Raw genomic sequence first — 45,385 nt, 5'->3', positions numbered from 1 at the left:
CTACTTTGAGGGACCAAAGTAGCCAAAGTCCTTCGCTCCGGTTCCGGCCCCGGCTTCGCCGGGGTTCCTTCTTCCTGACACTGATTCGGAGGTCGCTGCAAATGGGCCATCCATGGCCCAGTGCAGCTCAATCGGCATCCATGCCGATTGCCCCCCGAATCAGCGCCAGGACTCAGCCTTCACCCACGTCGCAATCGGCGGTGTCCGCACTATCGCGCAAAAAAAAGCACGGCGGCGCCGCTGTCTCACCGGATAGCCAGATGACTTGTATAACGATGAGAGGGCGACGGTCCGGTCACACGGAGAGGTGCAGCATCCGGTCTCCCTGCAGGGCCTCACCCGGTCGGCGCTTGTTGACGGCCAGTTCGCCGATTCTGATCAACCGGGTGCGTGTGACATTGCGTGTCAGGCCCAGCAGGCTGGCGGTGTGCACCTGATTGTGATGGCAGAATCGATACGCGGCTCTCAGCAGCGCGTCCTCGACTTTTTCATGCAGGGCACCGGCCTGCTCCTCGAACAGTGTCTGGAATGCCCGGTTCAGCAACTGTTCCGGGGTCTCTTCCTGCTGAGTGTATTCATCCTGACGCTCGATACGCAGGTTGGACATGCGCAGGTCGTCGCGCTGAATCACCCCGTCACGGCAGACCAGCAGGGTGTGGTGAATCACGTTTTCCAGCTCGCGGATATTGCCGGGCCAGCTGTAGGTTTTCAGCTTGTGCTCGGCTTCCGGGCTGACCCTGACCGGGCCGTTCCTGAGACGCTGGCTGTAGACCTGAATGAAATGCAGCGCCAGCGGCAGGATGTCGCCCGGCCTGTCCCGCAACGGGCTCAGTTCCAGATTGACCACGTCCAGCCGGTAGTAGAGATCCTCACGGAAGTGCCCGGCGTTGATGGCTTTCTCTAGCTGCACGTTGGTGGCCGCCAGCACCCGTACATCGATCGGAATGCTCTTGCGCGAACCCAGACGCACCACTTCGCGCTCCTGAAGCACGCGCAGCAATTTGACCTGCAGGCTCATGGGCAGGTCGCCGATCTCGTCGAGAAACAGCGTGCCGCCATTGGCCTCTTCGAACCAGCCTGCCTTGGCGCCGATAGCGCCGGTAAAGGCACCTTTCTCGTGACCGAACAGCTCGGCCTCGATCAGGTTTTCGGAAAAGGCTCCGCAGTTGACCGCCACGAACGGCTTGTCGCGGCGGGCGCTGAGTGCATGGACGTGACGGGCCACCAGCTCCTTGCCGGTGCCGGTTTCGCCGATGATCAGCACGCTGGCATCGCTCGGCGCCACCTGTCTGACGTGCTCCAGCAGGGCTCTGGATTTCGGGTCTTCGAACACCTGCGCCGTGGCCCGGATGGAGGTGGCCAGCGCAGGCGAGTGCGGTAGGGTCAGCAGTTGCACTGACATCACTTGGCCTGCGGCGGCAGGTCGTTGGCGATCATCTCGCCGAACGGGCCGGTCAGGTTGGTGATGCCGCGTCCCGCCAGGCTGGCGTACGGCTCCGGCAGCAGCGGGAACACCAGTTCGGCAAAGCGATAGGCTTCTTCCAGGTGCGGGTAGCCGGAAAAGATGAAGCTCTCGATGCCCAGGTCCGCGTATTCCTTGATGCGTGCCGCCACTTCTTCGGGGTTGCCCACCAAAGCGGTACCAGCGCCGCCACGCACCAGACCGACGCCTGCCCACAGGTTCGGGGCGATTTCCAGGTTGTCGCGACGACCGTCGTGCAGGGCAGCCATGCGGCGCTGTCCTTCGGAGTCGAAGCGCGAGAAAGATTTCTGCGCTGCGGCGATGGTGTCGTCACTGATGTGCTCGATCAGCGTGCTCGCCGCTTTCCAGGCTTCTTCGCTGGTCTCGCGGACAATGACGTGCAGACGAATACCGAACTTCACGGTCCGGCCCTTGCGTGCCGCGCGCTCACGCACATCGGCCAGCTTCTGGGCGACGGCGGCTGGAGGCTCGCCCCAGGTCAGGTAAACGTCAACCTGATCGGCAGCCAGATCGTGCGCCGCGTCGGAGGAACCACCGAAATACAACGGCGGATAGGGTTTCTGGATCGGCGGGTAGAGCGCCTTGGCGTTCTGCACGCGCAGGTGCTTGCCTTCGAAGTCCACAGCTTCGCCTTGCAGGACCCGACGCCAGATTTTCAGGAACTCGTCGGTCACTTCGTAGCGTTCACTGTGATCGAGAAAACTGCCATCGCCCCGGTTCTCGTCCGGGTCGCCGCCGGTGACGACGTTGATCAACAAGCGGCCGCCGGACAGTCGATCCAGCGTTGCCGCCATGCGCGCCGACACTGTCGGAGAAATGATGCCCGGACGAATCGCCACCAAGTACTTGAGTTTTTCGGTGAGCGGCACCAGCGCCGAGGCGATCACCCACGAGTCTTCGCATGAACGCCCGGTGGGAATCAGTACGCCGTAGTAACCCAGATCATCAGCCGCCTGCGCCACCTGCTTGAGGTAATTGAGCGTGACCGGGCGCGCGCCCTTGGTCGTGCCCAGATAATGGCCATCGCCGTGAGTCGGAAGAAACCAGAAAACGTTCATGAAAAATCCTTGAGTGGTCGGCCGGGTCAGAGTGGGTGAAGGCAACTGTTGGATCCCGGACAGCAGGTCAGCAGTGCCTCGAAGTGACGCCATTTATAGACACTCAGATTTATTCCGTAAAAGAACGTTAATCCATATTTTTAGACTCTTAGGTTATATAAATAAAAGTCAGACGTTCAGGTGCCTCGCTTACACCGCTCTGGCGCTCGTCTGCCGGCCGAAACTTTGCCCACCCCGGCCTGTCACCTTTTTAAGTTCAGAGGGAGTCAGGCAATGGCAAGGGCAATCTGGAAGGGCGCGATCAGTTTCGGGCTGGTGCATATACCGGTGGCACTGATTTCGGCGACATCATCGAAAGGCGTCGATTTTGACTGGCTCGACAAGCGCAGCATGGACCCGGTGGGCTACAAGCGCATCAACAAGGTCACCGGCAAGGAAGTGTCCAGCGAGAACATCGTCAAGGGCGTTGAATACGAGAAAGACCGTTACGTGGTGCTCAGCGAGCAGGAAATCCGTGCTGCGCATCCCAAGTCCACGCAAACCATCGATATCTTCGGCTTCGTCGACAGCCAGCAGATTCCCTTGCAGAACATCGACACCCCTTACTTTCTGACCCCCGACAAGCGCGGCGAAAAGGTCTACGCCTTGCTGCGCGAGACGTTGCACGATACTAAAAAAGTGGCGCTGGCCAATGTGGTGCTGCACACCAAGGAGCATCTGGCTGCCGTCATGCCGCTGGCTTCAGCGCTGGTCATGGTGATCCTGCGCTGGCCGGCCGATGTGCGTGAGCTCGATGATCTGGACCTGAGCGATGCGGTCACCGACGTGCAGTTGAACAAAAGCGAGCGCGACATGGCCAAGCGTCTGGTCAAGGACATGAGTGCCGACTGGACACCCGAAGACTACCGCGACACCTTCCAGGACAAGATCATGCAATTGGTCGAAACCAAAGCCAAGGAGGGCAAGATCCAGGACCTTGAAACCGATCAGGGCGAGGAAGAGCGCAAGAGCGCCGATGTCATCGACCTGACCGACCTGTTGCGCCGCAGCCTGGCGGGCAAGGGCGGCGCCAGCAAGAGCAAGGCGAGCAAACCTGCGGCCAAGGCCAAGGCGTCCGCTACCAAAGAACCTGCCAAGCGCCGTGCGCCGGCTCGCAAGAAAACCAGCAAGGCCTCCTGAGCCGTACGGGGACATTGACCATGGCCAAGCCTGTCAGCGAATACACGCGCAAACGCAACTTCGACATCACCTCGGAGCCTGCCGAGGCGGGCAGCAAAAAGCGCTCGGCAAAGGCTCATGCGTTGAGCTTCGTCATTCAGAAGCATGACGCGAGCCACCTGCATTACGATTTCCGTCTTGAGCTGGACGGCACGCTCAAAAGCTGGGCAGTGCCCAAGGGGCCGAGCCTTGATCCGACCCAGAAACGCCTGGCGGTGCATGTCGAAGATCACCCGCTGGGCTACGCCAGTTTCGAAGGCAGTATTCCCAAGGGGCAGTACGGCGGTGGCGACGTCATTGTCTGGGACCGTGGCGTCTGGGAGCCCCATGGCGACCCGCGCAAGACCTACGCTGAGGGCAAACTCAAGTTCACGCTGATCGGCGAAAAGCTCACCGGTGACTGGGCACTGGTGCGTACCCGGCTCAAGGGCAGCGGCAGCAAGGAGCAGTGGCTGCTGATCAAGGAAAAGGATTCGGTCGCCCGGCCTGCCGACGAATACGACATCATCGAGCAACAGCCGCAGAGCGTGATCAGCGGTGCGCATGTCGGCGTCGGACGGGTTCCGGCATCGAAGGCCAAACCCCGGTCGACAAAGACCAAAACCGATAGTGCAACGGCCAAACCTTCCCGCACGTCGTCCCGCACAAAGGCGAAGGCCGCGCTTCCCGAATTGCTTACCCCGCAACTCGCTACATTGGTGGACGCGCCGCCTGCGGGTGAGTGGCTGTATGAAATCAAGTTCGACGGCTATCGCATCCTGACGCGTATTCAGGGCGATGAGGTGCGACTGTTCACGCGCAATGGCAACGATTGGACCGAGCGGCTGCCCGAGCTGGCCAAGGCGATCAAGGCGCTGAAACTGCAGGACACCTGGTTCGACGGCGAAGTCGTGGTGCTCAACGACCAAGGGCTGCCGGATTTTCAGGCGTTGCAGAATGCCTTTGAAATCGGTCGCAGCAAGGACATTCTCTACTACCTGTTCGACATGCCGTATCTGACTGGTGAGGACCTGCGTGAGGTGCCCATTGAGCAGCGCCGCGATGCGCTCAAACAGGTGCTCGGTAAACAGCGCAGCCGTCTGCTGCGTTTCTCCGATGCGTTTCGTTCGGGGCACAAGGACATCGTCGAAAGCGCCAGCGCGATGGGGCTGGAGGGCGTGATCGGCAAACGGGCCGGCAGTCCCTACGTCAGCAAACGCAACGCCGACTGGATCAAGCTCAAATGCCGACTGCGCCAGGAGTTCGTGATCGTCGGTTATACCGCGCCGCAGGGCAGTCGCTCGGCGTTCGGTGCCTTGCTGCTGGCGGTCAATGATGACGACGGTCTGGTCTATGCAGGGCGGGTCGGCACCGGTTTCACCAGTCAGACCCTTAAGCAGTTGCACGATCAGTTACAGCCGCTGGAGCGCGACACCTCGCCGCTCGACAAGAAGCTCACCTCGGCACAGGCGCGGGGTGTGCAATGGGTGGAGCCGCAGCTGATCTGCGAGGCCGAATTCGCGGAGTGGACGCGGGAAGGCATTCTGCGTCAGGCCGCTTTCGTAGGATTGCGCAGCGACAAACCCGCCAGTGAGGTGGTGCGTGAGTACCCTCAGCCAGCCGACATTGCCAGCCGCCCCAAAGTTGCGAAGGGCGCTAAAGCGAAGGCTGCGCAGACGCCCGTCGCGCGCAAGACGGCGCGAGGCAAGGTCAATGTTGCGAGTGTCGGCATCAGCCATTCGGACCGGGTGATCGACAGCAAGAGCGGCACGCAGAAGATCGAACTGGCCCAGTTTTATGAATCGATTGCCGACTGGATCCTGCCGTATCTGAACAATCGTCCCGTCGCGCTGCTGCGCTGCCCCGAGGGCATCGACGGCGAGCAGTTTTTTCAGAAACACTCCGAGCGCCTGGCGATTCCCCATATCCGGCAACTGGATCGCAAGCTTGATCCGGGCCATGCCGCGCTGATGGAAATCGACACGGTTCAGGCCCTGGTCGGTGCCGCGCAAATGGGCGCCATCGAGTTTCATACCTGGGGGTCGACCAGTGATCGCATCGAAACGCCTGACCACTTGGTGCTCGACCTTGACCCGGATCCGGCCTTGCCCTGGCGCAGCATGATCGAGGCCACACAAATGGTGTTGGCGGTGCTTGAAGAACTTGGGCTTGAGGCCTTTCTGAAAACCAGCGGCGGCAAAGGCATGCACATTATCGTGCCGCTCGCCCGGCATGCCGACTGGGATACGGTCAAAGGCTTCGCCAAAGCCATCGCCGAGTTCGTGACCCAACAGCTGCCCGAGCGTTTCACCGCCACCATGGGCCCGAAAAACCGCGTCGGCCGCATTTTTGTCGACTACCTGCGCAACAGCCGTGGCGGCAGTACGGTCACCGCCTATTCGGTTCGTGCCCGGCCCGGGCTTCCCGTTTCGGTGCCGATAGCGCTCGATGAACTGGCGGGCCTCACGTCTTCGGCTCAATGGGACGTCACCAATCTGGAGCAACGTCTGCGTGAATTGAAAGGCGATCCGTGGGCGGGTTACCGTAACCGGCAGAAAATCACGCAAAAGATGTGGAAGCAGCTGGGGGCCAAGCGGTCCTGAATACTCAAAATAAAACACGTGCAGGACAGATAAGGAGAACGTCATGACGCCACCCCATCACCTGACCCGCAGAAGACTGCTCACCCTGGCGGCAGGTGTAGGCGCCGCACTGGTGTTCGACACCGCTGCCGGTGACCAGAAACCGCCGACGCTGCCATCGTCGTCCGACCCTTCATCACTTCCCTCAAAACTGACATCCGGAGGCAAGACCATGCTGACCCGAGCGATTCCCTCCAGCAATGAACCGCTGCCTGTCGTTGGCCTTGGCACTTATCGCGGTTTTGATGTGGCCACTTCCAGCCCGGCCTACAAGCAGTTGCGCCCGGTTCTGGACGCACTGTTCGCAGCAGGCGGCAGTGTCGTCGACAGCTCGCCCATGTACGGGCGCGCCGAGCAGACCACCGGGGAATTGCTGTCGATCCACGAGCCGCGATCCCCCGCGTTTCTGGCGACCAAGGTCTGGACGCGGGGACGTAGCGAAGGCATCGCGCAGATGGAGGAGTCGTTCAAGCTGCTGCAGACCGACCGGATCGACCTGATGCAGATTCATAACCTGCTGGACTGGAAGACCCATCTGCCTACATTGCGCGATTGGAAGGAACAGGGTCGCATTCGCTACATTGGCATCAGCCACTACACCTCGAGCGCTTACGCTGACGTGGAAGCGGTGCTCAAGAGCGAGCCGCTGGATTTTCTGCAGATCAATTACGCGCTTGACGACCGTGATGTCGAGAAACGGATCCTGCCGCTGTGCAGGGAACGCGGTGTGGCGGTCATCTGCAATCGGCCGTTTGGTGGCGGCGGACTGTTGTCGCGGCTCAAGGACAAGCCTTTACCGGGCTGGGCTGCGCAGGTCGAAGTGAACAGCTGGCCGCAACTGGCGCTTAAATTTCTGCTGGCCAACCCCGCTGTTACCTGTGTGATTCCGGGCACCGGGAACCCGCGTTACATGGCCGAGAACGTCGGCGCCGGGTTTGGCCCGACCTTGACCGATGCGCAGCGTCAGCAGTTGATTGCCTTGGCGGGTTAATCGCAACGGTGTCCGCGAACAATATCGCGAACACCGTCTTGTGCCGTCAGGGTCTTCTACAGAATCCGGTACAGCAGACGCTCGACCCTGACACGACTCACGCGGCGTAGAAACTTGCGCACGCCCTCAGGGTAGTTCGCCAGCGTATCCAGCTCGTCGTATTGACTGACGCGCTGGGTGTTGCGCATCAAGTGGGCGATTTCTGCTTGTCGCGGCGCAGTCCACTGACCTTGCGGATCATCGATCAGCAGTCCGTTTTCCAGGTCGAGGTTGAACGCGCGCGGGTTCAGATTGTTGCCGGTCAGCAGGGTATAACGCTGATCGACCCAGATGCCCTTGAGGTGAAAGGTGTTGTCGCCATGCTTCCACAGGTGCACGTTCAAACGGTGCTGGGCAATGGCCTTGCGGTGCTTCTGGGTGAAACGTCGCAGGCTGATCTCATACAGATAGGGCAGGGCAGAGATCACCTTGAACGGTTCGTCCGGGTGGATGAAAAAGTCGTTGGCGGTCTTGTCGCCGATGATGATATCGACATTCACGCCGCGCTTGAGCGCCCGGTTGATTTCGCGGGTCACGGCCACTGGCAGATTGAAGTAGGGCGTACAGATCGTCAGCTGGATCTTGCTGGAAGCGATCAGGTCGCAAATGGTGCGGTTCAGACCGTTGCGCGGACCGACGCCCAGCAGCGGCACGACGCGAAACTCACCGTTTTCCTTTTCGCCCGAGGAGGTGTCGTAGGCCGCACGTTTGAGGTTGCTGCGAAACGCACGAATCTCGCCGCGCAGGCTGCGTGAACTGGGCGGAGACTGCAGGTCCAGGCGATGCACGGCCGGAGAAGGCAGTATTTCGCGCTGCACCAGATCCACGAAACTGTCTGCCAGCGGTGCGCTCTCGATCAGGTGATAACGGTCCAGCCGGTACTTGTCGAGCTTGTGCAGGTAGACGTTGTTAATGCTGGCGCCACTGTAGATGACGCAGTCATCGATCACGCTGCCCTTGAGGTGCAACACGCCGAAGAGCTCGCGGGTCTGGACCGGTACGCCGTAGATCGGTACTTCCTGGTCGTACTCCAGATTCTGCGCCTGATACCAGGTCGAATTGCCCGGCTGGCGTCCTGCACCGATCAGCCCGCGCTGCGCCCGAAACCAGTCGACCAGCACCACCACCTCCAGCTCCGGGCGGGCAGTTTTGGCAGCGTAAAGGGCATCGAGGATTTCCTGGCCCGCTTCATCCTGCTGAAGGTACAGCGCGATGATGTAGATGCGGCGGGTCGCCGAAGCGATCCTTTCCAGCAGGCAGCGCCGGTAGTCGGCGGCAGAGGGGACGATGGAGATTGCATCGCCCGGCAGGGCAAAACCGCGGAGCGCCGCCAGGGTCGAGCGTCGGAAGTTGGACTGCATAGGCCTCTCGATGGGATAACCAACAGCGGCTGAGCTTACACCACACAACGCATCAGGTCGCCGCCAGTGTCCTGTTTCATCTTGTGACCATGCGTTTCAAGGCGTTTCCTGGTCTCGTAGGGTTCTCTGAAACGATGGCGCAAATCGAGCGCTCGACGGACTGATCCGCAGTCTGTGCCATTTGTGACGCAGAGCGCTCATCGCTATACACAAGTCTGGAAGACGCGCAAAAGGGAGCCAAAACGTAAGTATCTGACTGAATGCATACCCTGTGGGAGGCGCCACTACGTCTTCGACGGAGCGCTGTCGCGCGGCAAACACCGGACCGTGGGAGGCGGCTTGCCGGCGATGAACGATGACGCGATTTTCCTGACATTCCGCGTCGGCTGCATCGCCGGCAAGCCGCCTCCCACAGTAGTCCGTGGTTGCAAGACTTGGGTGCATGGGGATGATCAGCGTGCTTGAGATCTCTGATCGTTCGCACGCTCCAGCGTGGTAACGCCTCTCAGAACACTCTGCATCCGCCTTTCGTCGTGAAACCCGCTGTGTATCCGCTTGCACACAAATAAACGATAACCGTTCCCAGTCACACCTGATAGCATTTCGCATTAACACAAGAAGGGCGCAGTCACGGAAGGACACTGCCCGGCCCACTTTATCGTTCAGCAGGACATCTCCATGCACACCTCGCCATTTCCTTTGCGCCTGACGCTGATTGCGTTTGGCTGTTCCCTGGGTCTTCCCGTCTGGGCCGCTACCGACACGTCTGCCTCGTCAGGCGGCCCGATGGTGCTGGGCGAAACTGCGATCAGCGCTGACAAGATCGCCCCTCAGGCGTTGCCGCCCGTTTACGCCGGTGGCCAGGTGGCTCGTGGCGGGCAGCTTGGCGTATTGGGCAGTTCGGACATCATGGACGTGCCTTTCAGCATGAACAGCTACACCGAGCAGTTGATCGAGGATCAGCAGGCCGAAGACATCGGCGACGTGCTGCTCAATGACGCCTCGGTTCGCCAGTCATCCGGCTACGCCAACGCCTCGCAGGTGTTTGTGATCCGTGGTTTCGCGCTGAATACCGACGACATTTCCTACAACGGCCTCTATGGCGTGCTGCCTCGTCAGATCATTTCGACCGACGCGCTGGAGCGTGTCGAAGTCTTCAAAGGCCCCAATGCCTTCATCAACGGCGTGACGCCAACCGGTTCCGGCATAGGCGGTGGCGTGAACCTGCAGCCCAAGCGCGCCAGGGACACACCGACACGTCGCTTCACCACGGACATCAGCAGTGACGGGCGGGTTGGCGAGCATCTGGATCTGGGTCAGCGCTTTGGTGAGGACAACCGGTTCGGCGCACGCCTGAACCTGGCCCAGCGCGAAGGTGAAACCGGCGTCGATGACGAAGAACATCGCAGCAAGATGTTCGCGCTGGGCCTTGATTATCGCGGCGATAACTTCCGTATTTCCGGCGACTTCGCTTACCAGAAGCAGCGCATCAACCAGAGCCGCAACACTGTGTTCGTGGGCAGCGGCCTGACCAGCGTGCCTCACGCGCCTGACTCCGATACCAACTACGCCCCCAACTGGACCTGGACTGAAACCGAAGACACCTTCGGCATGAGCCGGGTCGAGTATGACCTCAACGATGACTGGATGCTGTATGCCGCGGCCGGTGCCAAACACACCCGTGAAACCGGTATCTATGGATCCCCGACCATCAACGACGCTGCCGGAAACATCACGGCGACGCCGTCTTTCATTCCTCATGATGAAGACAACAAGACCGCCATGGCAGGCATCAATGGCAACCTGCAGACCGGTCCCGTCAGCCACAAGGTCAACTTCGGTCTGTCAGGGATCTGGACCGAACAGCGCAATGCGTACCTGTTCGGCGGCAGCCGCGCCAGCAGCAACCTTTACGACCCGGTGTCGACTGAGCGTCCTGCGCTGAACGGCATCACCGCTGGCGACCTGAACGACCCCGGCATCACCGGCAAGAGCCGCATGCGCAGCGCAGCGTTCTCCGACACGCTGGGTTTCTTCGACGATCGTCTGTTGGTGACGGCGGGGCTGCGTCGTCAGCAACTGCGCGTTCAGGGCTACGCCTATGGCAGCGGCCCGCGGACTTCGCTGTATGACGAGGCAATTACGACGCCCATCTATGGAGTGGTGTTCAAACCGTGGCGCTACGTGTCGTTCTATGCCAACCGTATCGAGGGCCTGGCCCAAGGGCCGACCGCGCCGGGCAATGTGACGATCAATCCGGGCGAGATCTTTCCGCCTGCGCGTTCCAAGCAGGTCGAGGCCGGTGTGAAGCTGGACATGGGCACCTTCGGCGCGAGCCTGGGTGTGTACCGCATCGAGCAACCGGCCGATGGTTATCAGGTTCAGGAAGGTAGCGGCACCCGGTATGTTCGCGATGGCGAGCAGCGCAACAAGGGCGTGGAAATGAATGTGTTCGGTGAGCCGGTCAGCGGACTGCGCCTGCTGGCGGGTCTGACCCTGATGGACACTGAATTGAGCGGGACTGCGGGCGGCAGCAACGATGGCAACGATGCAGTGGGTGTGCCGACCTTCCAGTTCAACGCCGGAGCAGACTGGGACATTCCGGGCATCGAAGGCGCGGCCCTCAACGCGCGCATGCTGCGCACCGGAGGCCAGTACCTGAACGCGTCGAACACTTTGAGTATTCCGACCTGGAACCGCTTCGACCTGGGCGCACGCTACACCTTCAACGTCGCGCAAAAAGACATCACCCTGCGCGCCAACGTCGAAAACCTGATGAACAAGGATTATTGGGCGTCCACCAACGGCGGCTACCTGACTCAGGGTGAGCCACGCACCTTGAAAGTGTCGGGCACCATCGACTTCTGATCGACAACCGTCTGACCGTGTCCCATGACTCGGTCAGCCGGTCTGTTACCTCATCAGTAGCCGTTGCGCTTGAGGATCGTGTCGATGCTTTCCTTGGCCGGACGGCCATAGAACTTCAACAGCTCGGCGGTGCGATTGGTGAAGAAACCGTCCGCGCCATCCTGGCTGATGCGCTTGAAGTCAGCCGGGTCATCCACGGTATACGGATGGATCACCATGCCTTTTTCGTGGGTCAGGTTGTTCATCCAGGGTTTGACCAGGTCCATGTAGCTCTGGTCGCCACCCTTGGCCAGTTGCGACGACGGGCCGGTGCCGATGGCGCCATGCGCCTTGGCCCAGTTGATCCAGTTCTCGAACTCTTCCGGCGACTTGACCTCCTGGGTCGCGTAATAGCTGGATTTGTCCTTCATGCCTGAATCCTTGAAGGCCACATCGGACTTGGGTTCGATGGAGCCTTTGCCGATCCACAGCAGCATGACTTTCGGCACTTTCGGCATTTCTTTCTGCAGCAGTTCCAGGCTCTGCTTTTCAAAGGTCTGCAACACCACACGGCCCGGCATGTGCGCGACGTTCACATGCCCCGGCTCTGCGGCAGGGCGTTGCGCCAGCCAGCCGCGTTTGGCCAGGACTTTCTTCAGGTCGGCTTCGACGCCGGGAAACTGCGACGGCACCTTGGTTTCAATGTACAGCCCCGGCTTGTTCGCGCCGCCTTCGGCGATGTCGATCACCTCATCCAGCGTCAGAATCTGCAGACCGGCGTAGCTGTCACGGGCGCGGTCCGGGTAGGCCTTGTTGAACCACGAACCGGCATCCAGTTGCTTGAGCTCGGCCAGCGTAAACGTGCTGACCGGGTCCTTGGCACGGCTCGGAAAAACCTCGGCAATGTTGGTGGTACGCTCCAGCACATCGTCATGCAAGGCGATCAGCACGCCGTCTTTGGTGCGCTGGATGTCCATCTCCAGGTAATCCGCACCCAGATCCCGCGCCAAGGTGTAAGCCGGTATGGTTTCTTCCGGCGCATCGAACGAGGCGCCCCGGTGAGCCACCACTGCGGGCCATGGCAGTCCCAGTTTTTCACTCAACACCTTGCCCGGCGCATCGGCTGCCGATGCTGCGCCTGACGACAGCATCACACCAGCAATGGCGGAGGCAGCCAGCAGTCGAGCCAGTGGCGTTCGGGTGAACCGGAAAGTGGAAAATCCTTGCATGGGCTGATGATTCCTTAATGGAGAAAACAGTTGATCGCCTCGTACCGTTCGACAGAGGCGCACCCTGAAGCATTAACAACATCGCTTTCGATACGGCAAGTGGAGTGTCGTTCCCGGTTGCACGATGTCGTCCTGAATGTCATTGACGGCACCCAACGATAGCGCAACGTCATCGCTGCATGGCGCACTACGGCTGGCGCACAGTCTGTGCGCCGAATGAGACGGCTGTATGAACGCAGGCTGCGTATTCGGAAAATGTCACTCCTCAAGCGCGTCGACTCGGGTTACTGTCAGGGTTTTGATCATCAGGCAGGAGTGGGCATGACAACGGTATTGGTGCTGGTCGAGAATCTGGATACCTATCTGCCGATTCTGAAAAATAGTGGTTTCGAGCTGATTCGCGCACCGACAGCCGAGCAGCGCGCCGAAGCGATTGCCGCACACGGGCCGGCCATCAGCGCAGTCGTGACGCGTGGCCCGCTGGGCTTCTTTGCTGAAGAGATGGATGCCTTGCCCAACCTGCGCATCATCTGCGTGAGCGGCGCGGGGTATGAAAAGGTCGACCTGCCAGCGGCCGAAGCACGTGGCATCACTGTCACCAACGGCGCCGGGGTCAATGCGTCCACCGTGGCCGATCATGCGCTGGCATTGCTGCTTTCACTGGTGCGTGACATTCCCCAGGCTGACGCCTCGGTGCGCCGCAGCGAATGGCGCAAGGTGGTGCGTCCTTCGCTGGCGGGCAAGCGTCTGGGCATCATCGGGCTGGGCGCGGTCGGGCTGGCGATTGCCCGGCGCGCTGCGGCTTTCGACATCGGCATCGGTTATCACAATCGCAAGGCGCGGTCCGACTGCGATTACACCTGGCACGCCTCGGTGCAGGCGCTGGCCGAAGCGTCGGACATTCTGGTCATCGCCACGCCGGGCGGCAGCAGCACCCATCATCTGGTGGGCGCCTCGGTGCTGGCGGCATTGGGGCCGCAGGGTTTTCTGGTCAATATCGCCCGCGCCAGTGTCGTTGACACAGACGCCCTGGTCGACGCGCTTCAAGCGCAGAAGATCGCCGGAGCCGCACTGGATGTATTCGACGACGAGCCGCGCGTACCCGACGTGTTCAAGACCCTGGACAATGTGGTGTTGACGCCACACGTGGCAGGCCTGTCGCCCGAGGCCTCCAAAGACAGCGTGCAGATGGTCAATGATAACCTGCTGGCTTTCTTCGCTGGCAAGCCGGTGCTGACGCCTGTTCACAGCTGAAAAGTCGTGCGTTGCTGCACGGATGGCTTGCCTGATCGCCCATTCTGCTTGCGCTGATGCCTGTCTATAGTCCTGCCCATCACGCATGACATCGACAAGGGAGCAGGGCATGGACGTAGTTAGCGGGGCAGGCACAATCGTGCGAATCGGTCTGGTAGGAGACTTCAATACGCAGTTCGCGGCGCATCAGGCGATACCGCAGGCCTTGCAGATGGTGGGCGACGCGTTGCAGGTCAAGGTCGAGGCGCAATGGTTGCCAACGCCTGAGATCGGAAATGGCGAGCGGCTGACGGCGTTCGACGGCCTGTGGTGCGTGCCGGGCAGCCCTTATCAGGACATGCAGGGCGCGATGACGGCGATTCGTCTGGCGCGCGAACAGCACATTCCGTTTCTTGGCACCTGCGGCGGGTTTCAGCATGCGTTGCTGGAATTTGCCCGCAACGGTTTGGGCTGGAGCGATGCCGAACACGCTGAATCGGCCCCGGACGCCCCGAACGCGATCATTGCGCCGCTGAGCTGCTCACTGGTCGATGCACTTTCGCCGATTCATCTGTTGCCGGACACATTGATTGCCCGGGCCTACGGCAGACTGGAAATCGAGGAGCGTTATCACTGTCGTTACGGCCTTGTGCGTGAGCTGGAACAGCAGGTTTTCGGCGCTGCGATGAAAATCAGCGGGCGAGGTCCGGAAGGTGAAGTGCGCAGTATGGAGCTGGAAGGCCATCCGTTTTTCGTCGCCACGTTGTTTCAGCCCGAGCGCGCCGCGTTGCTGGGCAGGACGCCAGCGCTGATCAAGGCGTTCGCTCAGGCGTGCAGGGGTAACGCCCGATGATCGCCTCGCGTTTCCCCACGCCTTATTACGCGGTGGTGTTTACATCACTGCGCAACGCTGATGACGGGCAGGATTATGGTGCGGCCGCGCACCGGATGATCGAACTGGCCCGGCAGCAGGCCGGGTTTCTCGGGGTGGAGTCGGCGCGTGACGACACCGGCCTGGGCATTACCGTGTCGTACTGGGCTGACGAGCCCGCGATTCGGGCCTGGAAGGCTCATGCCGAGCATGCCGAGGTACGCGAACAGGGCCGCGCTCGCTGGTATCAGGCGTTCACGACGCGGGTGTGCAAGGTTGAGCGCGACTATTCGTTCTGAAGCCCTTCAGTCTGATGCCAGCCATTCCGACACGGCGCAGCGCTGCGTAAATACGCTGAAACAGTGAATGCGACCCAAGGTGCTGTTTCAATTTGCGGGGATATGCCAGCATTGGGCTCTCAACACGGGAGCCCTTATGAATCACGACCTGACTCCGAACGGCACGCTGCGCATTCCGGAAGGCCTGGATGTTCCCGCGCAGGTGATCTGCCATGCCACCAGTCTGCGCAGGGCGAGCCGACGTATCTGTCAGCTGTACGACGCCGTCATGGCGCCGTGTGGCCTGCGCTCTACGCAGCGCTCGATCCTGATGCAGATCGCCCGCAATCAGGCGCCGACCATGACCGAACTGGCAACGATTCTGGTCATTGACCGCTCGGCACTGGCGCAGAATCTCAAGCCACTGGAGCGTGAAGGGCTGGTGTCGGTGGACGTCGACCCGAACGACAAGCGCAGCCGTCTGGTGCGCCTGACGCAGGCCGGTGTGGAGAAACTGCTGGAATCCCAGACGTTGTGGGAACAGGCCCAGCGTTCTTATGAAACTGCGTTGGGACCTGAACTGGCACTGGAACTGCGCACCTTGCTGGCGCAGGTTGCAGCGGCCGACTATGGCGACGAGTGCGCGTAAGTCGGCCTGCCTGCTGTCAGGGCATGACCGGTGGCGTGTAGGTCAGTGTCGTGCCCAGCGCCCATAGCAGGAACAGCACCAGCGGCGCGTGAACCAGCAACTGCACGAACGAAAAGCCGATCAGATCCCTTGCCTTCAGACCCAGCACGCCCAGCAGCGGCAGCATGTAGAACGGGTTGATCAGGTTCGGCAAGGCTTCGGCGGCGTTGTAAATCTGCACCGCCCAGCCCAAGTGATACTGCAATTCATTGGCGACCTGCATCACGTAAGGTGCTTCGATGATCCACTTGCCGCCGCCCGACGGGATGAAGAACCCGAGCACTGCCGAGTACACGCCCATCAATATGGCGTAGGTGTCGTGGGACGCGATGCTGGTGAAGAACGTCGAGATGTAATGCGCCAGTGTCTGCGCGTCGCCCCCCTTGACCGTGGTCAGCAGTGCGGCAATCGAGCCGTACAGCGGGAACTGGATCAGCACACCGGTGGTGGTTGGTACTGCTCGCGCCACGGCATCCAGAAAGCTGCGTGGCCGCCAGTGCAGCAGCGCACCGAGCATAATGAACAGGAAGTTGTAGGTGTTCAGCCCGGAAATTGCGGTGATCGCAGGTTTGGTCGAGAACTCGTTGAACAGCCAGCCTGCGCCCAGCAGCACCATCAGAATGATCAGCAGTGGACTGTATTCCAGCCATTCACCGGGACGTGAGCGGGCAGGCAGCGGTGGCAGGTTGAAGGCCGGGTCCACGCCGCAGGCCTTTGCGTCACGGGCGCTGTTCGGGCCGGGCGCGGTGGCGTAGGCGACGATCAGGGAAATGACCACCAGCGCCGCCAGCATCACGCCGGACTGCCAGAGGAAAATGGTTTCAGTGAAAGGAATGACGCCGGTGATCGCCAGGATCGACGGTGGCAGGCTGGCCGGGTTGGCCTGCAACTGTGCTGCCGAAGACGACAATCCCAGTGCCCAGACCGCGCCGAGCCCCAGATAGGCTGCCGCACCGGCTGCGCGATAGTCCATGCGCAGATCGGTGCGACGGGCGAGGGCGCGTACCAGCAGACCGCCGAACACCAGGGAAAGGCCCCAGTTGAGCAACGACGCGAGCATCGTAATCAGTGCGACCCAGGCCACCGCCGAACGGCCATTGCGCGGGATGCGTGCCAGACGGTCAATCAGCCTGACCGCAGGGGGCGAACTGGCCACCACATAGCCGCCAATCACCACGAACGCCATCTGCATGGTGAACGGGATCAGGCTCCAGAATCCGTCACCGAACGCCTTCGCTGCTTCGGCAGGTCTTGCGCCGATGGCCAGCGTTGCCAGGGTGACGATCACCACCGCCAGTGCGGCGAAGACCCAAGAGTCGGGGAACCAGCGTTCAGCCCATGCGGCGCAGCGCAGGGCAAATCGGGCGGAGCGGCTTTCTTCAAGGTTGGCGGCCATCTGAGGGCGTCCTGTTGTCATTATTATTGGATGTTTTTTGGAGGGATGCGACGTTAGGTGTGTGCTTGAGAATGTGACGCGGAGCGTCACGGCTGCATGCCCACGCGGAGCGTCGGCACGATCAATTCAGCCTCACATTGATCGTTCCCATGCTCCGCGTGGCAATGCCGTTCAGGACGCTCCGCGTCCGCATCTGGATGCGGAGCGGATACCCGACAGCTATGAAATCAGAACGTCATCTCGATCACATCATCCGGTACGATCAGTTTGCCGGCGGTCTTGGCGACGATTTCTTCGATGCTGACCCCAGGCGCACGCTCGCGCAGGATGAACGCGCCGTCTTCGATTTCGAGGTAGGCCAGGTCGGTCAGCACCTTGCGGATGCAACCCGCGCCCGTCAGCGGCAGGCTGCAGCGGGGCAGCAGTTTGGATTCGCCATCCTTGGATGCATGGGTCATGGTCACGATGATGTTGTCGGCACCGGCCACCAGATCCATCGCGCCGCCCATGCCCTTGACCAGCTTGCCGGGAATCATCCAAGAGGCGATGTTGCCTTCGACATCCACCTCGAACGCGCCCAGAACGGTCAGGTCCACATGGCCGCCACGGATCATGGCGAAGGACTCGGCGGACGAAAAAATCGATGCGCCGATGCGTGCCGTAACGGTCTGCTTGCCAGCGTTGATCATGTCGGCGTCGATGGTGTCTTCGGTGGGGAATTCGCCCATGCCCAGCAGGCCGTTTTCCGATTGCAGCATGACGTCGATGTCCGTCGGGACATAGTTGGCGACCAGCGTCGGAATGCCGATCCCCAGATTCACGTAATAGCCGTCCTTGAGTTCGCGGGCGACGCGCTGAGCCATTTGTTCGCGGGAAAGTGCCATGGTCTGAAATCTCTTTGTTGTTGTGTGCCGATTCCTGCTTCGTGAAGCGCCTGTTGCCCTCAGGATTTTCTGAGGGTGCGCTGCTCGATGCGTTTTTCGAAAGTGCCCTGGATCACACGGTCGACATAAATGCCGGGGGTGTGGATCTGGGTCGGCAACAGCACGCCGGGTTCGACGATTTCCTCGACTTCGACCACGGTGATCCTGCCGGCGGTGGCGACCACGGGGTTGAAGTTCTGCGCGGTATGACGATAGATCACGTTGCCGAAATGGTCAGCCTTCCAGCCCTTGATCAACGCGAAATCGCCGGTGATGGCTTCTTCGAGGATCACGTTGCGGCCATTGAACTGGCGGGTTTCCTTGCCTTCGGCAACGGGGGTGCCGTAACCGGTGGCGGTGTAGAACGCCGGAATGCCTGCGCCGCCCGCGCGGAGTTTTTCGGCAAGGGTGCCTTGCGGGGTCAGTTCGACTTCCAGTTCGCCGCTCAGCAACTGGCGTTCGAACAGGGCGTTCTCACCCACGTAGGAGGAAATCATCTTTCTGATCTGGCGGTCTTCGAGCAGGATGCCCAGACCGAAACCATCGACGCCGCAGTTATTGGAAACGACCGTGAGGCCCTTGATGCCCATGCGCTTGATCTGCGCGATCAGATTTTCCGGGATGCCGCACAGGCCAAAGCCGCCACAGAGCACGGTCATGTTGTCGGTCAGCCCGGCGAGGGCCTCTTCGTAAGTTGCCACTCGCTTGTCGAGTCCAGCCATGATGATCCGCCTTTTATAGTTGTGACCGGCACGTGCTGCCGGAGGATCGGGTTGATTGCATCTTCTCTCGGCTGCAATGATTTGTTAATTTTGTTTTTCTGATCGATTGATAAGAAATATAAATGTATGAACGTCAAGCAGCTTCGCGCTTTCCTGGCCGTGGCGCAGTACCTGAGTTTTGCCCAAGCAGGCGAGCGGCTGAACCTGTCCCAACCGGCCCTGAGCCTGACGATCAAAAGTCTGGAGGAAGACCTTGGCGGTCAGTTGCTCACGCGCACCACGCGCAATGTCAGCCTGACGCCCGAGGGCGAGACGCTGTTGCCGCTGGCACGCCAACTGATGGCTGACTGGGACAATACCGAAGAATTGCTGCGCCAGCGTTTCACCTTGCAGATGGGACGCGTGTCCATCGCGGCCATGCCGTCGTTCGCAGGCAACCTCCTGCCCGGTGCCTTGAAGACCTTTAGAGGCCGCTATCCACGGGTCAACGTGGCGGTGCATGACGTGGTCAACGAACAGGTTCTGGAGATGGTGCGCCATCGCCGGGTCGAGTTGGGCATTGGCTTCGAACCCGAATCGAGCAATGCGCTGTCGTTCACGCCGTTCTACATGGATCGATTCGTAGCCGTGGTCTCCACGGAATCGCCGCTGGCCGGACGGGCTGAAGTGTCTTGGGCCGAGCTGTTGAACGAAGATTTTATTGCTCTGCAGCGCCCGTCAGCCGTGCGCCTGCTGCTGGAGCACGCCATCGAGTCACGACATGGCAGGCTGTCAGTGGCATTCGAGAGTCATCAGCTGTCGACCATCGGGCGCATGGTCGCCAACGGTCTGGGTGTCAGCGCGGTGCCTTCGCTGTGCATTGAACAGATGCAGGAGCTTGGCGCGTGTTGCGTGCCGCTGGTGGAACCGCGTATCGAGCGGCGTATCGGGTTGATGATGCTGGCTGATCACAAGCTGTCGGCAGCGGCTCAGGCCTTGCGCGAGGTGTTGATCGAGCATGCCCGTGAACAGGGGGCGTGAAAGTCGATAGCCACTATCACGGCAGTTGATTTTTGCCGTGAAGGGCCGGGGCGTAACCTTGCTTCATTCCCGAAATGAAGCCAGCCTGGAGGCCCGCCATGAACCGTTTACTTGCCCTTGCTCTTGTTCTGTCATTCACCGTCGCACTGGTCTCCGGTTGCTCGACTCACCATGCGGTCGAACTGCGCCCCTACTCGGTCGAAGAGAGCCATCAACTTGCGATGGAAGACCTGAATCGTCGCGGTCTGTCCTTCGAAGAGTATGAGGCGCGCAAGGCCCAGCTCCTTGCAGACCCGCAGATCCAGCAGGTTCGTCAGTTCGACAACCAGGGTGAAATCAGCGTTGATCGCGGCACACTGAGCCAGAACCCACAGGGTTAACAGTCAGGCCCGAACGAGAATTCTGTTCAAACTGTATGGTAAGAAACTTCGTTTAACTGTCCATGTGTTTGCTGTCGATCTTTCGATAGGGTGAGTACCCGACTCACAGTTTCACAGACACCTGGATCGCGTCATGCCGTTCTCTCTGGATCTACTGCTGGCCTTTGCGCTGTTTGCCTTCGTCACTTCGGTGACCCCCGGCCCCAACAACATGATGTTGCTGGCTTCGGGCGTCAACTTCGGTTTCGGCCGGACGCTGCCACACATGCTGGGCATCAGCATCGGTTTCTTCGTTCTGGTTCTGGCGGTAGGTTTTGGTCTGGGTAGCGTGTTCAAGGCCTGGCCGATGCTCTACACCCTGTTGCGCTACGTGGGCGCTGCCTATCTGCTTTATCTGGCCTGGAAAATCGCCACCTCCGGCCCGGCCTCCGATTCCAGCGAAAGCCGCGGCGAGCCGATGAGCTTCATGGGCGCGGCACTGTTCCAGTGGGTCAACCCCAAGGCCTGGATCATGGCGATTGGCGCGATCAGCACCTACACGCCGATGCAGGGCTACTTCACCAACGTGGTCATCATCTCGGGCGTATTCGCCTTGATCAACCTGCCAAGCGTCGGCATCTGGGCCGGCTTCGGCAGCCTGCTGCGCAACGTACTGCGCGATCCTGTCGGACTGCGGATTTTCAATGGGGTGATGGCGGCGTTGCTGGTGGCGTCATTGTATCCACTGTTCATCGAGCATTGAGCCTGCTCTGAATTGCCCACAGTCCGTGGTCGCAGCGAGTGAGCACAAGCATGGGCATGATCGGCGTGCTTGAGATCACGCTGATCGTTCCTACGCTCCGCGTGGTAACACCGCCCAGGACGCTCCGCGTCCGCTCTTGAATGTGGCGCAGAATGAAGGCCTCCCACCGTCCTGTGTTGTGCTGCGAGAGCAAAATCAGCCCATCACAACGCCAACTGCAAATGCCCACCCGCCGCCTTGTGCCGTGCCTGAAGCCGGTGTTGCAGGCTCAGGTAAAAGTGTTCGAGCCCTTCGTTCAGTCGCTCGGTGAGGACTTCGTCCAGCGTGCCGCCTTCCTCGTTGTCGCCATAAGTGATCTGGGTATCGATAGCGAAGATGCCGTGCAGCACTTCCTGGGATTTGAGCGCTGACAGCACAGGCTTCAAGGCGTAATCCACCGCCAGCATGTGCGCGATGCTGCCGCCGGTTGCCAGTGGCAGCACCACCTTGCCGTGCAGGGCGCGCTCGGGCAGAAGGTCGAGCAGGGTTTTCAGCGCCCCGGAAAACGAGGCCTTGTAGACCGGCGTGCCGATCAGCAGACCGTCGGCCTGCCGGACCGCTTCGACAAATTCCAGTACTTGCGGACTGTCGAATTTCGCGAACAGCAAATCTTCGGCGTTGAAGTCACGAATGCGCAACGTGGTCACACCGACGCCGTGGTTTTGCAACCAGCGACCAGCGTGAGCCAGCACAACGCCTGAACGGGATTTTGGGGAGGGACTGCCTGACAGTGAAACAACGAGCATGCGGGAATTCCTTGCGATAAGCGTAAGGCTGTAAAGCAGCTTGTGTGCCAGCGCGCTGTGCAGGGGGTTATGCCCCTGAAACGCTGGGTCGGTGGCCTTCTTCCGGTGAAAACGCCCCTGTGCACTGGCTGCTGAAAAACCGGGCAACTGTTGAACGGCTGTTGCGCCAGCAACACTTAAGGTGACTTGAACCCAGTGCCTGGATTCACTGAATCAGCAGTCTGTGACATGTGTGACGCGGAGCTTCACGGGCTGCATGCCGACGCAGAGCATCGGCACGATCGGTGTCATCACTACAAAAACCCAAACCGCAGGCAAAAAAATCCCTGCAACCGAAGTGGCAGGGACAAGATTCAAGCGTCGAGCGGATCAGTTACGGAAGGCGGCCCCGGTCTGTACCACGCTGGCCGAGCCGAGCAGCTGGCTGATGAAGCGACTCCACCGCGTGATGTTGGCCGGACCTACGAACACCACATCCTGAGCCTTGAGTTCGAACTGTCCGGCCAGCAGGTAGGCCGTAGGCTTCTTGGCGTTCAGGTGATACACGGTGGACGGTGCATTGGCGAAGTTCTCTGCGCCGCGGATCACATACACCGCGTCGCCATCGGCGCTGTCCGGACTCAGGCCGCCGGAATTGCCCAGCGCCTCGAGCAGGGTCACGTTGGTGGTGGCAAACGAAATCACCTGCGGATTACGCACTTCACCCAACACATAGATCTTGTTCTTGGAGGCGCTGTTGAGGTGCAGGTAGTCGCCATCCTTGAGGAAGACCTTACTGAGTTGCGAGCCTTTGCGGTTCAGCGAGTCGATGTCGATCATGTAATCACGGCCATCACGGCGCAGCGTCAGGCCTGCCAGGTTGGCGTCGGTGAGGTCGATGCCTGCGACGCTGATGGCCTGCACCAGGCTCAAAGGAATGTTGGTGATCGACTGCGGGCCAGGGCTTTTGAACGAGCCGGACAGCAGCACGCGCTGGCTGTTGTAGCGCAGCACCTTCACGTCGACCTTGACCTCGGTGTACTGCGGCGCAAGGCCCATGCGCAGTTGTTCACGAATCTGGCTGACGGTCTTGCCGCCCGCGCGGATCCTGCCGACGTACGGGAAAAACAGTGTGCCGTCGCTCAGCACCTCGCGGGTATTGGCATCCAGTTGGTCCTGCGAACCGGGCGCGGTCAGCTCGGGGTGTTCGAAGACGGTCACCAGCAGCGTATCGCCAGGCCCGACAATGTATTCCGGGGTCTTGTAGTTCAACAATTCGGCAGGTAAAGCCTTGGTATCCGTAGCGGTGTTCTGCTGCTGTTGCTGCAGGGTTTTCGGGCTGATATCGACCAGTTGCGCCTTGGGTTCGTCCGGGTCGCTGGTGGTGACATCGCCGGGTGTCATGTGTTGGCCGGGAGCGAATACGCACCCCTGCAGGATCAGGGAGGAGAGCAGCAGGACAGCCAGGCTTCGATTCATGGGTGTGTTCCTTCGTGACGGTGCGCCTTGCACCTGAATGATTTCGTTACGTCCATTTCCACTACCGGCAGCAGCACCGGTCCACGTCGTGATCGTTTTTAGCGCGCGCACATACCTCCCTCCGGGCAAAGGCTGCCGGAGCCGTCGTCTAGTCAATGGAATGTCAGAAGGCGTTCTTGTTGAAGAAGCCCTTGAACAGCGTCAACAGAATGATTTTCAGGTCCAGCCAGATCGACCAGTGCTCGATGTATTCCAGATCGAACTCGACCCGTTTGCGCATCTTGTCCAGCGTGTCGGTTTCGCCACGCCAGCCGTTGATCTGCGCCCAGCCGGTGATGCCCGGTTTGACCTTGTGGCGCAACATGTAGCCGCTGACCTGTCTGCGGTACTGCTCGTTGTGGGCCACGGCATGCGGACGCGGGCCGACGATGGACATGTCGCCGCGCAGCACATTGAAAAACTGCGGCAGTTCATCCAGCGACGTGCGGCGCAGGAACGCACCCAGCGGCGTGATTCGTTTGTCATTGCGTGTGGCCTGGCGCACCACGTCGCCATTTTCCTGAACGTTCATGCTGCGGAATTTCCAGACCATGATGGGGCGGCCGTCCAGCCCGTAACGGCGCTGGCGAAACAGCACCGGGCCTTTCGACGTCAGCTTGATGGCCAGGGCGATCAACAACAGTGGAATCGCGATCAGCACCAGAATCAGACTGGACAGCAGGATGTCTTCAGCACGCTTGACCACGCTCCAGGCGCCGTCCATGGGCGAGTCGAAAATGCTGATGCTGGCCAGCCCGTTGATACTCTCGCTGCGTGCGTGCAACAGCTCGAACATGAACACGTCCGGTATCAGGTACACCGAGGCGGTGGTATCACTGAGGCCGGTGATCAGTTCACGCAGGTGCGGTTCGGCACTGAACGCCAGGGTGATGTACACCTTGTCGATCCGGCCCTGGCGGGCGTCTTCGACCAGTTGCTCGAGATCGCCGAGCACCGGCACACGTCTGCCAGTGGCACTCAGGTTCATCTGCTGCGGATTCGAGTCGTAGAAGCCCAGCAGATTCAGGCCCATCCAGGGCGCGCTGGATATCGACTGGGCCAGCCGCTCGCCGACCTGACCGGTGCCGACAATCGCCACGCGCCGGGTGTTGAAACCGTGGCGTCGCAGGCTGTGCAGCAGCAGGCGGATCAGCAGGCGATAACCACACAGGATCGCCAGCACCAGCGCGAACCAGGTCATCTGCCCGTCATCCGGCAGGTTGTCGCGGTTGAGCAGCAGATAATCCACCGACAACAGACTGATGAAGGTCAGCGCCCAGTAATTGAACACCTTGGTCAGCTCGCGCAGGATGCGCTCGCCGCGCCAGGAGCCGTAAAGCTGGTGGTACTCGCCGACCCAGTGAAACACCAGTACAGCCAGAATGATATGCAGCCAGGCCTCGGTGCTGTCGATCATTGCCAGCCGGCTTTGCCAGTACCCGATCAGTACGATGACTGCCAGATCCAGCAGGCGGTGGGCGACCGACAGCGCTGACTGATGGGCATGCAGAATGCCGCGAACGGAGGTGCGCATGACGGTGCTCGCTCAAACGGATTTGATGGGAACGACTCGGGACGGCAACTCGCTGGCAAGACTCTGCGAGGTCTGGGGTGTCCAGGGCTGCGCAGGCAGGCGGGACAGGTGCGCGGCGGCCAGGTGGTCGTCGACGAAGGCTTTGACTTCCTGCTCGAAGCGGGCAATCGAGAACCGCTCGGCGTTGGCGCGACAGGCCTGTACGGTGATTCGCGCCTGCGCGCTCTCGAACTCGTTGACTGCTGCGATCAGTGATTCAACCGTCTGCTGCGGATAGAACACCCCGGTAGGATGTGGATGGTCCAGCCCGCGAACGGTCTCCAGTGCACCGCCCTTGCCGAAGGCGATCACCGGTGTGCCGCAGGCCTGGGCTTCCACCGGACTGATGCCGAAATCCTCTTCGGCCGCGAACACGAAGGCTTTGGCGGTGCGCATGTGCTCGATCAGAACGCTCGCCGGCTGGAAACCCATCAGCGTGATGTTGGGCGCCAGGCGCGCGATGGCCTGCGCCTTGGCCAGGTCAGGCCCATCGCCGATCATGATCAGACGTTTGTCCGGCATGGCAGCGAAGGCTTCGACAATCATCGGCATGCGCTTGTAGGGCACCATGCGCGAGGCGGTGAAATAGAAGTCGCCGCGCGTGCCGTTGGCGGTGAACCCGAGCGTATCGACCGGTGGGTAGATGACCGTCGATTCGCGTCGATACGCCTTGCATATACGTGCGCCGATAAACCCCGAGTTGGCAATGAAGGCGTCCACACCGGCCGAGGTGCGCTGGTCCCACAGGCGGATGTAATGCAGTATCAGCCGCGCCAGCCGGCCCTTGATGCCGGTGTTCAACCCCGCTTCGCGCAGGTACTGGTGTTGCAGGTCCCAGGCATAACGAATCGGTGAATGGATGTAGCTGATGTGCAATTGATCCGGCCCGCTCAGCACGCCCTTGGCCACGGCATGGCTGCTGCTGATGATCAGGTCGTAACCGGACAGGTCCAGTTGCTCGATGGCCAGCGGCATCAGGGGCAGGTAGCGCTGGTAGCGTTTTCTGGCGTTTGGCAGGTTCTGGATGAACGTGGTGGTGGCGACCTTGCCGTGCAGGTGAGCGCGGTCTTCATCGCTCAGGAAATCAATCACGGCAAACAGGTCGGCTTCCGGCCAGATATTGATCAGTGAAGCCAGCACACGCTCGGCACCGGCATAAGTCACCAGCCAGTCGTGGACGATCGCAATTCTCATGGAGATTCCTTGCTGTATTCGCTCGCTCTACTGCAGGCGCGACAGGGCGCGCCTTGACGTTGCTGTTATTGGTTCAGGGTTTGCTTGAAGAGGATTCGGGACTGATGCGCTGTTTGCCGAGCAGCACCGGTTCAGGTTCCATCAGGGCATCGATGCGCTGGGAAAGGCGGTGCGCGGACAATTCCCAGGAAAAGCGTTTCACGTTGTTCAGCCCGTGCAGGCGCAACGCATCGCGCAGCGGGGCGTCGACCAGTACCCGGTGCATGGCCGCCGCCATGTGGCTGACGTCCAGCGGATCGAAATACAGCGCACTGGCCTGCAGCACTTCCGGAATCGAGGCAGCGTTGGCGGCCAGTACTGGACAGCCGCACGCCTGGGCTTCCAGCGGCGGTATGCCGAAGCCTTCGTACAAGGACGGAAACACAAACGCGGTCGCACCCTGATACTGCTCGATCAGTTCGGCGTCGCTGAGCCGCCCCAGAAACCGAATGCGTGGATCACGGCAGGCCAGGCGTTGCAGGTTGGGGTCGGCGAAGATGCCGGTGGCGGCGCCCACAATGTGCAACTGCAAGTCGTTGTGGTCCCGCAGGCTGAGAAAGGCCTGGATCATGCGATTGAAGTTCTTGTGCGCGGCGGGCGAGGACACCGCCAGCAGGTATTTCGGGGCATCGGGCTGCACGGGGCGTGGCCGGAAGCTGTCGCTCACCGCTGCCGGCACGATCAGCACCCTGTTTTCGGGGAACCCGTAAAACTGCGAGATCTCGCCTCTGGAGAAGCTGCTGCTGGTCACCAGGGTTTTGATGCGTGAAAGAAGGATTGGGGTGATGGTGCGGTAGGCCAGTCGGAAGAGCCGGGTATAGCTCTGCGGAAAGCGTACGTAATTGATGTCGTGATGGGTGGCGATCTGGTTCCGGTAGAACATCGGGCCGGTACTGCTGATGGAGATCAGCAGCGGGTTTTTCTGCCGCCGCAGGTACAGCGGCAAGTCGATCTGCTCCCAGAGATGACCCTTGTTGTTACCGATGCACTGTACGTTCAGCGCTTTGGCACTTTCATGCAGTTTGATGCCGTGAGGCGCGACGAACACCAGATCGCTGCGCAGCTTTTTCAGCGCCATGCAGATCTGCTCGGCATAACGCTGAACGCCACTGACGTCCTGGGTGAGAAACCGTGAATTGATAAAGATCATCTCAAGCATCCTGCAAGGTCATGGTGATGTAGGGTGAATGCGGGTGCTTTTTTGAAGGCCGTGTGACCTTCGATCCCGTTCTTGTTGGGCGAACAGCGCAGGCCTTATGCCCAGGCTGATGATTTTTGGAAATTCGTCGATCCGGACCTGGGCCGAACAGCGGCCGTCGGCGCAGTTCCAGGGCGTATCGGTTTCGAAGCGGCCCTTTTCCGGCCGACCGCTGTCGATCATTTCAACGTTGCCGCGCTGCACGCTGCTGGCTTCGACATGGGTCAGGCGCGGCGCGCCGGTGGTCCAGGCCACCAGAATCTGCTCCTGCCCGCGGTTGAACCTGAGCAGGTACGTCGAATCCATTTCCTGGCTTCTCTCGGCGTCGTACTGGTAATCCATCAAGGTCCTGCTGATGGCCTTGAGCGTCGCGTAGGCAGGCTTCGCGCTCAGGTCTTTCCTGAGCAGGCCGAAGTTCTGCTGCGGGTCTTCACTGTCAGTGCCGCTGTCGATCAGTCCGTGCCACCAAAGCCCCTTGATGTCCGGCAGCGTGCGGGCAAGAAAGAAGCTGCGCGCCAGAAAGGCGGCCTGGTGCTGTTCGTTGACGCTGCATTCGCTGGTGCCGGTCGGCCAGCCCATCTCGGTCAGGTACAACGGCACCGGACGGGTCGCCAGTGCGCGCAGGTCGGCATCGACCCAGCGCAGCCAGGCAATCCAGCGCTCGGGCGTGTGGCGCTGTTCGGTCCGGCAGTGCACATAGGGATGCAATGACAGACCATCTATCTGATTGAGCAGGCCGTTCTGGATCAGCTGCTCGGCGAACCCCAGCTCCATCCCCAGGCTGGTGACGGCACCCGCCAGAATCGTGACCGGCTTTTTCTGTGCTCTGAGGCGCGCCACGGTTTCCTCGACCAGCGTGCTGTAGTCCTTCGCCGCCCAGGCATCGACTGGGTTTTCCCGGTCCCACTCGTTCCAGATTTCGTAAAGATCGACCCGGTTGGCCAGCTCCTGTGTGACGAAACTCACGTAGTTGCCGAATGCCTGGCGCACGACGGGATGACGCGGTTTTGCGTGGTTGTCATAAAAGGGGTTGCCGTAACCCAGCATCAGCAGCGGCCTCAAGTGATGCTGGCGAACCCTGTTCAGGTAGGCCTGCCAGAGCGGATCGATGCGCAGAAAGCCGCGCCTGGGTTCGACATGGGTCCAGTACGCACTGTCGCGTACCGAGTTGACGCCTGCACGCTCCAGCAAATCGAGCGCCTGCGTCGGCAGGCTATCGCTGCTCATCAGTTGCGTGTCGACGCCGATGATGAATTGTTCCTCGCCCGTGGCGAAAAGGCTGGTGAACAGCCCCAGCAGAAAGACCGTCAATGATCGTCGTCGACGGGGTGCGGGTGGCTTTGACATGTCTTGTCTCAGTCGGGAAGCACGCTGCGCCGCAGGGTCTGGCGGAGCACGTGCCGATGAAGGTCACTGCGCCGTGAATGGCCCGACCCTAGACAGGGTTGTACTGACGCTGGTCGGGCGTTGTGATGCTGTCGAGCACGGTCTGGGCAAAGAGCGTCTCGTACTGGTCCAGCATCAGGTCCAGGTTCAGCAGCGACGCGACACTGTTACGCGCCTGGGCACTGAGGCGTGCCAGCAGGCTGGGCTGCTGGTGCAGCTTGAGCATCGCCAGCCCCAGCGAATCGGGATCGTCCGGGCTGCACAACAGACCGTTGAGCTGGTCCTGGATGATTTCCGTCAATCCACCCATGCGGCTGGCGATGACCGGACGGGAATAGGCGCAGGCCTCCACCGCCACCATGCCGAAAGGCTCGTTCCAGATGGACGGCACCACCGCCACGTCGATCTGGCTGTAGAACGCTTCGGGCTTCTGGTAACCGACAAAACTGATGTTCGGTGAAGTCACCATTGCCTTGAAGCGTTTCTCATCGTTGATCTGCCCGCGTCCGGCGATCTGCAGCGTCGCGTTGAATGGCAGATGCTGGAACTGATCGATCAGCCAGCCCACGCCCTTGGAATCCGACAGGGTGCCCAGATAGCCGAAGCGCAATGGCGCGTTGGTCGGCTCTGCCGTTTGCGGATCAATAATGCGCTGCTGTGGCAGGGCCAACGGGATGGGGCTTGCGTTGTGCACCACGTAGCCTTTGGCGCCCTTGAAATAGCCCTGGGCCTGCAAGGTGTCGAGCATGTACTGGCTGACGCCTACCACCGTGCTGACCTGGGCTGAACGCTCGTCATGGCCCTTGCGAAACTGCTTGCACATCACGCATTGGCGCTGGCAGCTGTGGCCTTTCTTGAACATGGTGCTGCTGGGGCAGAGCAGATAGAGGTCATGAAGCACCTGAACGATGGGGCGGCCTGACGCAGTGATTTCATCCCATGCCGAGACCGACCAGCCGGTCAGGTTGTGGCACACCACCAGGTCCGGCTGCTCCATTTCCATGACCTGACTAACGTACTCGCGCATGCTCACGTTGTAGCGGTCACGCAGGTGCCAGCCGAGTCGGATCAGGCGGCCGGGCCGCTGCGCCGTGAAATGCCAGTACAGGTTATGCAGACCGGCGCGGTAGACCTTGATCTGGTTGACCGCCGTCATGTGCAATCCCGGCTGATCGGTGGTGGCCAGCACGGCGACCGCGTGGCCGCGTTTCTGCAGGCCTTCTACGGTGCGCTGCAAAATGATTTCCGCGCCGCCGCCGATGTCGGGTGCGTAGAGGCTGCTGATGAAGAGGATTTTCATAGAGGATATGACCTGTTGAGGCCCAGCACGCCAGCTTCGCCATCGTTGATGGCCTGCTCGATCAGGCTCAGACGCTGCGCGGCATCACAACGCCTGGCGATCACGCGCAGCAGGCAGAAAAACACCCAGCGGTTGAGTCGGTAGAGCAGAGGGGACGACGCCCAGACGTTTTTGTCGAACCAGGCCTGGTTGCGTGCGCCGTAATAGGCGCGCAGATCCGAGCCGGCCAGCAAATAGTTTTCGTAGACATTGCGGGTGCGCGCCTTGATGTTCCAGGAGTCTTCCAGGTCATCGAGCAGCGCCTCGGGCACCAGATAAATCCGCCCGCCACCGGCGGTGATCCGCCAGGTGTATTCACTGTCATCGGCGTACAGCTTCAGCGCTTCCAGTGGCAGGCCGATCTTGATGTAAAGGCTGCGATGGGCCAGCAATCCGCCGTAGGTGGCAAAGGGCAACTGAACGGTCTGCGGCACAGTGTGATCGGCCGCAGGCTTGCCCCAGGGCAGACGGCGCCAGATCTTGTAAGGCAGCTGGGCGATGTGAAAACCGAAGAAGCTGGACCTCAGTTGAACGGCGAATCGTCGGGGTACGCCGGCTGCAATGTCAGCCTGATGCGTGGGACGAAACCCGAGCACTGCCGTCTTGTCCCGGCCATCGATGACTTCTCGCTGGTGGAGATGATGGTGAAGCACTTCGATGGCGTTGATGGTAGGTGCGTTGTCGTCATCCATCAGCCAGATGTATTCGGCCCCGGCATCCAGCGCGGCCTGGATGCCGACTGAATAGCCGTGTGCCGAACCGGTGTTGTGTTCCAGCCGGATGACTTCGACCTGACCGGGCCACTTGCTGCTCAGATTCTGCAGCGGCGCGACCGAAGCGTTACTGACGATGATGACCCGCTCGATCAGCGGGCTTTCCAGCGAACGGCTGACCAGCGTGTGCAGATAGTTGAAACGATCACCATAGGTGAGCGTCACCAGGGTGGTCCGGTGGGTCATGGTCTGTTTCCGGTGTTGGCGTGAAGGGGACTGTCGATGGTCGTGGTGTGAGTGGCTGGCAGGCACGCGCTTATTGAATGACGGCGATCTCATGTGAGACGCGCCACTACGTCTTCGACGTAGCGCTGTCCAGCAGCAAACCCCTGACTGTGGGAGGCGGCTTGCCGGCGATTCGGTCGACGCGGTATGTCAGGAAAAACATGTCATCGTTCGTCGCCGGCAAGCCGCCTCCCACAAAAAGCCTGTTCACTCAGCAGATCACGTGTTGTAGATACGAGGCGATGTTTGTTGCCAGACCTGGCGTTACTGCTGCACTGCGCGAACCCTCAAACCCGCGCTTCCATCCGTGCCAGACTGCTGATCGGCAGCACGACTTTCTGCTGACGTTGCAGCATGTTGAGCAGGATCACGGCGCGCTCGGTGCCGTCGGTGGCCAGGAAGATGGCTTCGACGTCGCAAAAACCACCCGTCTTGATCAGCACCGGCTCGCCCTGGGTAAACACCATTCTTGGCGCCGATGCAGACAACCGCTGGCGGATCTGCTCGATCAACTCGTCACGCACCGGCACCGGGTGTCCGCCGAAGGTGACGATGCGTGCCACTCCACGTGTCGAGCGGATCGGGTACCAGTTGTCATGCACCTGATCCATGCGGATGAACAGGTAGCCCGGGAACAGTTCCTCTTCGACCGAAGTCCGGTTGCTGCGCTTTCTTTCCCCCGACTTGAGTGGCCGGTAGCACTCGAAATGCTGGCGCTGCAGGTGCTCTTCGGCACGGGCTTCCTGGCGGGGTTTGGTCTGGATCAGATACCAGCGGGCGGGACGTTCGGATAAGGACATGGGACTCACTCCGCTGCCAGTTGCGAGGAAGGGGCAAGTGTCGGGTCCTGACCGATCCGCACGAACGGATCGTTGGCAACCTGCAGATCGTGGGTCGTGCACTGGCTCAGCAGCGCCTGCACCTGTTCCAGACTGTTGAACATCAGCACGTCAATGATCGACAGGTCACTGACGAAGGGCTGGCCCAGTTGCGGGTACGTGACGGGACGCATGGAGAAAAAGCGCAGCAGCAGACCGTTGCGGGCAAAGCGGTCGCGGTCGTAAAGCTGCATGCCGCCCAGCGGGTTGAGCACCGAGGTGGCGGACAGCGCGTGTGCCACCCGGATCACCCGATCCTGCCTGTCGGTGCATTGGTTGATCTTCAGATCGGAGCCGCGAATGATCGGCGTATCGATCTGCAGATAAGCGCACAGCTCACGCAAGGTGTTTTCCGCATACAGCGCCAGGTTGTATTGCGGATGGCGGATCAGTCGCTCCAGCAACGGCATCACCTGCGCAAAGTACGGCGCCCGGCGATAGTTCTGAGCGATGACATTGATCAGCCGACTGGCTTCGTCGGAAAAATTGTCGATCAGGCTGCGCTGCATGATGGGCAGCTCGAAGTGATCCTTCTTCAGCGGGAAGGTGATCAGTCGGGCCTGGCCGTTGCTCAGGATCCGGTTGCGATTTACCCAGCCCGCCCGGATGTACTGCAGGTCGTCGCCCAGGACGAAGACATCAGCGGCTGCGATCAACTGGAAGTAGCCCAGATAGGGAAACAGGTAGGGCTGCATCATTGCTACGGTTCTGGCCATGGTTAATTCCTTTTAGGGCTTGAAGAGAGCGTTATCCGGGGCGTTCATTTGTTGACGGGGTGGTAGTTGTAGCCATACGCCGCGCAGTCGTAGTCCGAGGTGGTTGCCTTGCGGACTACGGCGTTGAAGATGGCGCCTTTGATCAGAATGCCGTTCTGGCCGAGCCGGCGTTTGCAGGCCTCGATTTCCTTGAGCGTGGTGATGCCGAAGCGTGCGACCAGCAGGCAGGTGCCCGCCTGACGGCCGACCAGCGTGGCATCGGTTACCGCGAGGATGGGCGGGGTGTCCACCAGGATCAGGTCGTACAACGGCGACAGCTCGGTGAGCATCTTGTTGAAGTTGTCGTGCATCAGCAGTTCGGAAGGGTTGGGCGCCGCGAAGCCGCAGGAGATAAAGTCCAGATGGCGAATCTGGGTGTGATTGATCACCTCGGTGCATTTCAATCGGGCAGCCAGGGTGTCGGACAGACCGTGTTTGGGTTGCAGGCCGAAGATCCGGTGCAGGTAGCCCTTGCGCATGTCGGCGTCGATGAGCAGTACGCGTTTGCCGGTCTGGGCAATGATCGCTGCCAGGTTGCTGGACACGAACGACTTGCCCGCGCCGGGCGACGGGCTGGAAATCATCAGCACGTTGTTGCGCGCTTCGAGCATCGCGAAATGCAGGCTGGTGCGCAGGCTGCGCAAAGACTCGATAGCCAGTTCATTGGGCGCCGCAATGCTCAGCAGCTTTGATTCCTTGGGCGCGCCGCCGCCCTTGGTGGTTTTCTCCAGACGGTCCTGCTGGCGAGAGTAGGGCAGCGACGCATACACCGGCATGCCGCTGTTTTCGATGACCTCGGCGCTTTCCACGCCGCGGTAGAAGGCCTGGCGAACAAAGATGATGGTCACCGCTACCAGTGCCCCGACCAGCGTGGCCAGCAGCACAACCAGGGTTTTCATCGGCTTGACCGGCCGTTCGACGTTGGTATCGGCGTTGTCGATCACCCGCACGTTACCGATGCTTCCTGCGCGCAGAATGTCCTGCTCCTGGCTCTTGTTGAGCATCAGGGTGTAGGTCTGGCTGGTGACCTGCATGTCGCGGGTCAGACGCAGCAGTTCCTGTTGCGTCATCGGCAGGGCCTCGATCTTCTTCAGCAAGCCCTGTTTCTGCTGTTCAAGCTGGCTCATCTGACTCATCAGACTGCGATAGGTCGGGTGTTCCTGGGTGTACAGGCGTTCGATCTCGACGCGCTTGAGCTTGAGTTCCGACAGCATCGAGTCCAGCTTGACCACCTGATCCAGCACACCTTTGGTCTCGATGCTCAGGTCCACCGATTTGGCACTGGTCTGAAAGTTGTTCAGGGCCACTTCGGACTCTTCCAGCTGCTTGCGCACCATGGGCAGTTGCGAGCGCAGGAACTGCAGGCGCTGTGCGGCTTCGGCAGAGCTGCGCTCAACGTTCTGGCGCACATAGAGGTGGCTGACCTCGTCCAGAATCTTGTTGGCCTTGTCGGCGTCCTGATCCTCGATGGACAGGTAAATGATCCCCGAATCCTTGCCTGCTTCGGTGATCTTCAGGCGATTCTGGTAGATCAGTGCCGAGGTCAGGGTTCGCTGGCGCGAAATGGTGAATTCGGTGCCAGGGTGCGCATGCAAGGCAGCGACCTGAATCTTCACGCCGTTACCCTCGACGATCCGGTTGATGGCGCCACTGAGCAACAGGTTGTGATCGCTGTCATACAGCGAAAACTGGCCGGGGTTGCCTGCCACCAGCGTCAGCTTTTCGCCCAGCAGGGCTTCGGGTACTTCCAGCTGGAAGACATCGATTTTCTCGCCGCCCCAGGCGTACTGGGTCAGGCCGAACAGCGGCTCGGCCAGCGCACCGTCGTATTCAGGCTTGAACGTGCGATAGAGATAGGGACCGATGACCGGAAAGAAATCGGGCGTCTGGACCAGATTCAGTTTCAGGTCGTCCACCACCTTGCCAAGCAGGGCTCGGGATTTGATCAGCTCGATTTCAGTGGTGGCCTGGGACACCGACGACGGCTTGTTGTTGACCTCGGGTGTGCCCTCGATACCGACTTTCTTCGGCTCGATCTGAATCATCGCGCTGGCCTGAAACACCGGCGTGGCGAGAATCGCATACGCAAGCCCGGCCAGGAAAAACAGGCTGACAGTCCAGATGATCAAGGCCTTGTGATCGAACAACATGCGCAAGATAGTTGCCAGATCGATCCGGGTGTCCTGGTAGTAGTCCAGGGAGGGACGGTTCATGACGGTCATTTATCTTGTTTCTCCTGACTGAAGATGGGGGAGCCAGTCATCGATGCATCGCGAGAGATGCTGATAGGTCTGTTCAAAGGCTGACTTGGGTCGTCGATACGGGTCTGCTATTTCCAGCGTGTGCTGCCATTTGCCGAGCAGGAAGGTTCTGCCGCGCACTTCCGGCGCCAGCTTGAGAATTCGCGAAAAATGCGCCTGCTCCATGAGCAGGATCAGGTCCGCCTGATGCAGCAGATGCCGGTTCACCTGTCGCGCCTCATGGCGGCGGGTCGGCACCTGATGCGACTGCAGGACGGCCTTGGCCAGCGGGTCCATGGCCGAGCCGGACAGGGCGGCAATGCCTGCCGATTGAATGCGCACTTCCGGGTCTGCCAGGCGGTGACGCAACAGCGCGACAGCCATCGGGCTGCGGCAGATGTTGCCAACGCACACCACCAGCACGTTACTGAACATGGGCTTTGCCGGTGCCGGACCAGAGTCGTTTGCTCAGGTTGACGGCAAAGTTGCGCGCCACCATCAACAGCGTCTGCAGCTTATGGCGCGGCTCCAGCGCCGACAGCGACAGGCAGACCGTCTGCATCAGGAAGTATTCGTACAGTGCCTGGTTACCCAGGCGGTTGTAGTAGTTGGCCAGGCTCGAACAGGTCTGCAGACTCATGTGCAACTTGCGTTTGTCGCTGCGCATCGAGAACACGCCGCCCGGATGCAATCGGTAAGCAGCCGGCTTGATCTCGGCGATGAACTTGCCCTTGCCGTAGGCACCCAGCAGCGACCACCAGCACAGATCGTTCAACGGCGCGATGCGAATGTGCAGTTCGGGTGGCATGGCGCTGAATACATTGCGAAAGCAGGTGGTCAGGGTCGAAATGCGGCGCGCCTGCTGCAGCTCCAGGCTGGTGGCGTCGGCGCGCAGATCACCTTGCAACTGAATGCCGTACTGGCCGTTCTCGTCGAATGCGAACGCGTCGTGGTAGGTAATGACGTAGTCGGGATGGCTTTCAAGAAAGTCCACCTGCAGTTGCAGCTTGCGCGGGTCGGTCCAGTAGTCGTCGGCCTCGCAGTAGGCGATGTAACGCCCGCGCGCCTTGGCGAACAGATTCGGCACGCAGGGAATGCCCTGGCTGTACTGGTTGGTCTGTTGATAGAAGGCCCGGATGATCGTCGGGTGGCGTTCGGTGTACTGCGCAATGATACGGGCCGTGCCGTCGGTGGACGCATCGTCGTGGACCAGAATCTCGTAGCTGAATGAGGTTTGCTGGGACAGAAAGCCATCCAGCGTCTGGGCGATGAACGCTTCCTGATTGTAGGCTGGGCAAACGATACTCAGCAGCGGCGGCTGGTGCTCCGGACGCGTCGTGCCGGCTTTTTTTGCAGTGACATCCATGGCTCATGTACTCGGTTTGCTGAACAAGATGTAGATCTTCAATGCCAGTGGCTTGTAGCTCGCGGCGACCAGCGCAAGGGTGATGAAGCCGCTCGCCGCCAAGGCCAGAAACAGGCTGGTGCGGCTCTGACCGGCGATCAGGTCGAACACCGGCTGGCTGATGAAAAGGCCCGCTGCGGTCATCACACTGATGCGCAGGATGTCGCGCAGCCACTGACCATGAATGCCCGGTGCGAGACGTTGGTGGACGATCATCGGCCAGATGGCGAACGACGCTGCACGCAGAAAGAACCAGGCCAGCGCCGCGCCGTATACGCCTTGAAAGTGAATGGCCAGAAACAGGGTCGGCACGGTGATGACGGCTGAAATGACGCTGTACCAGAGGTGCAGGTGCATCTGGCCGTAGGCGTACTGCAGGTAGAACTGAAAGGCGCTGGCCGCCATGATCGCGCTGCCCAGCGCGTACCAACTCAGGATCGGCCGGCTCCAGCGCGCGGCGTCTGCATCGCCTGTCCAGGCGAGCACCAGCGGTTCGGCATGCAGCGCAATGACTGCCGCCAGTGGAAACAGAAAGGTGCAGACGAAACGGTGGGCCGCCAGAAACAGGGCGTGCATGTCGTCGCGTCTGCCTTCGGCCATCAGTACGGTCAGGCGCGGCAGCAGGGTCTGCACCAGCGGGTTGGTCAGCATCATGATGCCGGTGGTCATCAACGCCACGAGCGAGAAATAACCGTACTGGTCCAGCGGCAGCAGGCTGGACAGCAACGCCTTGTCCATCTGGGTCAGCACGATCCACAACACCGCGCTGAGCGACATGCTCGCCGCGAACGGCAGAATCGGCCTGACCCGTTGCCAGTCGAAACCGTCGGACCAGTGTGCAACCGGCATTTGCTGCCAGGCCCGGGTCGCGAAGATCAAGGCTTCGATCAGCCCCACGACGACCTGAAACTCGAAGAAGTCCTGCGGGTCCTGCGAGAACTGGCTGACCAGCACCAGGCCGCCGAAATAGCGCAGGGTGGCAATCAGCACGTTGACTGCATTCAGCCAGGCATGCTGCTCAAGGCCCTGGATACCGCTTTTGTACAGGGTCGAATACAGCCGCAGCGCAATCACCACGCCCATCAGGCCGATGCAGTTGATCAGCGTCTGTGGTTGCAGCGTATTGGCGTTGAGCCAGTGGGTCGCAATCCACGAGCTGGCCAGGTAGATCGTCGTGCAACTGATGATCGCCATCGGCAGGAACATAAGCTCGAAGGAGCGCAGCAGACGGCCCGCCGCATGTTCACTGGCAGGCGCTCCCTGTCCATGGGCCACGGCACGCACCAGGCTGGGTGACAATCCTGCGTCGAGCAGTTGCAGCCATGCCTGCAGCACGGTGAAGAACCCGATCAGTCCATAGACTTCAGCGCCAAGATGGCCGAGGTAGAAGGGCAGGATCAGAATTCCGACCAGCAGGACGTAGGCCTGACCGATGTAGTTCAGGGCGGTGTTGCGAATCACGGACCGTTTGCTGGACATGTCTATCAAATGACCTGGGCAATGACAGGGCTTTGGTAACTCAGGCGGTCCAGGCTGCAGGATTCGAGCAGGGTCTGGATGATCCGGTCCTGGTCGTCCTTGAGCAGACCGGGGTAGATCGGCAGGCACAGCACGCGCTCGCTCAACGCGCGGGAGACGGGCTGTCCTGGTTGCGGTTGCAGGTACTCGAGGGTGTCGAGCGACGGATAGAAGTAGCGCCGAGGGTTGATCTCGCGCAGGTTGAGCGCCGACCGCACCTCCAGCAGCGCCTGTTCGTCACGCAGGCCGATCGGGTAATAGCTGTGGTTCAGCTCGCTGTCGGCCTGTGTTTCCTGCAGGTCCAGATAGTTTTCAAGCCGCGAGGTGTAGCGATGGGCAATCTCGGCACGTTCTTCGAGGATGTTCTCGATGTTGTCCAGAATGCACAGACCCATGGCCGCCGAGAACTCGTTGAGCTTGGCGTTGATGCCGATGCCGTCGATCTTGTCGACGTCAGCAATACCGAAATTGCACAGCAGGTACGCGCGTCTGGCCAGTTCGTCATCATTGGTGATGATCGCGCCGCCTTCAATGGTGTGGAACAGCTTGGTCGCATGAAAACTGAGCGTGCTGATATCACCCCGGTTGAGCACTGACTGACCGGCGTGACGCACGGCAAACGCATGGGCGCCGTCATACACAACCTTGAGTTTGTGCCTGCGTGCGATCTCCTCGATTGCGTCCACCGCGCACGGATTACCAAACACATGGGTGCCGACGATTGCGGTGGTGTCTTCTTCGATACGGCTTTCAATGTGCCGGGGCGAGATGTTCCACGTGCCGGGGTCGATATCTGCAAAGATCGGCCGTATGCCTTCCCACTGCAACGAACTGCTGGTCGCCACGAAGCTGAACGGCGTCGTCACTGCACTGCCACTCAGGCCCAACGCGCGGTACGCCACCTGCAGGGCAAGCGTGCCGTTATTGGTCAGGATGATGTGCCGGACCCCCAGGTATTCCTTGAGTCTGTTTTCAAGCTCGCCGGCCAGCGGACCGTGATTGGTCAGCCAGCCGCGTGCATAGATCCCCTCGACATACCGCTTGAACTTGTCGATATCACCAAGGTAAGTCTTGGTCACGTTAATCATCGAAGCCTCCATGTTCCCGTGTATCACTGTGTAGCGAGGGTTGATTCAGAGCATTGGCGATTGCCGTGTATCGGTTTCCGGAGGCGAAATACCGGTCTGCGCGCTGACACGTGCAGCCCGTTGCTGGGTATGGTCGAGAATCAGGCGGGTCACCCGGCTGCCACTGTGTGGGTCACCGAAATGGAAGATCGCCGTTACACGTTTAAGACCCGGGCCGCAGGCCTGATTGGCGTGCAGGGTGCGATAACCCCAGAACAGGTAGATATCGCCGGGTTGCAGTTTCAGTACCTTGGGCTTGAGCCATTCGTGCCTGATCGCAACCCGCATGGCCCAGCGCGTGAGGCGGTTTTGCAGCAGCGACTTCTCGATGATGTTGAGCGCGATGTGTTGGCGGACGTTACGCAGATTGGGGAACAGCATCAGGTCGCCGCATTCCTCTCCCTCGGTCGGGATGTAGATCGGAATCAGCGCGGTCACCAGACTGGCGTCGTAGTGAAAGCAATTGGACTCACGCAACCCCTGTTCGCCCTGAACGCAGCGCAACACAGGAAAGATCTGATCGCTGATGCTTTGCCGCTGCGCGCCATGCTCATAAAGCTGGCCCAGCAGGTGTTTGAATTCAGGCGTCGACCACAGACTGGCCAACAGACTTTCACTCAAGGCTGATTCACCGTGATAGGCGAAGTACTCACCGGGGTGCTGCGAAGCCTGTCGGTCGGTAAAGGCTCTCAGTTGCTCAAGGTCGGTGTCGTTGAGTACGTTCTTTAATCGTGCGAAACCCTGGGTATCCATGTCCTGGGCCAAATGTTGAACATGTTGCGTATCGAAATCGGGTAGGCAGGGCATTCAGTGGCACCTCGGTTCAGGGGAGGCGGACAACCCAATACATACAACTGGCTGCTGAGTGGAAAAACGGTCTATCGGGCACGCTACCGCCCGAATCATGCGATCCATGCTCTACATCTATCCAACGAATGCCCACGCGACACTTCTTGAACCGACGGCACGTGGCGGATTGCTTCAGGCAATGCTACCGCCACACCGAGCGCGCTCAGTAAATTCAAGGCTTTTATGAGTCAACAGACATCCACCAGCGCCGATAAGGCACTGTGGAAACAACTAACTTCGCGGGCAGAACAACAAATAGCGACAGCTTGACAACATCCAGCGCCGTGCACTGTGGCATTAGCGTACAAACCAGGAGGTGCCTGACAGTGCTATATATTGGTAGCGTCAGCGATTCTGTCAAATTATTTCGTCAGCTTTCTGTTAAATTTTTGATAAATGGTTTCACGCAATTATTAACCCGTTGATTTTATTGGGCGTCAAAAAACAAACATTATGCAAGGCCTGTGAATTGACAGTTTTCAGGCGTCTTTACAGTGCGTGATTCCTGTCAACGCAGTGATCGAAGACTGACTCAAATTAATCACTGTTTGCAGTTGTCTCAATTGACGATAAAGCGGGTTTTATTATTGGTGCGTGCCTGAAGTGACGGTCAGTGCAGTCAAGTGGGGCGTTTTGCGGGAGTGGAAGATGCGCCTGGGCATGGCGCGCTGCCGAACTTTCTGAAAACCTCGGCGGTATCGGACAGATGACAGAGCGGCCGTCGCGGGTGACGACCCTCTATCAATTCTCTGAATCGCAGTCTGCGATTCGTCTTATATTCATAAAAAGAATATATAAATATCAATTGATAATTTTTGGTTCTATATCGAATCGTGCATCATGACGTTACAGGTCTGGTTGCGATGACGCTTTAGCGAGTTCGAACACTGCATCGCACAGGCCACGCCAGTCAGAGGAACCGTCATGAAAGAGTCAGCCCTGTATTTCGATTACGCCGCCACCACGCCTGTCGACGAGCGCGTCATCAAGGTGATGGTCGAGTGCCTGGGTCTCTCGGGCAATTTCGGAAATCCCGCTTCCAGTTCCCATGGCTTCGGACGGAGCGCCCGCCTTGCGGTCGAGAACGCTCGTCAACAGGTCGCAGGTCTGGTGGGGGCTCGGGCCTCACAGATCATCTGGACCTCCGGAGCGACAGAGTCCAACAATCTGGCCCTGAAGGGTGTCGCTCAGGAACGGGCAGGGCGCCTTGGCAAGCCCGGCGGGCACATCATCACCAGTCAGATCGAACACAAGGCTGTGCTCGATACGGCGCAGCAGCTGCAGGCAGGTGGTTTCACCGTCACGTACCTGGCGCCTGATGCCGATGGTCTGATCAGCGCCGATGCCGTCAGTGCTGCCTTGCGTGAGGACACCTTTCTGGTGTCACTGATGCTGGTCAACAATGAGTTGGGGGCGGTCAATGACGTCGCCGAGATCGGTCGGCGGGTTCGCGGTCACGGCGCGTTGCTGCATGTCGATGCGGCACAGGGCGCCGGCAAGGTCGCGATTGATCTGAGCAGCCTTGCGGTCGACCTGATGTCATTTTCCGCTCACAAGATCTACGGGCCCAAAGGCATTGGTGCCTTGTACGTCGGCCCCCGCGCGGAGCAGCGTGTTCTGGCGCAGATTCATGGCGGAGGACATGAATCTGGATTGCGTTCCGGTACCCTGGCCACCCATCAGATTGCGGGGATGGGCGCTGCGTTTGCGTTGGCAGGCGAGACGTTTGATCAGGAGCTCTCGGAAATCGAGCGCTTTAATGGCCTGCTTCTCGAGCAACTGCGTGGCATTCCCGGTCTCTGTATCAATGGCAGTCCTTCAAAAAGGATTGCCCACACGCTGAGCCTCACATTTGGTAACCATGATTTGAATGCCGCTGCACTGGCGCAGCACCTCGCGTTCTCTTCGACATCGGCGTGCAATTCAGCCAAAAATACCCCCTCGCACGTACTGCTTGCACTGGGCCTTAGCCCGCAGGCAGCCAGTCAGACCATCCGCCTGAGCATCGGGCGCTTTACCCGCGAGCAGGATATCCGCCGTGCTGCCGAGGCGATTCGTGCAAGCGTCATCCAGCCTGCTTTCTGGGCGGTTGCTCACGCTTGAGGAGTGCTCCATTATCTGACGGGTGATAGCCGCCATTTTCGGTCAGCAGGAGAACCAATGAGTACGCAAGCGAGCGCCAGTAACACCGTGGCAGAACGATTGGCGCTAACGCGCGCCTTGATGAGCAGGGAGCGCATCGATGCCTATCTGGTGCCGTCGGCAGACCCTCATCTCTCCGAGTACCTGCCCGGTTACTGGCAAGGGCGCCAGTGGTTGTCGGGTTTTCATGGCTCCGTGGGCACGCTGATCATTACCCAGAGTTTCGCTGGCGTGTGGGCGGACAGTCGCTATTGGGAGCAGGCAACCAAGGAACTGGCCGGCAGTGGCATCGAACTGGTCAAATTGATTCCCGGTCAGCAAGGGCCACTTGAATGGCTCGCTGATCAGGCGACTGCCGAGACTGTGGTTGCGGTTGACGGTGCTGTGCTGGCGGTAGCGTCTTCACGCACCCTGGCGAGCAAGCTGTATGCGCGCGGTGCCCGGTTGCGGACCGACATCGATCTGCTCATCGAACTCTGGCAGGATCGCCCGGCGTTGCCGGTCAGCCCGGTCTACGAACATCTGCCGCCCCAGGCATCGGTCTCGCGCCGCGACAAGCTGAATCTGGTTCGCAAGGCGATGAGCGAAAAGGGCGCGGACTGGCATTTCGTTCCGACGCTGGATGACATTGCCTGGCTGTTCAATCTGCGCGGTTCCGACGTTTCGTACAATCCGGTGTTTATCTCGTTCGCCCTGATTGGCCCGCAAAGCGTCACATTGTTTGTCGACTCGAAGAAAGTGAGCGCCGAGGTCCGTCGCCATCTGGAGCAGGATGGCGTCAACCTGATGGAGTACACGCAAATCGGTGCCGCGTTGCGTGAGCTGCCAAAGTCGGCAGGGCTGCTGGTCGACCCGGCTCGCGTGACTTGCGGGCTGCTGGACTATCTGGACAGCGAAGTCACCCTGGTCGAAGGGCTGAATCCAAGTACCTTGCTGAAGTCGCAGAAGACCGAGGCCGACACCGGGCATATTCGTCAGGCCATGGAGCAGGATGGCGCGGCGCTTTGTGAGTTCTTCGCCTGGCTGGACAGCGCGTTGGGACAGCAGCCGGTCAGCGAACTGACCATTGATGAAAAACTGACCGCGGCGCGCGAACGCCGTCCGGGTTACATCACTGCCAGTTTCGCGACCATCGCAGGTTTCAATGCCAACGGTGCCATGCCGCATTACCGGGCTACCGAAGCCGAGCACGCGCAGATCGAAGGTGACGGCCTGTTGCTGATCGACTCTGGCGGACAATACCTGGGCGGTACGACAGATATCACCCGTATGGTCGCGATAGGCACGCCCTCCCTCGAGCAGAAGCAAGATTGCGCCCGCGTGCTGAAAGGCGTCATCGCGCTTTCGCGTACGCATTTCCCCAAGGGCATTCTTTCGCCTCTGCTGGACGCCATTGCCCGTGCACCGCTCTGGACCGAGGGTGTCAACTACGGCCATGGCACCGGTCATGGAGTCGGCTATTTCCTGAACGTACACGAGGGGCCGCAAGTCATCGCCTATCAGGCACCGGCCACCCCTCAGACGGCCATGCTTGCGGGCATGATCACGTCAATCGAGCCGGGAACCTACAGGCCGGGACGCTGGGGCGTGCGTATCGAGAATCTGGTGATCAACCAGGAAGCGGGGAAGACCGAGTTCGGTGAGTTTCTGAAGTTCGAAACCTTGACCCTTTGCCCGATCGATACGCGATGCATCGAGCTTTCGATGCTGAGTCTTGAAGAGCGGCAGTGGCTCAATGATTACCACGCGCACGTCAATCAACGTTTAAGCCCGCTGCTTGAAGGCGCTGCGCTGCAGTGGCTGCAGGCGCGAACCGCTGCGATTTGATCAAGGGTGTCGGTTGCCGCGGTCTCAGGACTTCGGCAACTCATTGCTCAGCGATGAGCCTTTTTTACAGACGATGATCATGCTGCGACTGGTGTAGCCGGCCGGATTGAGGCCGAACGGGTAATCCTCCGGCTCTGCCTCTGTGTCACCCGACTTGGCGATGACCCTGAAGGTCCCTGACTGGCAGGTATTGGTCGCGAGTTCGTAGCATTTGGCCCAGGACGATGAAAGCCCGGAACAGTTGATGTGAATCCCGCGCTTGGTCTGCTTGACGGGTTTCGAGGTTGCCGCACAACCCGCCATGGCCAGAACGGCCACTGCGATAAAGATGAATTTCATTCCTTTCCTTAAGCAAACCATTACTTGAGCGCCTTACGTGCCTGAGTTTCTTATTATGCGTTTCGTAGATGACACACAGACCGGATCTCGAAAATGAGATGGGCTACGGCCTAAACATGGCTCAAGCGCGTGACAATTACCAGTGCCTTGTGACTGGTTCCTGATAAAGACGTTCAGTCCGCGGGCACCAGCTGGGGTTTGGTCGGTGTCGAGCCCAACGTCGCTCCAATCGAGGCGACGATGATTGCGCCGATGGCCATCCATTGGGTGAACGAAAGATCCTCATGCAGAAAAATCAGCCCTGACAACGCCGCAAATACCGGCTCCAGACTGGCGAGCGTGCCGAAGGTGCGTGCCGACATTCGGGTCAGTGCAACCATTTCCAGGCTGTAGGGCAGGGCAGTCGAGAGAACCGCGACGCCCAGTGCGGCGGGGATAAGCGAAACATCCAGCAAGGCGGCCCCCGCATGCACCACGCCGATGGGCGCTATGAAGAGAGCCGCGATCGTGACACCCAGCGCTGCGGTCTGAATGCCGTTATCTGCGCCGGCTTTCTGTCCGAACACAATGTAGGCCGCCCAGCAGGCGCCTGCTCCCAGCGCATAACCTGCTCCCACCAGATCGATACTTGCACTCGATTCTCCTATGGGGATGAGCAACAGGAGGCCGATCACCGCCAGGGCCACCCAGAGGAAATCGATCAACTTGCGTGAGGCCCACAGTGCCACGGCGAGTGGGCCCGTGAATTCGAGCGCGACGGCGATACCCAGTGGTACGGTCTGCAATGACATATAGAAGAGCATGTTCATGCTGCCCAGCGAAATGCCGTAGAGCATTACTGTGCGCAGTGACCTTGCCGTGAGGCGTGCGCGCCACGGGCGTAACACTAATAGAAGAATCAGGCTGGCAAAGATAAGACGCAATGCGGTTGTTCCCTGGGCGCCGACTACCGGGAAAAGGCTCTTGGCCAGAGATGCACCGCTCTGGATCGATATCATTGCGATGATCAGCAACCCCAGAGGAAACAGAAGGGGTGCGATGTTGCTGGATTTGGCAGACATGTCGGTAAAGCGTCCTGTCAGGGCGGTGAAATGAGGCATGCACATGATGCTGAATAATCGCCATTTGGGCAATATATTGCGCATCTGCGTATTCCCTTCTATATAGCAGCGACGTTGACTATCTATTTTTCGGGG

General features: G+C 60.1%; 38 protein-coding genes. 13 read left to right on the top strand and 25 right to left on the bottom strand.

Annotated features, from left to right (window positions below; genetic code table 11):
* Positions 1-295 precede the first annotated feature (295 nt).
* Together AO065_RS20555 and ssuD are read right to left on the bottom strand one after the other, a co-directional pair.
* On the bottom strand, positions 296-1,402 hold the full coding sequence (locus AO065_RS20555) for a sigma-54 interaction domain-containing protein (RefSeq protein WP_029241252.1): 1,107 nt from the start codon (positions 1,400-1,402) through the stop codon (positions 296-298).
* Entirely contained in the window at positions 1,402-2,541 is a 1,140-nt protein-coding gene (gene ssuD / locus AO065_RS20550) for an FMNH2-dependent alkanesulfonate monooxygenase (protein WP_004887000.1), read from the bottom strand. The genes AO065_RS20555 and ssuD overlap by 1 nt, the downstream gene beginning before the upstream one ends.
* A gap of 273 nt (positions 2,542-2,814) precedes the next feature.
* Between ssuD and ku the strand changes: the two genes are divergently transcribed.
* Genes ku through AO065_RS20535 form a run of 3 tightly spaced genes read left to right on the top strand, consistent with a single transcriptional unit; the run spans position 2,815 to position 7,371 of the window.
* Positions 2,815-3,720: a non-homologous end joining protein Ku gene (ku, locus tag AO065_RS20545; RefSeq protein ID WP_004887003.1), complete on the top strand. Its 906-nt coding sequence runs from the start codon at positions 2,815-2,817 to the stop codon at positions 3,718-3,720.
* Between the two features lie 20 nt (positions 3,721-3,740).
* Positions 3,741-6,341, top strand: coding sequence for a DNA ligase D (gene ligD / locus AO065_RS20540; RefSeq protein ID WP_004887006.1), 2,601 nt, complete (start codon positions 3,741-3,743; stop codon positions 6,339-6,341).
* Positions 6,342-6,384: 43 nt separating this feature from the next.
* Positions 6,385-7,371 carry an aldo/keto reductase gene (locus AO065_RS20535; protein WP_004887012.1) on the top strand — a complete coding sequence of 329 codons (987 nt, stop codon included), beginning with the start codon at positions 6,385-6,387 and terminating at the stop codon, positions 7,369-7,371.
* 56 nt (positions 7,372-7,427) lie between these two features.
* Here the strand turns inward: AO065_RS20535 and pssA are convergent, their stop codons facing one another.
* Complete coding sequence (pssA, locus tag AO065_RS20530; protein ID WP_004887015.1) at positions 7,428-8,771, bottom strand: CDP-diacylglycerol--serine O-phosphatidyltransferase; 1,344 nt, start codon at positions 8,769-8,771, stop codon at positions 7,428-7,430.
* A 678-nt stretch (positions 8,772-9,449) separates the two neighbouring features.
* On the opposite strand from pssA, the gene AO065_RS20525 reads away from it, so the two are divergent.
* Entirely contained in the window at positions 9,450-11,639 is a 2,190-nt protein-coding gene (locus tag AO065_RS20525) for a TonB-dependent receptor (RefSeq protein WP_004887030.1), read from the top strand.
* 53 nt (positions 11,640-11,692) lie between these two features.
* Here AO065_RS20525 and AO065_RS20520 read toward each other — a convergent pair whose 3' ends face one another.
* Complete coding sequence (locus tag AO065_RS20520; RefSeq protein WP_004887032.1) at positions 11,693-12,847, bottom strand: glycerophosphodiester phosphodiesterase; 1,155 nt, start codon at positions 12,845-12,847, stop codon at positions 11,693-11,695.
* Between the two features lie 321 nt (positions 12,848-13,168).
* On the opposite strand from AO065_RS20520, the gene AO065_RS20515 reads away from it, so the two are divergent.
* The 4 genes from AO065_RS20515 (at position 13,169) to AO065_RS20500 (ending at position 15,878) form a co-directional block, all read left to right on the top strand.
* Positions 13,169-14,101, top strand: coding sequence for a 2-hydroxyacid dehydrogenase (locus tag AO065_RS20515; protein ID WP_004887035.1), 933 nt, complete (start codon positions 13,169-13,171; stop codon positions 14,099-14,101).
* Between the two features lie 109 nt (positions 14,102-14,210).
* Complete coding sequence (locus AO065_RS20510) at positions 14,211-14,933, top strand: CTP synthase C-terminal region-related (seleno)protein (protein WP_004887038.1); 723 nt, start codon at positions 14,211-14,213, stop codon at positions 14,931-14,933.
* On the top strand, positions 14,930-15,250 hold the full coding sequence (locus AO065_RS20505) for an antibiotic biosynthesis monooxygenase family protein (RefSeq protein WP_004887043.1): 321 nt from the start codon (positions 14,930-14,932) through the stop codon (positions 15,248-15,250). The genes AO065_RS20510 and AO065_RS20505 overlap by 4 nt, the downstream gene beginning before the upstream one ends.
* A 136-nt stretch (positions 15,251-15,386) precedes the next feature.
* Positions 15,387-15,878: a MarR family winged helix-turn-helix transcriptional regulator gene (locus AO065_RS20500; RefSeq protein ID WP_004887046.1), complete on the top strand. Its 492-nt coding sequence runs from the start codon at positions 15,387-15,389 to the stop codon at positions 15,876-15,878.
* Positions 15,879-15,894: 16 nt separating this feature from the next.
* Here the strand turns inward: AO065_RS20500 and AO065_RS20495 are convergent, their stop codons facing one another.
* From AO065_RS20495 to AO065_RS20485, 3 genes are all read right to left on the bottom strand, one after another.
* Positions 15,895-17,313 (bottom strand): short-chain fatty acid transporter, encoded by a 1,419-nt coding sequence (locus AO065_RS20495; RefSeq protein WP_004887049.1) that lies wholly within the window; start codon positions 17,311-17,313, stop codon positions 15,895-15,897.
* A 227-nt stretch (positions 17,314-17,540) separates the two neighbouring features.
* The gene (locus AO065_RS20490) at positions 17,541-18,197 is read right to left on the bottom strand and encodes a CoA transferase subunit B (RefSeq protein ID WP_004887051.1); all 657 of its coding nucleotides are present in this window, start codon (positions 18,195-18,197) and stop codon (positions 17,541-17,543) included.
* A 59-nt stretch (positions 18,198-18,256) separates the two neighbouring features.
* A complete protein-coding gene (locus AO065_RS20485) occupies positions 18,257-18,958 on the bottom strand; it encodes a CoA transferase subunit A (protein WP_004887055.1) in 702 nt (233 codons plus the stop codon).
* Between the two features lie 126 nt (positions 18,959-19,084).
* Here AO065_RS20485 and AO065_RS20480 point away from each other — a divergent pair, with 126 nt between their 5' ends.
* The 3 genes from AO065_RS20480 to AO065_RS20470 all read left to right on the top strand — a co-directional run bounded on the left by AO065_RS20480 (position 19,085) and on the right by AO065_RS20470 (position 21,100).
* The gene (locus tag AO065_RS20480; protein WP_004887059.1) at positions 19,085-19,978 is read left to right on the top strand and encodes a LysR family transcriptional regulator; all 894 of its coding nucleotides are present in this window, start codon (positions 19,085-19,087) and stop codon (positions 19,976-19,978) included.
* Positions 19,979-20,076: 98 nt separating this feature from the next.
* A complete protein-coding gene (locus AO065_RS20475; protein WP_004887062.1) occupies positions 20,077-20,358 on the top strand; it encodes a hypothetical protein in 282 nt (93 codons plus the stop codon).
* A gap of 133 nt (positions 20,359-20,491) precedes the next feature.
* On the top strand, positions 20,492-21,100 hold the full coding sequence (locus AO065_RS20470) for a LysE family translocator (RefSeq protein WP_004887064.1): 609 nt from the start codon (positions 20,492-20,494) through the stop codon (positions 21,098-21,100).
* 203 nt (positions 21,101-21,303) lie between these two features.
* On the opposite strand, the gene ssuE is transcribed toward AO065_RS20470, so the two are convergent.
* From ssuE to AO065_RS20390, 16 genes are all read right to left on the bottom strand, one after another.
* A complete protein-coding gene (ssuE, locus tag AO065_RS20465; RefSeq protein ID WP_004887072.1) occupies positions 21,304-21,885 on the bottom strand; it encodes an NADPH-dependent FMN reductase in 582 nt (193 codons plus the stop codon).
* Positions 21,886-22,254: 369 nt separating this feature from the next.
* Positions 22,255-23,343 (bottom strand): polysaccharide biosynthesis/export family protein, encoded by a 1,089-nt coding sequence (locus tag AO065_RS20460; RefSeq protein WP_004887073.1) that lies wholly within the window; start codon positions 23,341-23,343, stop codon positions 22,255-22,257.
* A 163-nt stretch (positions 23,344-23,506) separates the two neighbouring features.
* Positions 23,507-24,916 (bottom strand): undecaprenyl-phosphate glucose phosphotransferase, encoded by a 1,410-nt coding sequence (locus AO065_RS20455; RefSeq protein WP_004887075.1) that lies wholly within the window; start codon positions 24,914-24,916, stop codon positions 23,507-23,509.
* Between the two features lie 12 nt (positions 24,917-24,928).
* A complete protein-coding gene (locus AO065_RS20450; RefSeq protein WP_004887076.1) occupies positions 24,929-26,149 on the bottom strand; it encodes a glycosyltransferase family 4 protein in 1,221 nt (406 codons plus the stop codon).
* Between the two features lie 73 nt (positions 26,150-26,222).
* Positions 26,223-27,338, bottom strand: a complete 1,116-nt coding sequence (locus AO065_RS20445; protein ID WP_004887077.1) for a glycosyltransferase family 4 protein — start codon at positions 27,336-27,338, stop codon at positions 26,223-26,225.
* A gap of 18 nt (positions 27,339-27,356) precedes the next feature.
* Positions 27,357-28,733, bottom strand: a complete 1,377-nt coding sequence (locus tag AO065_RS20440) for a hypothetical protein (protein ID WP_050562205.1) — start codon at positions 28,731-28,733, stop codon at positions 27,357-27,359.
* A gap of 88 nt (positions 28,734-28,821) precedes the next feature.
* Positions 28,822-30,072 carry a glycosyltransferase family 4 protein gene (locus AO065_RS20435; protein ID WP_004887081.1) on the bottom strand — a complete coding sequence of 417 codons (1,251 nt, stop codon included), beginning with the start codon at positions 30,070-30,072 and terminating at the stop codon, positions 28,822-28,824.
* Positions 30,069-31,070: a glycosyltransferase gene (locus AO065_RS20430; RefSeq protein ID WP_054540901.1), complete on the bottom strand. Its 1,002-nt coding sequence runs from the start codon at positions 31,068-31,070 to the stop codon at positions 30,069-30,071. The genes AO065_RS20435 and AO065_RS20430 overlap by 4 nt, the downstream gene beginning before the upstream one ends.
* A gap of 326 nt (positions 31,071-31,396) precedes the next feature.
* Entirely contained in the window at positions 31,397-31,909 is a 513-nt protein-coding gene (gene rfaH / locus AO065_RS20425) for a transcription/translation regulatory transformer protein RfaH (RefSeq protein ID WP_054540902.1), read from the bottom strand.
* Positions 31,910-31,914: 5 nt separating this feature from the next.
* Positions 31,915-32,703, bottom strand: coding sequence for a WbqC family protein (locus AO065_RS20420; RefSeq protein WP_004887095.1), 789 nt, complete (start codon positions 32,701-32,703; stop codon positions 31,915-31,917).
* A 44-nt stretch (positions 32,704-32,747) separates the two neighbouring features.
* Positions 32,748-34,964 carry a polysaccharide biosynthesis tyrosine autokinase gene (locus AO065_RS20415; protein WP_004887097.1) on the bottom strand — a complete coding sequence of 739 codons (2,217 nt, stop codon included), beginning with the start codon at positions 34,962-34,964 and terminating at the stop codon, positions 32,748-32,750.
* Positions 34,965-35,417 carry a low molecular weight protein-tyrosine-phosphatase gene (locus AO065_RS20410; RefSeq protein ID WP_004887099.1) on the bottom strand — a complete coding sequence of 151 codons (453 nt, stop codon included), beginning with the start codon at positions 35,415-35,417 and terminating at the stop codon, positions 34,965-34,967.
* On the bottom strand, positions 35,407-36,348 hold the full coding sequence (locus AO065_RS20405) for a glycosyltransferase family 2 protein (RefSeq protein ID WP_004887101.1): 942 nt from the start codon (positions 36,346-36,348) through the stop codon (positions 35,407-35,409). Before AO065_RS20405 ends, AO065_RS20410 begins: the two co-directional genes overlap by 11 nt.
* Before the next feature lie 3 nt (positions 36,349-36,351).
* Complete coding sequence (locus tag AO065_RS20400; protein ID WP_004887102.1) at positions 36,352-37,866, bottom strand: lipopolysaccharide biosynthesis protein; 1,515 nt, start codon at positions 37,864-37,866, stop codon at positions 36,352-36,354.
* Between the two features lie 5 nt (positions 37,867-37,871).
* Positions 37,872-38,993 carry a DegT/DnrJ/EryC1/StrS family aminotransferase gene (locus tag AO065_RS20395; RefSeq protein WP_004887104.1) on the bottom strand — a complete coding sequence of 374 codons (1,122 nt, stop codon included), beginning with the start codon at positions 38,991-38,993 and terminating at the stop codon, positions 37,872-37,874.
* Between the two features lie 45 nt (positions 38,994-39,038).
* Positions 39,039-39,839: a hypothetical protein gene (locus tag AO065_RS20390; RefSeq protein ID WP_004887106.1), complete on the bottom strand. Its 801-nt coding sequence runs from the start codon at positions 39,837-39,839 to the stop codon at positions 39,039-39,041.
* Positions 39,840-40,805: 966 nt separating this feature from the next.
* Between AO065_RS20390 and AO065_RS20385 the strand changes: the two genes are divergently transcribed.
* Both AO065_RS20385 and AO065_RS20380 read left to right on the top strand, forming a co-directional pair.
* Positions 40,806-41,984, top strand: a complete 1,179-nt coding sequence (locus AO065_RS20385; protein WP_063921084.1) for a cysteine desulfurase family protein — start codon at positions 40,806-40,808, stop codon at positions 41,982-41,984.
* A 57-nt stretch (positions 41,985-42,041) separates the two neighbouring features.
* A complete protein-coding gene (locus tag AO065_RS20380; RefSeq protein ID WP_004887110.1) occupies positions 42,042-43,850 on the top strand; it encodes an aminopeptidase P family protein in 1,809 nt (602 codons plus the stop codon).
* 24 nt (positions 43,851-43,874) lie between these two features.
* Here the strand turns inward: AO065_RS20380 and AO065_RS20375 are convergent, their stop codons facing one another.
* Both AO065_RS20375 and rhtA read right to left on the bottom strand, forming a co-directional pair.
* Positions 43,875-44,189, bottom strand: coding sequence for a hypothetical protein (locus AO065_RS20375; protein WP_004887113.1), 315 nt, complete (start codon positions 44,187-44,189; stop codon positions 43,875-43,877).
* Positions 44,190-44,362: 173 nt separating this feature from the next.
* Positions 44,363-45,250: a threonine/homoserine exporter RhtA gene (gene rhtA, locus AO065_RS20370; RefSeq protein ID WP_004887114.1), complete on the bottom strand. Its 888-nt coding sequence runs from the start codon at positions 45,248-45,250 to the stop codon at positions 44,363-44,365.
* Positions 45,251-45,385 lie beyond the last annotated feature (135 nt).

The sequence above is a fragment of the Pseudomonas viridiflava genome (assembly GCF_001642795.1).
Taxonomy (GTDB): domain Bacteria; phylum Pseudomonadota; class Gammaproteobacteria; order Pseudomonadales; family Pseudomonadaceae; genus Aquipseudomonas; species Aquipseudomonas viridiflava.
The sequence above is the reverse complement of the archived record's forward strand: the minus strand, read 5'-3'. Positions and strand labels throughout refer to the sequence as shown.

Coding starts and splice junctions, on each gene's coding strand:
- AO065_RS20395 (WP_004887104.1), bottom strand. CDS start 38,993: ATGATTAACGTGACCAAGACTTACCTTGGTGATATCGACAAGTTCAAG.
- AO065_RS20480 (WP_004887059.1), top strand. CDS start 19,085: ATGAACGTCAAGCAGCTTCGCGCTTTCCTGGCCGTGGCGCAGTACCTG.
- AO065_RS20385 (WP_063921084.1), top strand. CDS start 40,806: ATGAAAGAGTCAGCCCTGTATTTCGATTACGCCGCCACCACGCCTGTC.
- AO065_RS20455 (WP_004887075.1), bottom strand. CDS start 24,916: ATGCGCACCTCCGTTCGCGGCATTCTGCATGCCCATCAGTCAGCGCTG.
- AO065_RS20435 (WP_004887081.1), bottom strand. CDS start 30,072: ATGAAAATCCTCTTCATCAGCAGCCTCTACGCACCCGACATCGGCGGC.
- ssuD (WP_004887000.1), bottom strand. CDS start 2,541: ATGAACGTTTTCTGGTTTCTTCCGACTCACGGCGATGGCCATTATCTG.
- AO065_RS20405 (WP_004887101.1), bottom strand. CDS start 36,348: ATGGATGTCACTGCAAAAAAAGCCGGCACGACGCGTCCGGAGCACCAG.
- AO065_RS20495 (WP_004887049.1), bottom strand. CDS start 17,313: ATGGCCGCCAACCTTGAAGAAAGCCGCTCCGCCCGATTTGCCCTGCGC.
- ligD (WP_004887006.1), top strand. CDS start 3,741: ATGGCCAAGCCTGTCAGCGAATACACGCGCAAACGCAACTTCGACATC.
- AO065_RS20375 (WP_004887113.1), bottom strand. CDS start 44,189: ATGAAATTCATCTTTATCGCAGTGGCCGTTCTGGCCATGGCGGGTTGT.
- pssA (WP_004887015.1), bottom strand. CDS start 8,771: ATGCAGTCCAACTTCCGACGCTCGACCCTGGCGGCGCTCCGCGGTTTT.
- AO065_RS20410 (WP_004887099.1), bottom strand. CDS start 35,417: ATGTTCAGTAACGTGCTGGTGGTGTGCGTTGGCAACATCTGCCGCAGC.
- AO065_RS20440 (WP_050562205.1), bottom strand. CDS start 28,733: ATGTCAAAGCCACCCGCACCCCGTCGACGACGATCATTGACGGTCTTT.
- AO065_RS20420 (WP_004887095.1), bottom strand. CDS start 32,703: ATGGCCAGAACCGTAGCAATGATGCAGCCCTACCTGTTTCCCTATCTG.
- AO065_RS20460 (WP_004887073.1), bottom strand. CDS start 23,343: ATGAATCGAAGCCTGGCTGTCCTGCTGCTCTCCTCCCTGATCCTGCAG.
- AO065_RS20515 (WP_004887035.1), top strand. CDS start 13,169: ATGACAACGGTATTGGTGCTGGTCGAGAATCTGGATACCTATCTGCCG.
- AO065_RS20380 (WP_004887110.1), top strand. CDS start 42,042: ATGAGTACGCAAGCGAGCGCCAGTAACACCGTGGCAGAACGATTGGCG.
- AO065_RS20520 (WP_004887032.1), bottom strand. CDS start 12,847: ATGCAAGGATTTTCCACTTTCCGGTTCACCCGAACGCCACTGGCTCGA.
- AO065_RS20510 (WP_004887038.1), top strand. CDS start 14,211: ATGGACGTAGTTAGCGGGGCAGGCACAATCGTGCGAATCGGTCTGGTA.
- AO065_RS20490 (WP_004887051.1), bottom strand. CDS start 18,197: ATGGCACTTTCCCGCGAACAAATGGCTCAGCGCGTCGCCCGCGAACTC.
- AO065_RS20475 (WP_004887062.1), top strand. CDS start 20,077: ATGAACCGTTTACTTGCCCTTGCTCTTGTTCTGTCATTCACCGTCGCA.
- AO065_RS20415 (WP_004887097.1), bottom strand. CDS start 34,964: ATGACCGTCATGAACCGTCCCTCCCTGGACTACTACCAGGACACCCGG.
- AO065_RS20470 (WP_004887064.1), top strand. CDS start 20,492: ATGCCGTTCTCTCTGGATCTACTGCTGGCCTTTGCGCTGTTTGCCTTC.
- AO065_RS20485 (WP_004887055.1), bottom strand. CDS start 18,958: ATGGCTGGACTCGACAAGCGAGTGGCAACTTACGAAGAGGCCCTCGCC.
- AO065_RS20505 (WP_004887043.1), top strand. CDS start 14,930: ATGATCGCCTCGCGTTTCCCCACGCCTTATTACGCGGTGGTGTTTACA.
- AO065_RS20390 (WP_004887106.1), bottom strand. CDS start 39,839: ATGCCCTGCCTACCCGATTTCGATACGCAACATGTTCAACATTTGGCC.
- ku (WP_004887003.1), top strand. CDS start 2,815: ATGGCAAGGGCAATCTGGAAGGGCGCGATCAGTTTCGGGCTGGTGCAT.
- AO065_RS20400 (WP_004887102.1), bottom strand. CDS start 37,866: ATGTCCAGCAAACGGTCCGTGATTCGCAACACCGCCCTGAACTACATC.
- rhtA (WP_004887114.1), bottom strand. CDS start 45,250: ATGTCTGCCAAATCCAGCAACATCGCACCCCTTCTGTTTCCTCTGGGG.
- AO065_RS20430 (WP_054540901.1), bottom strand. CDS start 31,070: ATGACCCACCGGACCACCCTGGTGACGCTCACCTATGGTGATCGTTTC.
- AO065_RS20500 (WP_004887046.1), top strand. CDS start 15,387: ATGAATCACGACCTGACTCCGAACGGCACGCTGCGCATTCCGGAAGGC.
- AO065_RS20555 (WP_029241252.1), bottom strand. CDS start 1,402: ATGTCAGTGCAACTGCTGACCCTACCGCACTCGCCTGCGCTGGCCACC.
- AO065_RS20445 (WP_004887077.1), bottom strand. CDS start 27,338: ATGATCTTTATCAATTCACGGTTTCTCACCCAGGACGTCAGTGGCGTT.
- rfaH (WP_054540902.1), bottom strand. CDS start 31,909: ATGTCCTTATCCGAACGTCCCGCCCGCTGGTATCTGATCCAGACCAAA.
- ssuE (WP_004887072.1), bottom strand. CDS start 21,885: ATGCTCGTTGTTTCACTGTCAGGCAGTCCCTCCCCAAAATCCCGTTCA.
- AO065_RS20535 (WP_004887012.1), top strand. CDS start 6,385: ATGACGCCACCCCATCACCTGACCCGCAGAAGACTGCTCACCCTGGCG.
- AO065_RS20525 (WP_004887030.1), top strand. CDS start 9,450: ATGCACACCTCGCCATTTCCTTTGCGCCTGACGCTGATTGCGTTTGGC.
- AO065_RS20450 (WP_004887076.1), bottom strand. CDS start 26,149: ATGAGAATTGCGATCGTCCACGACTGGCTGGTGACTTATGCCGGTGCC.